41 protein-coding genes (2 of these 41 only partly in view) are annotated in these 57,671 nt (G+C 37.2%); 17 read left to right on the top strand and 24 right to left on the bottom strand.

Going from position 1 to position 57,671, the window contains the following annotated elements; genetic code table 11:
• The 4 genes from cmk to pncB all read left to right on the top strand — a co-directional run.
• Window positions 1-549: the 3' portion of a (d)CMP kinase gene (cmk, locus tag ME3_RS00645; RefSeq protein ID WP_007476160.1), read on the top strand. It extends 99 nt beyond the left edge of the window; only the last 549 of its 648 coding nucleotides appear in the window; its start codon lies off the left edge, out of view; its stop codon occupies window positions 547-549.
• Window positions 550-685: 136 nt separating this feature from the next.
• Window positions 686-2,386, top strand: coding sequence for a 30S ribosomal protein S1 (gene rpsA / locus ME3_RS00650; protein WP_007476162.1), 1,701 nt, complete (start codon window positions 686-688; stop codon window positions 2,384-2,386).
• A 214-nt stretch (window positions 2,387-2,600) separates the two neighbouring features.
• Window positions 2,601-11,177: a GH36-type glycosyl hydrolase domain-containing protein gene (locus ME3_RS00655; RefSeq protein WP_007476163.1), complete on the top strand. Its 8,577-nt coding sequence runs from the start codon at window positions 2,601-2,603 to the stop codon at window positions 11,175-11,177.
• Window positions 11,178-11,291: 114 nt separating this feature from the next.
• Window positions 11,292-12,596: a nicotinate phosphoribosyltransferase gene (pncB, locus tag ME3_RS00660; protein WP_007476165.1), complete on the top strand. Its 1,305-nt coding sequence runs from the start codon at window positions 11,292-11,294 to the stop codon at window positions 12,594-12,596.
• Window positions 12,597-12,877: 281 nt separating this feature from the next.
• On the opposite strand, the gene ME3_RS00665 is transcribed toward pncB, so the two are convergent.
• The 10 genes from ME3_RS00665 to nth all read right to left on the bottom strand — a co-directional run bounded on the left by ME3_RS00665 (window position 12,878) and on the right by nth (window position 22,635).
• Window positions 12,878-13,288: a YbaN family protein gene (locus ME3_RS00665; protein WP_039952421.1), complete on the bottom strand. Its 411-nt coding sequence runs from the start codon at window positions 13,286-13,288 to the stop codon at window positions 12,878-12,880.
• Window positions 13,289-13,675: 387 nt separating this feature from the next.
• Window positions 13,676-14,587: a metal ABC transporter permease gene (locus ME3_RS00670; protein WP_007476169.1), complete on the bottom strand. Its 912-nt coding sequence runs from the start codon at window positions 14,585-14,587 to the stop codon at window positions 13,676-13,678.
• 7 nt (window positions 14,588-14,594) lie between these two features.
• On the bottom strand, window positions 14,595-15,449 hold the full coding sequence (locus ME3_RS00675; protein WP_007476170.1) for a metal ABC transporter permease: 855 nt from the start codon (window positions 15,447-15,449) through the stop codon (window positions 14,595-14,597).
• Window positions 15,446-16,276, bottom strand: a complete 831-nt coding sequence (locus ME3_RS00680; RefSeq protein ID WP_007476172.1) for a manganese/iron ABC transporter ATP-binding protein — start codon at window positions 16,274-16,276, stop codon at window positions 15,446-15,448. Before ME3_RS00680 ends, ME3_RS00675 begins: the two co-directional genes overlap by 4 nt.
• Window positions 16,273-17,181 carry a metal ABC transporter substrate-binding protein gene (locus tag ME3_RS00685; protein ID WP_007476175.1) on the bottom strand — a complete coding sequence of 303 codons (909 nt, stop codon included), beginning with the start codon at window positions 17,179-17,181 and terminating at the stop codon, window positions 16,273-16,275. Before ME3_RS00685 ends, ME3_RS00680 begins: the two co-directional genes overlap by 4 nt.
• 315 nt (window positions 17,182-17,496) lie before the next feature.
• Entirely contained in the window at window positions 17,497-19,911 is a 2,415-nt protein-coding gene (gene pheT, locus ME3_RS00690; RefSeq protein WP_007476177.1) for a phenylalanine--tRNA ligase subunit beta, read from the bottom strand.
• Window positions 19,912-19,942: 31 nt separating this feature from the next.
• The gene (gene pheS, locus ME3_RS00695; RefSeq protein WP_007476179.1) at window positions 19,943-21,028 is read right to left on the bottom strand and encodes a phenylalanine--tRNA ligase subunit alpha; all 1,086 of its coding nucleotides are present in this window, start codon (window positions 21,026-21,028) and stop codon (window positions 19,943-19,945) included.
• A gap of 94 nt (window positions 21,029-21,122) precedes the next feature.
• Window positions 21,123-21,524 carry a 50S ribosomal protein L20 gene (gene rplT, locus ME3_RS00700; protein ID WP_007476181.1) on the bottom strand — a complete coding sequence of 134 codons (402 nt, stop codon included), beginning with the start codon at window positions 21,522-21,524 and terminating at the stop codon, window positions 21,123-21,125.
• 32 nt (window positions 21,525-21,556) lie between these two features.
• Window positions 21,557-21,760, bottom strand: a complete 204-nt coding sequence (gene rpmI / locus ME3_RS00705) for a 50S ribosomal protein L35 (protein WP_007476182.1) — start codon at window positions 21,758-21,760, stop codon at window positions 21,557-21,559.
• Between the two features lie 137 nt (window positions 21,761-21,897).
• Window positions 21,898-22,635 carry an endonuclease III gene (nth, locus tag ME3_RS00710; RefSeq protein WP_007476184.1) on the bottom strand — a complete coding sequence of 246 codons (738 nt, stop codon included), beginning with the start codon at window positions 22,633-22,635 and terminating at the stop codon, window positions 21,898-21,900.
• 542 nt (window positions 22,636-23,177) lie between these two features.
• On the opposite strand from nth, the gene ME3_RS00715 reads away from it, so the two are divergent.
• A complete protein-coding gene (locus ME3_RS00715; RefSeq protein WP_007476185.1) occupies window positions 23,178-23,429 on the top strand; it encodes a BQ00720 family protein in 252 nt (83 codons plus the stop codon).
• 337 nt (window positions 23,430-23,766) lie between these two features.
• Here ME3_RS00715 and ME3_RS00720 read toward each other — a convergent pair whose 3' ends face one another.
• Window positions 23,767-24,354 (bottom strand): transglycosylase SLT domain-containing protein, encoded by a 588-nt coding sequence (locus ME3_RS00720; RefSeq protein WP_007476187.1) that lies wholly within the window; start codon window positions 24,352-24,354, stop codon window positions 23,767-23,769.
• A 111-nt stretch (window positions 24,355-24,465) separates the two neighbouring features.
• Entirely contained in the window at window positions 24,466-25,545 is a 1,080-nt protein-coding gene (locus ME3_RS00725; protein ID WP_425338844.1) for a DNA recombination protein RmuC, read from the bottom strand.
• A gap of 176 nt (window positions 25,546-25,721) precedes the next feature.
• Between ME3_RS00725 and def the strand changes: the two genes are divergently transcribed.
• Genes def through truA form a run of 3 tightly spaced genes read left to right on the top strand, consistent with a single transcriptional unit; the run spans window position 25,722 to window position 27,926 of the window.
• Window positions 25,722-26,252: a peptide deformylase gene (gene def / locus ME3_RS00730; protein WP_039952318.1), complete on the top strand. Its 531-nt coding sequence runs from the start codon at window positions 25,722-25,724 to the stop codon at window positions 26,250-26,252.
• Window positions 26,252-27,181, top strand: coding sequence for a methionyl-tRNA formyltransferase (gene fmt / locus ME3_RS00735; protein WP_007476193.1), 930 nt, complete (start codon window positions 26,252-26,254; stop codon window positions 27,179-27,181). The genes def and fmt overlap by 1 nt, the downstream gene beginning before the upstream one ends.
• A gap of 1 nt (window position 27,182) precedes the next feature.
• Window positions 27,183-27,926, top strand: a complete 744-nt coding sequence (truA, locus tag ME3_RS00740; protein ID WP_007476196.1) for a tRNA pseudouridine(38-40) synthase TruA — start codon at window positions 27,183-27,185, stop codon at window positions 27,924-27,926.
• Window positions 27,927-27,953: 27 nt separating this feature from the next.
• On the opposite strand, the gene ME3_RS00745 is transcribed toward truA, so the two are convergent.
• Window positions 27,954-28,796 (bottom strand): LOG family protein, encoded by an 843-nt coding sequence (locus ME3_RS00745; protein WP_007476198.1) that lies wholly within the window; start codon window positions 28,794-28,796, stop codon window positions 27,954-27,956.
• A gap of 129 nt (window positions 28,797-28,925) precedes the next feature.
• On the opposite strand from ME3_RS00745, the gene dapD reads away from it, so the two are divergent.
• Window positions 28,926-29,774, top strand: coding sequence for a 2,3,4,5-tetrahydropyridine-2,6-dicarboxylate N-succinyltransferase (dapD, locus tag ME3_RS00750; RefSeq protein WP_007476199.1), 849 nt, complete (start codon window positions 28,926-28,928; stop codon window positions 29,772-29,774).
• Between the two features lie 80 nt (window positions 29,775-29,854).
• Here the strand turns inward: dapD and lepA are convergent, their stop codons facing one another.
• From lepA to dnaK, 5 genes are all read right to left on the bottom strand, one after another.
• A complete protein-coding gene (gene lepA / locus ME3_RS00755) occupies window positions 29,855-31,660 on the bottom strand; it encodes a translation elongation factor 4 (RefSeq protein ID WP_007476201.1) in 1,806 nt (601 codons plus the stop codon).
• Between the two features lie 265 nt (window positions 31,661-31,925).
• Window positions 31,926-32,852 (bottom strand): DMT family transporter, encoded by a 927-nt coding sequence (locus ME3_RS00760; protein WP_425338845.1) that lies wholly within the window; start codon window positions 32,850-32,852, stop codon window positions 31,926-31,928.
• A 23-nt stretch (window positions 32,853-32,875) separates the two neighbouring features.
• Entirely contained in the window at window positions 32,876-33,781 is a 906-nt protein-coding gene (gene argB, locus ME3_RS00765; protein WP_007476205.1) for an acetylglutamate kinase, read from the bottom strand.
• Between the two features lie 1,196 nt (window positions 33,782-34,977).
• On the bottom strand, window positions 34,978-36,108 hold the full coding sequence (gene dnaJ / locus ME3_RS00770) for a molecular chaperone DnaJ (protein WP_007476207.1): 1,131 nt from the start codon (window positions 36,106-36,108) through the stop codon (window positions 34,978-34,980).
• 160 nt (window positions 36,109-36,268) lie between these two features.
• The gene (gene dnaK, locus ME3_RS00775) at window positions 36,269-38,164 is read right to left on the bottom strand and encodes a molecular chaperone DnaK (protein WP_007476209.1); all 1,896 of its coding nucleotides are present in this window, start codon (window positions 38,162-38,164) and stop codon (window positions 36,269-36,271) included.
• A gap of 770 nt (window positions 38,165-38,934) precedes the next feature.
• Here dnaK and ME3_RS00780 point away from each other — a divergent pair.
• The 4 genes from ME3_RS00780 (at window position 38,935) to thpR (ending at window position 44,309) form a co-directional block, all read left to right on the top strand.
• Window positions 38,935-39,453: a copper chaperone PCu(A)C gene (locus ME3_RS00780; protein ID WP_007476210.1), complete on the top strand. Its 519-nt coding sequence runs from the start codon at window positions 38,935-38,937 to the stop codon at window positions 39,451-39,453.
• Window positions 39,454-40,312: 859 nt separating this feature from the next.
• Entirely contained in the window at window positions 40,313-41,035 is a 723-nt protein-coding gene (locus ME3_RS00785) for a response regulator transcription factor (protein WP_007476211.1), read from the top strand.
• A 39-nt stretch (window positions 41,036-41,074) separates the two neighbouring features.
• Entirely contained in the window at window positions 41,075-42,859 is a 1,785-nt protein-coding gene (locus ME3_RS00790; protein WP_007476212.1) for a sensor histidine kinase, read from the top strand.
• Window positions 42,860-43,769: 910 nt separating this feature from the next.
• A complete protein-coding gene (thpR, locus tag ME3_RS00795; protein WP_007476213.1) occupies window positions 43,770-44,309 on the top strand; it encodes an RNA 2',3'-cyclic phosphodiesterase in 540 nt (179 codons plus the stop codon).
• A gap of 102 nt (window positions 44,310-44,411) precedes the next feature.
• On the opposite strand, the gene grpE is transcribed toward thpR, so the two are convergent.
• Together grpE and hrcA are read right to left on the bottom strand one after the other, a co-directional pair.
• On the bottom strand, window positions 44,412-45,086 hold the full coding sequence (grpE, locus tag ME3_RS00800) for a nucleotide exchange factor GrpE (protein WP_007476214.1): 675 nt from the start codon (window positions 45,084-45,086) through the stop codon (window positions 44,412-44,414).
• A 121-nt stretch (window positions 45,087-45,207) separates the two neighbouring features.
• The gene (gene hrcA, locus ME3_RS00805; RefSeq protein WP_039952423.1) at window positions 45,208-46,278 is read right to left on the bottom strand and encodes a heat-inducible transcriptional repressor HrcA; all 1,071 of its coding nucleotides are present in this window, start codon (window positions 46,276-46,278) and stop codon (window positions 45,208-45,210) included.
• 606 nt (window positions 46,279-46,884) lie between these two features.
• Here hrcA and rdgB point away from each other — a divergent pair.
• A complete protein-coding gene (gene rdgB, locus ME3_RS00810; protein ID WP_007476216.1) occupies window positions 46,885-47,529 on the top strand; it encodes an RdgB/HAM1 family non-canonical purine NTP pyrophosphatase in 645 nt (214 codons plus the stop codon).
• Window positions 47,529-48,728: a radical SAM family heme chaperone HemW gene (hemW, locus tag ME3_RS00815; protein WP_007476217.1), complete on the top strand. Its 1,200-nt coding sequence runs from the start codon at window positions 47,529-47,531 to the stop codon at window positions 48,726-48,728. The genes rdgB and hemW overlap by 1 nt, the downstream gene beginning before the upstream one ends.
• A 92-nt stretch (window positions 48,729-48,820) precedes the next feature.
• On the opposite strand, the gene dapE is transcribed toward hemW, so the two are convergent.
• The 3 genes from dapE to ME3_RS00830 form a co-directional block, all read right to left on the bottom strand.
• Window positions 48,821-49,993: a succinyl-diaminopimelate desuccinylase gene (gene dapE / locus ME3_RS00820; RefSeq protein ID WP_007476219.1), complete on the bottom strand. Its 1,173-nt coding sequence runs from the start codon at window positions 49,991-49,993 to the stop codon at window positions 48,821-48,823.
• Window positions 49,994-50,574: 581 nt separating this feature from the next.
• Window positions 50,575-51,303 carry a M48 family metallopeptidase gene (locus ME3_RS00825; protein ID WP_007476221.1) on the bottom strand — a complete coding sequence of 243 codons (729 nt, stop codon included), beginning with the start codon at window positions 51,301-51,303 and terminating at the stop codon, window positions 50,575-50,577.
• A 22-nt stretch (window positions 51,304-51,325) separates the two neighbouring features.
• Window positions 51,326-52,117, bottom strand: a complete 792-nt coding sequence (locus ME3_RS00830; protein WP_039952425.1) for an alpha/beta hydrolase — start codon at window positions 52,115-52,117, stop codon at window positions 51,326-51,328.
• 210 nt (window positions 52,118-52,327) lie between these two features.
• Here ME3_RS00830 and infC point away from each other — a divergent pair, with 210 nt between their 5' ends.
• Together infC and ME3_RS00840 are read left to right on the top strand one after the other, a co-directional pair.
• On the top strand, window positions 52,328-52,846 hold the full coding sequence (gene infC, locus ME3_RS00835) for a translation initiation factor IF-3 (protein ID WP_039952327.1): 519 nt from the start codon (window positions 52,328-52,330) through the stop codon (window positions 52,844-52,846).
• Window positions 52,847-53,059: 213 nt separating this feature from the next.
• Window positions 53,060-54,826: an ABC transporter ATP-binding protein gene (locus ME3_RS00840; protein ID WP_007476226.1), complete on the top strand. Its 1,767-nt coding sequence runs from the start codon at window positions 53,060-53,062 to the stop codon at window positions 54,824-54,826.
• 26 nt (window positions 54,827-54,852) lie between these two features.
• Here ME3_RS00840 and ME3_RS00845 read toward each other — a convergent pair whose 3' ends face one another.
• A protein-coding gene (locus tag ME3_RS00845; protein WP_007476228.1) for a translocation/assembly module TamB domain-containing protein crosses the window boundary here: on the bottom strand, window positions 54,853-57,671 show its 3' portion. The gene runs 1,831 nt beyond the window's last position; 2,819 of the gene's 4,650 nt are visible here — the last part of the coding sequence; its start codon lies beyond the right edge, outside the window — the gene reads right to left on this strand; its stop codon occupies window positions 54,853-54,855.

Below are 57,671 nucleotides of genomic sequence, written 5' to 3' on the forward strand. Positions count from 1 at the left end.
ACTGGTCTAACTTATCGTGGTGTTGCGTATGCTCTTTTGCAACAAGGACTGGCTCTTGATGATGAAACTAGTGCTATCACATACGCCACAAAGCTTGATTTTAACACTTTAGATTCAAATCTTCTCACTTCTCAGGAAATTGGCGAAGCGGCTTCAAAAATAGCAACCATACCAATTGTACGCGAAATTCTTGTTACAAAACAACGCAATTTTGCCAAAACTCTGCCAGGCAGCGTGCTTGATGGCCGTGATATTGGCACTATTGTCTGCCCTGACGCAAATATAAAATTCTACGTTTTTGCAAATGCTCAAACACGCGCAAAACGTCGATATCAAGAAATTTTAAAAAAAGGAGCACAAGCAGATTATCATGAGATCCTTGCTAATCTTAAACAACGCGATAGACGTGATTTAACCCGCAAACAGAGCCCTTTAAAACCAGCAAAAAACGCCCACTTGCTTGACACGTCAGAATTGAGTATAGAAGAAGCATTAACAGCTATGTGTACCTTTATTGATCCTGTCATAAAAGCTCATACAGTTAAATAAAATCATCCTGGTGATTCCAGCTTAGCGCTAATTTTTCTTTCCTGTATTAAAGATAAGAAATCATGGAATTACCCCATATTAACACTAACCCAGCGCTTATACCTCTTTAAATAAAGGTATATATTTAGGAGTTCTTATGTCACAATATAATCCCACAACAGCGGATTTTGAAGCTCTTTTAATGGAATCCTTTCAAACTAATGATCTTACTGAAGGATCCGTTGTGAAAGGTCGTGTCATTGCAATCGAAAAAGACATGGTCATTATCGATGCTGGCCTTAAAGTAGAAGGACGTATTCCACTTAAGGAATTTGGCACAAAAGGTAAAGACGATTCCTTGCAAGCTGGTGATGAAGTTGAAGTTTATGTTGAACGCATTGAAAATGCAATGGGTGAAGCTATTTTATCACGCGAAAAAGCACGTCGTGAAGAAAGCTGGACTCGCCTTGAAGAAAAATTCAATGCCGGTGCACGTGTAGATGGAGTTATTTTTAGCCAAGTTAAAGGTGGATTTACAGTCGACCTTGATGGTGCCATTGCTTTCTTGCCCCGCAGCCAAGTTGACATTCGTCCTATCCGTGATGTTGCACCTTTAATGCACAATCCACAATCTTTTGAAATTCTGAAAATGGATCGTCGTCGTGGTAATATTGTTGTCTCACGCCGCACTGTCTTAGAAGAAAGCCGTGCTGAACAGCGTTCAGAAATTGTTCAAAATCTTGAAGAAAATCAAATTGTTGAAGGCGTGGTTAAAAACATTACCGATTATGGTGCCTTTGTTGATCTTGGTGGAATTGATGGTCTTTTGCATGTCACCGATATGGCATGGCGGCGTATTAATCACCCATCTGAAATCCTTACAATGGGTCAAACTATTAAAGTTCAAATTATTCGTATCAATCAGGATACGCACCGTATTTCACTTGGAATGAAGCAACTTGAAAATGACCCCTGGGATAGCATCAGTGACAAATATCCAGTTGGTAAGAAAATTACAGGTGCTGTTACGAACATCACTGATTATGGTGGTTTTGTTGAAATTGAGCCAGGAATTGAAGGATTAATTCATGTCTCTGAAATGAGTTGGACGAAGAAAAATATCCATCCTGGAAAACTCCTTTCCACATCACAGGAAGTAGAAGTTGTTGTTCTTGAAATTGATGCTTCTAAACGGCGTATTTCCCTTGGTTTAAAGCAAACATGTGAAAATCCATGGGTGGCTTTTGCTAATAAATTTCCTGTAAATTCACACATTGAGGGTGAAGTTAAAAATAAGACAGAATTTGGTCTTTTTATCGGCCTTGAAGGTGATGTCGATGGGATGGTACACTTATCTGATCTTGATTGGAACCGTCCTGGTGAACAAGTCATCGAGACTTATAACAAAGGCGATATCGTTAAAGCTGTTGTTCTTGATGTTGATGTTGAAAAAGAACGGATCTCTTTAGGAATTAAGCAACTTTCCTGCGATAAAGTTGGAGAAGCAGTAGCCTCTGGTGAATTACGTAAAGGTACTATTGTGACCTGCGAGGTTTCTGGAATCAATGAAAATGGCATTGATGTGAGATTAATTGATCACAATCTTGAAACAACTATTCGCCGTTCTGATTTAGCCCGTGATCGTGATGAACAAAACCCTGAACGTTTTGCTATTGGACAAAAGGTTGATGCTTGTATCACCGCATTCGATAAAAAAACGCGGAAACTGTCAGTATCCATCAAAGCCTTGGAAATTGCAGAAGAAAAAGAAGCAGTAGCACAATATGGATCAACAGATTCTGGTGCTTCTCTTGGTGACATTCTTGGTGTGGCCTTAAAAAAACAAGAGAAAGATTGATAATTAATAACTAATACTTAAGACCGCTTATTTTCGAGCGGTCTTTTTTATCTTTCGCTGAAAATATTTTCTTGACTTTTCAACGGTCTGACAAAAAAATAAATATTTTCCAATAAAAAACTTATTTTCTTCACTAACCATTCATGACTAGGATAAAATGTTAACAATTCATTAAATAAAAAGAAATTTGCATAATTGAGTGGCAAAGAATATTATGGCACCCACACTATTTTTCATGAAGTGGTTCTCTTCTCAAAAAACAGAAATTTGTTATTTTTCTGAAACCGATTTCCCTATTCGTTCAACTGATAAATCACAAGAAGAGCTTTATAAATTAGGCTATGATATAGCTTTGGGCAAAAACAATTTTCTTCCTGAATACAAGGAAGAGAGTGATTTTCGCAAACGGTTAACTGAAAATGCTAAACTTATCCTCCATGCTTTCCGCATTAGCGATGTTGCCGCACGTAACAATGAAACTATAGCACCATCTGCTCAATGGCTTATTGATAATCATTACACCATTGACAAAACCATACAACAGTTACGCTGCAATTTTCCAAAAACTCTCACTAAGAAACTCTCCCTTGATGAACAAAAAGCAGGAATCCCACGTATTTTTGCTTTAACCTGGCTTTATATTGCCCATACAGATAGCAGTTTCTCACAAGAAACCCTTACAGCCATGGTTAATGGCTTTCAGGAAGTATGTAACCTTAAAATTGGCGAATTGTGGGCCTTGCCTTCTGTTATTCGTATGATTTTAATTGAAAATGTTCGTCGTCTTTCATTGCGTATTGAGCAAGCACAGCATATGCGTTATCTTGCCAATCAAGTAGCTAACAAAATTACCCTTGCAAAAAATGAGACTGAATTACACAATCTTTTCACTCTTTATGAAAAATTCACTGCTAATTTAACCTTTTCAACTCATTTATTTTATCGTCTGCGGGGTGCATCTGTTGATGTTACAGTGGCATTGACTTGGCTTGAAAAGCAATTACATCATCACGGCAATAATCCAGAAATTGCAACAGCTGATGAACATACCCGTCAAGCAAAAGACGGTGTGACCATGAGCAATATTATTCGTGCTCTTAAAACTATTGATGACATTGATTGGACAGCGTGGTTTGAAACCGTTAGCTATGTGGACTCTATCCTGTGTCAAAACAGTGATTTTTCTGAACTTGATTCTCATTCACGTAATACCTATCGACAAGTGATTGAAAAAATCGCACACCGTTCTCCACTCAGTGAGTTGGAAGTTACGCAAAAAGCCGTAGAGATGACGCAAACCTTTTTTGAAGATGACGCTCATCAAAATAGCCCTTCTATTGGCTGGTACCTTGTCGACAACGGGCGTTATGCCTTTGAAAAAGCTTGTGGATACACTCCATCCCTTTTCATAAGATGGATACGCGCTTACCATCGCTTAAAAGTAGGAACAATTGCAATTCCTGTTTCTATTTTAACGCTCATCCTTTTGTTTGCAACTTATACTCTATTACAGATATCTAATCTACCGTCATGGATGAACCTTATTTTTATCGCTCTGGCTCTCTTTCCTGCCATGGAAGCTTCTTTTTCCTTTTTTAATACTGTTGTTTCATGGTTTATCCCACCAAATCAGCTTATTGGTTATGAATATAAAGAGGGGATTCCTAAACACGCACGTACAATGGTTGTCGTGCCCACTTTAATTACTTCATATGACTGTATTAATGAACAAGTGCGTAATCTTGAAGTACATTATCTTTCTAACCCGCAAGGTGCTATTCATTTTGCGTTAATCACGGACTGGGCAGATTCTTTATTAGAAGAAACACAAGGTGATCTTGATTTGCTGCATTATGCGCAAGAGAGCATAGCTAAACTTAACCGCCGTTATCATCGTGATGACATTCCTTTGTTTTTTCTTCTTCATCGCCGACGTCTTTACAATGCTAGCGAAAAATGCTGGATGGGGTGGGAACGTAAACGTGGTAAGCTTCATGAGCTCAACCTTCTACTACGAGGAAATCAAAATACGAGCTTTTACACTCCAGATCCACGCCTTCCTGTAGACTGTCGTTTCGTTATGACCCTGGATTCAGATACACGTTTAACACCTGAAGGGGTTACTAAACTTGTTGGCAAGCTCAACCATCCACTCAATCATCCCGTTTTTGACCCCAAAAATGGAACAATTGTAAAAGGCTACAGTATTTTACAACCGCGTATTACACCTTCTCTTACAACAGGAAAAGAAACATCAATCTTTCAACAAATTTTTTCTACCAATCGTGGAATTGATCCTTATGTCTTTGCTGTCTCTGATACTTATCAAGACCTTTGGGGAGAAGGCACTTTTACTGGCAAAGGTCTCTATAATATCGATGCATTTGAACAAGCACTTAATGGAAAAATCAAAGAAAACACTGTTCTTAGTCATGATCTTTTGGAAGGGTGCTATGCACGTGCAGCACTCGTGAGTGATGTGGAAGTAATTGAGAATTATCCAACAGCCTATAATATTGACGTTGCCCGTCATCATCGTTGGATTCGTGGCGATTGGCAATTATTGCCTTATCTCTTTAAGCGTTGTCAAATTAATCTCATAAATCGCTGGAAGATTCAGGATAACTTACGCCGCTCTCTTACACCACTCATATGGCTAATTGCAGCAATCATAGGATGGTCTATTTTACCATTAAAGATAGCAACTATTTGGCAAATATTTTTGCTGCTCAGTCTATTTATCTCTCCAATTCTAGGTATGCTTCAAGCATTCATGTCATTTAGTCTTGATCATTCTTTGCGTGGACAGTTGCAACTAATTTTGAGCAGTATTACTTCAACGACAGCAGAAATACTTCTTAAAACTACCTTTATCGCTCATTCAGCTTATTTTGCAACCGATGCAATCATCCGCACTTTCTATCGCATGCTGATTTCAAAACAACATCTCCTTGAATGGAAAACCTCGGCTGCAACAAAATTAATCCCCAATAGTTTAAGCTTCTATATCCTCACAATGTGGCCAGCATCACTGATTGGCGCTATTGCCATAGTGCTACCTATATCCTTCTGTAGCCCGACAATCTTCATTGCTTTGCCCTTTGGATTGGTTTGGTTTTTCTCACCACTCATCGCGTGGTTTGTCAGCCAACCAGCAATATTTCAAGATATGCTTAATATATCTTCAGAAGATGAAAAAGAACTTCGGTGTATTGCACGACGTACGTGGCTTTATTACGCAACTTTTGTCAATGCGCAAAACAATTATTTGCCACCTGATAATTTCCAAGAAAATCCCGAACCCCTTGTCGCTCAGCGTACATCCCCCACTAATATTGGAGTTTATCTTCTTTCTACTATTGCCGCACGTGATTTTGGTTGGATTAGTTTTAAAGATGCTATTACACGTATCAAGCGTACATTAAGTACCCTTGAAAAAATGGAAAAATTCCGTGGTCATCTTTATAATTGGTATGAAACAGACACACTTAAACCTTTATTGCCAACTTATGTTTCAACAGTAGATTCAGGTAATCTTGCCGGTCATTTAGTGACACTCTCTTCGGCTTTAAGTGAATGGGCTGAAACACCTGACATGTTTTTACAAAGTGATCCAGCAGGTTTGCTTGATGTTAGTGATATTCTTGAAGAAACTTTAAAAGAGATTCCTGATAATCAGCATTTTTTATGCTCTCTATACCAACAGATCGAAGAACGCATTGCTCATCTTCGTCGTGTCGTCAGTACTTTCAAAGAAAAGACAGAAACTGTAACTTCACGCACTATTAATCTTCCACTTTTAGCTCGTGATATTGCACTCTTAATAGATGAACTTGATAAAAAAATTCAAACTGTAGAATCTGCTCACGCGCTGTCTTGGGCTAAATGTCTTGTGGAAACCTGTGAAGCACATCACCATGATATTACCTATGACTATGACATCGAAAAACTGCGCAAACAATTAAATACTTTAGCGACAAAAGCACGACAAATAGCTTTTGATATGAAATTTGATTTTCTAGAACAACCTGAACGACAACTCTTATCTATCGGCTATCGTGTTCAGGAAAATAAACTTGATGAAAGCTGTTATGATCTTCTAGCTTCAGAAGCACGTCTCTCAAGTCTTTTTGCCATTGCCAAAGGCGATATAAAATTCAAACATTGGTTTCATCTTGGGCGTTTACTCACCCCAATTGGTTGGAAAGGTGCTTTACTATCATGGTCGGGATCTATGTTTGAATATCTTATGCCTTCTCTGGTCATGCGTGAACCCTTAGGATCCATACTGGATCAAACCAATCGATTGATTATTCGTCATCAAATACAATATGCTCGTAAACGGGGATTGCCATGGGGTATTTCAGAAGCTGCATTTAATGCCCGTGATCATTTAATGAATTACCAATATTCCAATTTTGGAGCTCCAAGCCTTGGGCTTCAACGCGGTTTATCACGTAATGCTGTTATTGCTCCTTACGCTAGCATTTTAGCTGCGCAATATACGCCAACTCAAGCCATTATAAATTTAAAACGTTTACGTAATCTTGGTGCTCTAGGAATCTATGGATATTATGATTCTATTGATTTTACTCCTTCGCGTGTGCCAAAGGGAGAACAATATGCTATCGTGCGTAATTATTATGCGCATCATCATGGCATGTCAATTCTTGCAATTAATAATGTCATTTTTGAAGGACGAATGCGTAATCGCTTTCACCGTGATCCCGCCATTAAAGCTACACAATTATTATTACAAGAAAGAGCCCCCCGTCAAATTCCTATCATTCACGCCAAAGTTGCTAACCCAATGCGCAATGACTCTGGAGAATTTGATGACGCTCCTTTGCGCACTATCACAAACCCACTTCTCAAGCCCCGTGAGACTTTGCTCTTATCCAATGGTCGTTATTCCACAATGCTAACAGCTAATGGTTCCGGCTATAGCCGTTGGCATGATTATGCTATCACGCACTTTACCCCTGATGCATCAGAAGATCAACAAGGTACTTTGTTTTTCCTACGTGATACACAAAATGGACGCTGGTGGTCTGCCACCGGTGAGCCAACACGCATTATCGAAGAAGAATCAGCCACCATCTTTACAGATGAAAAAGCTGAATATACAAAAATGGTTGATGGTATAAAATCAACGCTCGAATGTCTTGTGGCATCAGAAGGTGATGGTGAAGGCAGACGCCTTCAACTTATGAATACAACCAACAAAGATCGCTTTATTGAAGTGACATCTTATGGTGAACTAGCACTAGCAAGCATGGATACTGTTTGTGCTCATCCTGTTTTTTCACACATGTTTGTAGAAACAGAAATTGCTGATTCAGGTGGAACGATTTTTGCTAAAAGGCGAAAACGCACCCCTAGTGACGTGGATATTCATATTGCCCATTTTGTCACTGACTCATCTGGAACTATCCCAAAGTCAGAAGCTGAAACTAACCGTTATATTTTTATTGGTCGTGGTCGATCTATTCATCGTCCAGCTGCATTTGATCAAAATGCCCAATTTAATAACAGTCAGGGCTGTGTTCTTGACCCGATTATCTCAATCCGCTGCTACTTAAAAATTCCAGCACATGAAAAAAGAGAACTTATTTTTTGGACATTTGCTGCTCATTCAAAAGAAATACTGCAAAATCATATTGAACGTTATCGCCAACCTAATATGTTTCAACGGGAATTTTCTATAACATGGACACGCTCGCAAGTTTCATTATTTCAAAACAATATCCGTCCCAGAGAAGCTATTGCTTATCAAAAATATGCAACACCACTTATATACCCCGACAAAACATGGCGTCTTCCTTCTAAAACGCTTGCTAATACTCTTGGAAAACAATCTGATCTTTGGCCAATGTCTATCTCAGGAGATTATCCTATCTGTCTTCTCAGAATTGATAGTGAAACGAATATAACTGTACTACATGACCTGCTTAAAGCACATGAATATTGGCGTATGCGAGGGTTAATTGTTGATATGGTTGTTTTGAATGAACAGGCATTTTCTTACATACAAGACACTCAACGCACTATTGAATGGACATGTGAATCCTATCGTCGTCATACCAACGAAATGAATGGAAATAAACACATTTTTACCCTTCAACGTAATCAAATGAATGAGCAAAGTTTCAAGACACTTCTTGCATCAGCTCGCATCATACTTCATGCCCAGAATGGGTCTTTATCTGAACAGCTTAAATGTACAGAAAATATTGATCCCGATCTGATCACTCGCAATAGTAGGCAAAATGTTAATCACAGCAAACATGACAAAAAAAGACAAGTAGAAACGCAAAATGAACAAAATTCATCTACTTCTATTGGTCTAGCTCAACAAAAACAATCATCTCCTCTTATCAATGGAAAAGACCTGCGTTATTGGAATGGTTATGGGGGGTTTAATCAACATAATCATTATGTGGTGCATCTTAATGGGCATACCACTACACCACAGCCATGGATTAATGTAGTTGCTAATCACAATTTTGGCTTTCACGTATCAGCTGAAGGTGCAATCTTCACCTGGGCTAACAATAGTCGTGATTATCACTTAACCCCTTGGACCAACGACCCTGTTTCCAATCGCCCAGGAGAAGCACTGTATCTTGTTGATCGTCTTTCTTTAAAACGTTTTTCTCCAGTTTCTGCTGTCGAATGTGACGACAATGTTGTTTACGAAGCTTGCCATGGTTTTGGATTTTCAACCTTTAAATCCACACATTCCGATATTGCATTAGAACTTACCCATATGCTCGATCGAGAAAGGCCTGTTCGTTTTTCACGCCTTATTATTAAAAATGAAAGCAAAAAACCACGCAGCTTACGTCTTTATAATTACGTTGAGTGGGTTTTGGGTAACGCACGTACAAAATACACTCCCTTTATCATTCCCTCTTACGATTCCAAACGTGGCACACATTTTATTCAAAATCCCTATCATATCGAAAGATCTCAACAGGTCACTTTTTTATCAGCATCCGAAATACCAACCAGTGTTACGACTGATCGCACTGAGTTTATTGGTTCAACAGGAACAGTCAAACACCCTCATGCCATTTACAAAGCTGAAGAACTTTCAAATACAGTAGAAGCAGGCCGTGATCCTTGTTCAGCATCAGCCTATGATATTTATCTATTACCGGGCCAAACAAAAGAGATCATCTTTTATCTTGGTAGTGCTGAAAATAGACAAGAAGCTGAAAAATTGCTGGATCAAGTGTGCATAGATGATTTTCAAGTTATTCTTGCACAACAAAAACAGCAATGGAATGATTTTGTTTCTCCTTTGCAAGTTAAAACGCCTGATCCTTCTTTTGACATTATGGTCAATCATTGGCTTCCTTACCAAATCTATGCATGCCGTATGATAGCACGTGCAGCTTTTTACCAAGCCAGTGGTGCATTTGGCTTTCGCGATCAGTTACAAGATAGTTTATCTTTGTTACTGCTTAAACCACAATTAGCACGCGAACAATTATTAAACGCTGCAGCCCGTCAATTTGTTGAAGGTGATGTACAACATTGGTGGTTTCCTGATACTAACGCTGGTGTTCGCACACTCATTTCTGATGACATAGTTTGGCTTGCTTATGGAACAGCCCTTTATGTCAATACTACTGGTGAATACACATTTCTTGATACTCCTATTCCTTTTATTGAAGGAGCTCCTCTCAAAACAGGACAACATAATGCTTATTTTCATCCCACACAATCACCAAAAATTGCAACACTTTATGAACATTGTACCCTAGCTTTAGATCTTACTATCAAACGTTGCGGTCCGCACGGTCTCCCACTTATTTTAGGTGGTGATTGGAATGATGGCATGAATTTGGTGGGTGTGGAAGGAAAAGGCGAAAGCATTTGGTTGGGCTGGTTTCTTGGTACCACATTACAAGCATTCATTCCCATTGCTAAAAACCGCAGTGACGATAACCACGTTAAAGCATGGAGCACACACCTTAAACGTTTAACAAAAGCTCTGGAAAAAAATGGTTGGGATGGTGCTTGGTATCGACGTGGTTATTTTGACAATGCAACCCCTCTTGGTGCTCAAACAAATGTTGAATGTCAAATTGACTCTATTGCTCAATCCTGGGCTGTAATTTCTAAAATGGCATCTTCCAACCGTCAAAAACAAGCAATGATGTCAATGCTTCATCACTTATGTGATGAAAAAGGTGGACTTATTCGTCTTTTTTGGCCGCCTTTCAACAAAAGCACTCTCGAACCTGGCTATATTAAAGGGTATCCACCGGGAATTCGAGAAAATGGTGGCCAATATACCCATGGTGCTATTTGGAGTATTATAGCGCTTGCACAAATAGGTGAAATAGACAAAGCATATAACTTATTTTCCATGATAAACCCTATCACTCATGGTCAAAATCCTGAAATTTACCGTGTTGAACCTTATGTCATGGCCGCAGATATCTATGCTGTTGAACCACACCGAGGACAAGGTGGTTGGACATGGTACACAGGTTCAGCAGGTTGGTTTTATCGTGCAGCGACAGAAACTATTCTTGGAATTCACATCCAAGCCAATCAGTTATTTTTACGCCCACATTTACCCTCCTGTTGGCCTGAATACGAAGTAAAAATGAAATTTTATGAAGCCGTTTATATTATTAAAGTTAAATGGGCTTCAAAAGATACTCTCAGTATTAACAGCACGGAATATACCAACATTGATGCAGGTATAGAATTACAAAAAACAGGTGTTCATGAGATCATACGTACTCTTAAATCCCCAACTCCAAAAAAATGAAAAGCTTTTTTATACTGTTCACAGTTATAAAGTTGTTATAGTTTTTATATTTTTTATGATGATTATATTGATACGCAACAATTTTAGATTTCACTCAGCTGAAAGAACAGGGGCATGAATCATACAGATATTGCTAGACGCGTTTATAACCACACATGGAAACTCGATCCCATTATTCGCTCGCTTCTCGATACGGATTTTTATAAGCTTCTTATGGTGCAAATGATTTGGGGACTTTATCCAAATGTTCATGTCACCTTCTCACTTATAAACCGCAGTAAAACAATTTGTCTTGCCAATGATATTGATGAAGGTGAGCTACGTGCTCAGCTTGATCATGCCCTCAGTTTACGCTTTACCAAAAAAGAAATAATCTGGCTCGCTGGTAATACATTTTATGGACGCAAACAAATTTTCAAACCGGATTTTCTTCATTGGCTTGAAAAATTTCAACTACCCGAATACGAATTAACCCACAAAGACGGTCAATATATTCTACGTTTCCATGGTCCATGGGCTTATAGCTCTATGTGGGAAATCCCTGCCCTTTCTATTATTAGTGAATTACGTTCACGCGCTGCGATGAAAAACCTCGGTCGTTTTGCACTCGATGTCCTTTATGCCCGTGCTAAAGCAAAAATGTGGAGTAAAATTGAACGCCTGAAACAATTGCCTGATCTTAACATCGCTGACTTTGGCACTAGACGTCGCCATTCTTTTTTATGGCAACGTTGGTGTGTTGAAGCTTTAAAAGAAGGAATTGGCAATTCTTTGGTGGGATCTTCCAATATCTTTCTAGCAATGGATACAGACTTAGAAGCTCTCGGAACAAACGCGCATGAACTACCTATGGTTATCGCAGCCCTTGCTAATAATGACAACGACTTGCACCAAGCGTCTTATCAAGTTCTGCAAAATTGGAACCGCTATTATGGTGGAAATCTTTTGATTGTTTTGCCTGATGCTTTTGGAACAGAAGCATTTTTACGCAATGCACCAGACTGGGTAGCAGACTGGACAGGATTTAGAATTGACAGTGCTCTACCCATTGAAGGAGGTGAACGCATTATAAAATGGTGGCAAGAAAAAGGAAAAAATCCACGAGAAAAATTATTGATTTTTTCCGATGCGCTAGATGTAGATACAATTGAAAAAACCTATCATCACTTTCATGGTAAAGTACGCATGAGTTTTGGGTGGGGAACCAATCTCACCAATGATTTTGAAAATTGTGCGCCCCAAAACATCGCAAATCTTGAAGCTGCTTCCCTTGTTTGCAAAGCTACTCATGCTAATGGCCGACCAACTGTAAAACTTTCAGATAATCTTGAAAAAGCCATTGGAGATCCACAAGAAATACAACGTTATTTGAATTTTTTTAATCCTGAACTATCCACTACCAAACCCATCAAGATTTAATCATTAACTGATTAGACAAAAAAGAAACCAACTATGAAATAAATCATCGCCCAATAAAGCATTCCACGCACAATTTTATTGATGATAAATTGTTCACGAAGCGTATACTTCATCTAGGGAACATGCCCTGTACTTACTTTAGAAAATCTGACAGCTGATGTACATATTGATATATCGATAGATGAAAACTTTATCTTAAATGTTTTTTAGTCAGAAAACTTTCTGCAAATAGTCTCAATAAAACAAGAAAAATGTAAGACAGGCTTAATTAACAAAATTTTTTATTTTGATAATGATGATGAGGTAGATGAGGATGGGCGTGTCACAATATAAATAGCAATCATCAACAAAAGAATTGCAGCGGAGAAAGCAAACCATAAAGCAGGGTGTACAATTATTAAAAATGATAAAAAACCACCGATCATACTTACCACAGCAAAAATTTTAACAAAAGGTGAGATGATTCTCTTTTCTTGCCATTGCCTAATGGGAAGACCAAAAATTCGATGATTATGCAACCAATAATGAAACCGTGGTGATGAACGGGCAAAACACCATGAAGCAACTAATAAAAAAGGTACGGTTGGCATAATAGGTAAAACCACACCGATCAGACCTAATACAATCATCACCCAACCCAATATAGAATAGAAAACTCGTAACGGGCGAGATATCTTAAAATCTTTTTCTATCATTTACTGCTGTTTCTTCTCTCATTCAGATATCATGATGTAAAATTTTGCCTTCTATATATTTAGCACATAATCTTGCTGAACACTCTCCATCAACAAGCACATTTTCAACAATGACCATTGCCTAAAATGTAGGACAGTTTATGCAATATGATGATCATTTAAAAGTTCTCAAGAAATGAAAATAAGTTTTTAGGACATTTAAAAATAAAAAGGCTGCACGACAAATCAATGCAGCCTCTTAATTACGAATGCAGTGTTGGGAGGAGAAAATACTGCATCCATCGGCTAGACATTAGGAGGAAAATAACCTAGCACCCTCCCATTTAATAAAAAGAAAAATTTAAAACAACATACAAAAACGCATGGCTGCTATGCAAAGATCTATTATATTTGTGTTTCCCGAGTTGTAGCCTGTTGAACAAAAATCCATATAAAAACAACAGTAAAAATTAGTGTCAAAATCAATACAATCGTAGAAGCAGAATCAGAACCAATAAATAAGCTTAGATAAATTCCTAAAAAACTAGAAAAAACAGCAACTAATACAGCAATCAAAAGCATAGAAAAAAACCGCTTAGTAATAAGATAAGCAATTGCTCCTGGTGCAATCAACAAAGAAATAACTAAAATAATCCCAACTGCTTTCAAAGCCGCAACAATCGTGAGAGAAATCATTGTTAACAGAGCATAATGGAGCACTGATATCTGTAATCCTATTGCACGCCCTTGAATCGAATCAAAAATATACAGCATAAAATCACGCCATTTTGTTCCTAAAATTAAAGTGACGATAATGGAAATTATTGCTGTCTGCGTAATATCAAGCCAATTAACGCCCAAAAGATTACCGAATAAGATGTGATTTAAATCCAAATTACTATAAATTGCCGTTGCCAGAACAAGCCCCAAACCAAACATAGACGAAAAAACAACACCCATAACCGTATCTTGTTTTATACGGCTATTGCTCCCTAAAAAACCTGTTATGATGGCACAAGTCATACCAGCAATGAAAGCACCAAAAACAATTAAAATCATTGTAACATTGGCTGGATGTAAATGATGAAACCAAGAAAATGGCAAAGAAGCTAAAAATGTTATCACCCACGATGTTGTCATATAACCAATAACCACACCAGGAAAAACTGCGTGAGAAATCGCATCTCCTAAAAGCGCCCACCCTTTTAAAATAAGGAAACAAGAAAGCATAGCCATCGGAATGGAAAGAATAACGGTAATAGTCATACCCTTAACCATAAAAGAAAGCTGAAAAGGGAGCAGTAATTGATCTATCATGTTGTTATCACATTTTTTTTGCCACTCTCACGCGCAAACGGGCAGCGAGAAAACCATATTTTGGAGAAAAAATAAAAGCTATAATAAACAGAAACGCCTGGAAAAGCACAACAACACCACCGGTATGCGCATTTAAAAAATAACTTACATAAACACCCAGTGCACTTGTAAATGTTCCAATCACTACTGCAATTATCAAAAGATTCACAAAGCGATCACTTAAAAGATAAGCTGTAGCCCCTGGTGTTACCACAAGACAAATAACCAAAAAAGCTCCCACTGTTTGCATAGCAGCAACAGTACAAGCGGCAAGAAGCGTAAAAAAGAGAATTTTCAATAGCTTTACATTCAATCCAAGAGCACGTGCATGACTTTCATCAAATAGAGAAACTAATAAATCTTTCCACTTCGCACATAATATCAACAGAGAGAAAACACTAATACAAACTAACTGCATAATATCTGATGAACTAATTGCCAAAACATTTCCAAGAACAATCGTATCAATGTTAACAGCCATTGGTTTTAATGACTTGAGAAACAATCCAAGAGCAAAAAAGGAAGAAAAAGTTAAACCAATAATTGCATCTTCTTTCAGTTTTGTTCGATGGTTAAGGAATAACATCGCAGCAGCAGCAGCCCCACCAGAAAAAAAAGCCCCAAGCGAAAAAGGCAACCCTAAAAGATAAGCCCCAGCAACCCCAGGTACAATCGAATGAGAAAGTGCATCACCAATTAACGACCAGCCTTTTAACATTAGAAAAGCTGAAAGAAATGCACAAACACACCCAACTAACCCCGAGACCCACATTGCATTGACCATATATTGATAGTTGAATGGCTCAAGTAACCAAGATATCATGAAACGTGCTTCCTCTCTTGATCGTAGTCAAAAAATAAAGGCTCTTCACTATCTGCACAAATATTATCTTTTTTTCCACCTTGGAAATCAATATTATAGCGGTGTAACGCACCACCAAAAGTTCGTTCAAGATTTTTCTGCGTGAAAACCATTTGTGTCAATCCAGAAGCTAAAACAGTTCCTTTTATTAAAACTGTACGATCACAAAATTCAAAAACAGAACTTAAATTGTGGGTAGAAACTAATATTATCGCACCTTCTTTACGAAGGTCTTGCAACAAAGCAATAATTTTATCTTCCGTTTTAATATCGACCCCCGTAAATGGCTCATCTAATAAAATAGCTTTTGCCTCCTGTGCTAAAGCACGTGCTAGAAAGACACGCTTTTTTTGTCCACCAGAAAGCTCCCCAATTTGGCGCTTAGCAAACGCCAACATATCAACACGCTCTAAAGCAGAATGAACAGCCTCGCGATCTTGCGCACGCGCATAGCGAAAAAAATTCATATGGCCGTACCGTCCCATTAATACAACGTCTTCAACAAGAACAGGAAAATCCCAATCAACATCTTCACTCTGAGGCACATAAGCAATGAGATTTTGTTTCAAAGCCTTCTTAACCGGCAAGCCTAAAATGCGAATTCTCCCCTTTGAAGGCTGCACAAATCCCATAATGGCTTTAAATAACGTTGATTTTCCTGATCCGTTAACCCCAATCAATGCGGCAATCGAACCAATTGGATTCTCAAAACTTACCTCGCGCAAAGCCATATGCCCATTGCGATAAATCACCGTTACATCTTGAACAGATATTCCAGATTCAATCATTGACCTTTCACCCCATCAGATAACCCCCGGGCAATACGCGCACTCGTAACACGTAACAAATCAATATAGGTTGGAACCTCCCCGCTTTTTTCACTGAGTGAGTCAACATAAAGAACACCACCATATCGAGCACCTGTTTCTCTTGCAACTTGTTTGGCAGGTGCATCAGAAATGGTGCTTTCAGAAAAAATGACTTGAATATGATATTTGCGAACCATATCAATAACATGCTTAACTTGTTGCGGTGTTCCTTGTTGGTCAGCATTTATTGGCCATAAATAAAGCTCTTTTAGACCAAAATCACGAGCCAAATAGCTAAACGCCCCTTCACTGGTTACAAGCCAACGCTTATCTTCTGGCAACGTTTCTAATTCAGCTTTGATTGGATCAAGACTTAAACGAATCTTCTGCTTATAGATTTCAGCATTTTCTTTATAAATGTTAGCATGCTCAGGATCATACTTTACAAAGGCATCACGAATATTATCAATGTAAATCAAAGCCAAAGTCGGTGACATCCACGCATGAGGATTCGGTTTACCGCTAAAAGGCCCCTCGCCAATTGCGATGGGTACAACACCTTCTGAAACAACAACACTTGGAACATCTTTAATATTTTGAAAAAATTTTTCAAACCACAGCTCTAATTCTAACCCATTCCACAATATAAGATTGGCACCTTGCGCACGCATAAGATCGCGCGGTGTAGGCTGATATTCGTGAATTTCAGCACCTGGTTTAGTAATGGATTCAACATCAGCAACATCACCTGCTACATTACGTGCCATATCAGCAATAATAGTGAACGTTGTAACAGCTTTAAACTTGTTAGCACTCAAAGCTAAGTTAGGAGTTAAAAAGATTAAACCTAAAAAAAATGCAGTAAAAAACGTTTTTACTTTCATCGATCTACTTTCTATTGCAAATGATTTGCATTATCAATTAACAGTTAATTTTTACCTTTGCAACGAGAAATTATCCAAAATAACAATTTTTTTCTGTTATTTTCAGTTATTTAAAAAATTTTTTTACACCGAAAACTGTTTATAATTTCAATTAATAGTCTACCGATATAAAAATCAATTTCGAAAAATTCCCTGGCCTTTTAATTTAAGGCCCATATTTACCACTCTAGTACTCAACAAAAAATACCCAAAAGGCACTTATGTATAAAATAATTCATACAAAAGAATAGTAACCAACTGTGCAAAACATAAAGCTCAGCAACGCAAACATGCACCTGTCGCTTTAGTAACATTTTCCACCACTTTCAAAGCAAGTTCTCCAAGATCTTCGTCTGTTAAGGTTCGCTCAACAGGTTGAATAGCAACTTCAATCGCTACAGACTTTTTATCCTCACCAAGACTTGGATCTTCAAAAAGATCAAAAATCTGTACTGAATGAATAAGTTTTTTATCCGCCCCACGTGCAGCATTAACAATCAGAGAAGATGCTATTGCTTTATCAACCACAAATGCAAAATCGCGTCGTACCATTTGAAAAGGTAACAACTTTAAAGGAGAACGGATTTTTGTTGCCTTTTTCTTTGGTTCCGGAATTTGGTCAAGAAAAACTTCAAAACCGCATAAAGGACCACTAACATCTAATTTTTCTAATGTATCAGGATGAAAAACACCAAAGAAACCAAGAATAACCTTTGGTCCAAGCTTAATAACACCTGAACGACCAGGATGATACCAATCAGGTGTTTCAATTCCAATTTGTACTTTACTAATATCTACACCACACGCCTCCAAAACAGCCAATGCATCCGCTTTGGCATCAAAAACATCAACTGCTTTTGCATTTCCGCTCCAAAAACGTCCAGACCCTTCAAATTTTTCTGTACCACGACGAATACCACCAGCAACACACTGTTGTTCATCAGGTGCATCGCCTTTATAAATACTTGAAACTTCAAACAAAGCAAAATCCGGGAAACCACGATCAACATTTCGCTGTGCAGCAATAAGCAAACCAGGCAAAAGAGAAGGGCGCATTACCGACATATCAATTGCAATAGGGTTTACCAACTTAAGCTGCGCTTGACCTCCTCCAAAAGTCAGCGCCTGATTTTCAGAAATAAATGACCAAGACACAGCTTCCACCATACCTCTACACGCTAAAGCCCGACGAGCAACACGTGAAACAATTTGTGGAAACGTTAGAATTTTATTATTCCCCTTAGCAAAATTTTCTAACGGTATAGGTTCAATTTTATCCAACCCATAAATTCGTATCACTTCTTCTACTAAATCAGCTTTACCCATAACATCAAAGCGCCATGTTGGTACTTCAACTGTAACCACATCTCCTTCTCCTTTAATGCCAAATCCAAGCTGTTTTAAAATAGCAATGGCTTTTCCACGTTCTATTTCTAAATTAGTCAAACGTTTAATTTCAGAAAATGGAAAACTGATCTGTTTAACTTCTGGCTTCTGATAGCCAACAACTTGCGCTTTTGATACCTCACCATCACAAAGATTCAACACCAATTGTGTTGCAATCTCAAGCCCCGACTCCATAAAAGCAGGATCAACACCCCGTTCAAACCGATAACGCGCATCACTAATAAGGCCTAATGTGCGACCGGTCTGTGCAATACTGCGTGAATCCCAAAGAGCTGATTCAATAATGACACGGCGTGTCATTTCATCACAGCTTGTTCTGACACCACCCATAATGCCAGCAATAGCAACAACCCCTTCTTCATCTGCAATGACACAATCCTTGGTACTCAAGTTATAAATTTTACCATTCAGAGCTTGCAGCTGTTCACCTTCACAACCACAACGCACTCTTAAAACCCCTTTAACTTTATCGGCATCAAAAACATGAAGTGGACGACCAAGATCAAAACTTATATAGTTTGTTATATCAACCAACGCATTAATTGGTCTTAAACCGATTGCATTTAAACGTCGTTGCATCCATTGTGGTGACGTATTATTTTGCACATTACGCACTTCGCGCCAAGAAAAACCTAAACATAATGATGTACTTTGCAAAAAATCTAAAGTAACTTGAACTGACGTTTCAAAAGAGGAACCAAATTGTGGTATTGATAATTCTTTTAATCGCCCAATGCCGGTTGCAGCTAAATCACGAGCAATTCCACGAACACCTGTACAATCAGAACGATTAGGCGTCAGCCCAACATCAATCACAGGATCATTCAGACCTGCATAATCTGCATATGATACTCCAAGAGGAACATCTTCTGGCAATTCAATAATCCCATCATGCTCACCAAACAACTTAAGCTCTGCTGAGGAACACATCATACCAAAACTATCAACACCACGGATTTTTTCCACAGATAACGTTATATCAAGCCCTGGCACATAGGTGCCTGGCAATGCAAGAACACTAACAAGCCCAACACGTGCATTTGGTGCCCCACACACAACTTGCACAGGCGCACTGGATCCTGTATCTACTGATAAAATTTGTAATTTATCCGCATCAGGATGTTTTACAGCTGTTAAAACCTTTGCATTCACAAAGCCTGCTAAAGAAGCATAATCTTCAACATGATCAACCTCAAGGCCAATAGCTGTTAATTTATTACAAATTTCATCTAAAGATGCATCTGTTTCTAAGTGATCCTTCAACCAAGACAATGTAAATTTCATCTTAAAACCTCACATGAAAACCGCGACAAAATTATACATTGCTCAAGCCAGTAAAAAGGGCAGCCACATCAAAGCAACGAAAACCATAATGATTCAACCAACGTAGATCAGTTTCAAAAAAAGCCCGCAAATCAGGCATGCCATATTTTAACATAGCCATACGATCAATCCCCATACCCCACGCAAATCCTTGATATTCATCCGGATCAAAACCAGCATTCTTTAACACATGAGGATGCACCATACCACATCCTAAAATTTCCAACCAATCATGACCTTCTCCAAACCTCACTTCTGAACCGGAACGATTACATTGAATGTCTACTTCCATAGACGGCTCAGTAAAGGGAAAAAAAGACGGGCGAAAACGCATCTTTACCAAAGATACTTCGAAAAAAGCCTTACAAAAAGTTTCATGAAGCCACATCATATGTGCAATAGTGGAAGTTTTATCAACCACCAATCCTTCTACCTGGTGAAACATCGGTGAATGCGTTGCATCAGAATCCATACGATAAGTTTTTCCAGGAATAATGATGCGTATTGGTGTCTGTTGCTTTTCCATTACACGAATTTGTACTGGTGATGTGTGCGTGCGCAACAATTTCTGATTCCCCGCTTCATCCACATCAAAAAAGAAGGTATCGTGCATTTCACGCGCTGGATGATCTTCAGGAAAATTCAGTGCAGTAAAATTATAATAATCCGTTTCAATATCTGGCCCCTGCGCAATAGAAAAACCCATATTTGCGTAAATAGCTATGATTTCATCAATCACTTGCGAAATAGGATGGATACGACCACGCTCTATAGGCGAAGAACGAACAGGCAAAGTGACATCAATTGTTTCCTTAGACAGGCGTACAGCTGTTGCATGACGTTTGAGAACATCGCGCTTTTGCGCCCACAATTCTAAAATACGATTTTTTAATCCATTAAGTATCGGTCCGACTTTATGGCGTTCATCGGGATTCATCTTTCCTAATGCTTTTAATCTTTCAGAAATGCTACCTTTTTTGCCCAATGCCGCAATACGTACCGCTTCAAGTGCCTGTTCATCATTGGCTGCTTCTAAAGCTGAACAAATTTCTTGTTCTAGACGTTCAATATCGTTCATATTTCTGCCTATTCTACATTAAAAAAAAACCGCACCAGTAATAACCAGAGCGGAATCTCGAATAAATAAATGCTTTAAGAAAACGCAAACTGGCTTACTTGACAGCGCCTTCAAAAGCATTAGGCGTTGTGTCTTTTAAATATTCTAAAGCCTTTTTTGCAGAGACCACTAAAGCAGCAAATGCTGTGGGCTCATAAATAGCTATATCAGACAGAACCTTACGGTCAATCTCAATACCGGCCTTTGACAGTCCGTCAATAAAACGCCCATAAGTTAAACCTTCTACACGAACAGCTGCATTGATCCGCTGAATCCATAAAGAACGGAAAGTACGCTTGCGGTTTTTACGATCACGATAAGCATATTGCTTTGAACGATCAACTGCTGCTTTAGCTGCACGAATGGTATTTTTACGCCGACCACGAAAACCTTCAGCTTCTTTAAGAACTTTTTTGTGTTTAGCGTGAGCTGTAACACCTCTTTTTACACGTGCCATATGACAATCTCCTATGAATCAAAATGCAAGGCTTAAAGGCCATTGGGTAAATAATACTGAGTGATTTTTTTAGCATCTGATTCAGCTAGAATCATTGTTCCACGTGCATCACGAATGAACTTATTAGAACGTTTAATCATACCGTGACGTTTGCCTGCTGCTGCTGCTTTCACTTGACCTAGTGCAGTAATCTTGAACCGTTTCTTAGCAGATGATTTGGTTTTCATTTTGGGCATTTTGCTACTCCATATGTTTAAATTTGATCAAATTGATCAAAACTTGAATAAGCCATTTGAACAGCCACGGCATGCCCTGCCGGGCGGTTCTAACCATGTTTTCATAAGCCAGTATACATAAAATAGCAAGGCCCGTATTAAAAAACAGGAGCTCCATTCCCTTTAACTTCAACCAAGGGTGCTGGAATGGCATTTGTTTTAATTGCTGCTTTGCAAAGATCAGCAATGATGCATTGTGTACAAAGTGCTTTACGCGCCTTGCAAATGTAACGCCCATGTAAAATAAGCCAATGATGAGCATAATGCATATAACAAGCTGGTATAATTTTTACTAACTTCTCTTCAACCACCTCTGGTGTTTTACCTGGTGCTAAACCAAGGCGGTTTCCAAGGCGCAAAATATGCGTATCTACAGCTAGAGTAGGTTGACCAAAAGCAACATTCAAAACAACATTAGCCGTTTTGCGCCCTACACCAGGTAGTGCCATAAGTGCTTTGCGACTATTAGGAACTTGGCCATCATATTGATCAATTAAAAGACAACAAAGTGCATAAATATTTCGGGCCTTTGCACGCCAAAGACCAATGGTTCGGATATAAGATGCGATCCCCTTTTCTCCTAACGCAACCATTTTTTCCGGTCTATCCGCAAGGGGAAATAACTCTTGTGTAACCTTATTAACACCAACATCTGTAGCCTGAGCTGAAAGAATAACCGCAATCAAAAGAGTAAAAGCATTCGTATACACAAGATCGCTTTTGGGAGTAGGGCGCTGAATAGAAAAACGGCGAAAGATTTCTGCAATTTCATCTTTTCTATATAATGTTCCGACGACTTTTTGCGCTTTTCTCAATTGCTTTGTCTTTTCAGTCATCAACCTTCTTTCTCATTTTCTTTGAAGTTATTGCTCACACTTAACCCCATAAAAGAAATATGAAAAATGCTTTTTTAAAATTTGTCAATTAATCACTTTAAAAAGTAACTATTACAATGACACATATTTTATTCTTTTTTTCTAAATTTGAAAAAAGAATAAAACGTCACGATATATTGATATAACTAATAAAGCTTACGCTAATTATAAATAGTGCGTATTTTCATAAAAATAATGAGGAGAGCTATACATGTAAACTCTAGCTGTTATCGCACTCAAACTTAGGTATGCTTAAGCTTCCTTTAGAAGAGGATTAACTGTCTATTCATAATGAACAAACAGTTAAAACTATCAATATTTCTATCATGGTATAACTTTGCATAAGTTCCAACACGATTTTCTTCTCACTAAAAATATGTATAGCATGAGTACTAAGTTGAAAAATAATCTTTTATCAATTATTCTTTATTTATTAAATGCAATAGATCTAATTCAAGTCAGCAGCGAAAATAACAAAAGTCAATGCATAAAGGTCCAATGAAATGAGTGAGCATAAACAAATCTTGTCATTACAAGACACAGCATCTTCTAATGAAGGACAAATTGCTTATTTAAAAAAAGTTTGTACAGATGATCTAGCTAAAAATTTTCCAGATCTTCCGCCAATGACTCCAGGAATTACAGTATGGGCTCTCTTTGGTGAAACGGGCCACCCAATTATTTTATCCGATGAGCGCTCTATTGCTCTTGCAGGTGCCAATGAACATGAGTTACAAATTGTCACATTACACTAAATTATTTAAAGACAAATTATGAAATCGCCCAATCTATGAACTTAAGTGTTGTAGCTATTGTACAGTCATAATTCTTACCATAAAGGCTATTGCAGAAAATTAGCTTTTTTAAAAATGAGAAAAATAAATTTATTTTGTGATAATTATTGTTAAAGATAATAACTATGCCTTCCCGACTAATATAAGCTTTAAAACTTAAAAAGCTTCAACTAAACAGGATAAATTTGACCTACAAAAACAGAAGCAATCAATCATTTGCTTGTATATCATTCACAATAAACATGAATTTTCACAAAATATTTAATGACATTTTGATCCGGCTATTTGCGCAATCTTTCTAGCGCCAACCACACGTTCTTAATTGCTGATCATAACGCCTTGCCATTTTATCCATACGTTGTGCAGCTTCTGTAATCGCTGGGGTAGAACGACCTCTATTGCGAGCATAAGCACCATGCCCCATATAATAATTTAAATAAAGACTATACGCATCATTGGGGTTAACACCATTGCGTCTAACACTTTGGCGATGATACCAAGCAACAAAATCGGCAGAATCAGCAAAATTAGTCCGTCGTGCAGAAGATCTTCCTGTAGAGCGGATATAGACTGCCCACGTATTATCAAGCGCTTGAGCATAACCGTAAGCTGTTGAACGACGCTTCCACGGAACAAAACCAAGAAGTTTTTTACGCTTAGGACGCGCATTATAACGAAAACCCGATTCTGTATTAATCGTCGCAAGAATAATAGATGCAGGAATTCCATGACGCATTTCTGCATTTCTAGAAGCTTTTTTCCAATTATCAAAAAAACCATTTTTTTGAGCTAAAATAACACAAGCATTATTTGTATATGTGGGAGGCTTTGTTGCGCAACTGCCTAAAAAAAATACAAATGTCCCCAATAATAAAAGGCGCCGCATCACCCTGTATTCCCTTATAAAAAGCTAAAACGTAGTATAAATACTACCAAATTCTTACAAAATTCATAAAAGATAAAATTATCCTCTATTTATTTAAGTAATTCTATTTTACTACTCATCACTCAAACGCAATGTTTGTGACTGAATGTGCGTTGTTATTGGCTTTGACACAAAATCATTTTCTTTTAATTCAAAAGCCTCAATGCGGCTAGCACGTCTCATGATTTTAGAAGACGATGTTAAAATTGCCTCAATATCCTCGCCTGTTTTATAAAAATGTTTTTGTAAAGCACGAACACGCATATCCATCCGTCCAAAGTCTTCTATTAATTTTGCTACCTCTGATTGAACCAAATGCGATTGTTCACGTATCTTTGCATCTTTCATAATGGTTTGTACAACTTGAACAGATAACATTAACAAAGATGGCGAGACAATAATCACATGCGCACGATTGGCTTTTTGTACTAATGATTCAAAATCTTCATAGATTGTTGCAAAAATTGATTCTGATGGCACAAAGAGAAAAGCTATATCATGTGTTTCTCCAGGAATTAAATATTTTTGTGCAATATCACGAATATGAACATCCATATCAGTGCGAAATTGGCGTTCAGCTCTTTTGCGTTCTTCAGAAGATGATGCCTTGCGCATAGCATTCCAAGCCTCTAGAGGAAATTTAGCATCCACAACAAGGGCTGGTGCTTTATTAGGCATATGAATGAGACAATCTGGTTGTTTTCCATTTGAAAGAACCGCTTGAAAAACATAAGTATTAGCTGGTAAAGCGTCAGAAATAATAGCTTCCATCCGTCCTTGACCAAAGATGCCGCGTGTTTGCTTGTTGTTTAAAATAGCCTGCAGTTGAATAATCTGCCCAGTAAGCGATTGAATATTATTTTGTGCTGCATCAATGACTGCTAAACGTTCTTGCAAACGAGTTAAATTTTCATAAGTAGATTTGGTCTGCACTTGGAGAGTTTGACCTAAATTAGTTGTCATCCCATTGAGTTGTTCGCGAATAGATTGATTTAATTCAGCCTGTCTTTGACCAAAAATTTCTGCCATTGTCTGCATGCGCCCTTGCATTTCGGCTTGGTTTTTTAACAATGCAGCCATCTGCATTTGCATTTCATGCGCGTGTGTAGTCGCTTCAATAGCCTTTTTCCGGTTACTGCGTATAATTATCATAATCACAAAACCGGCTAGTAAAAATAAAACTATAAATCCATAAAAACGCTCATTTAAGAGTATCAAAGAAAAAAACGAATCAAACATAACAGTAATATAGCGATTTTATTACGAAAAAGTGCACGAATCTCTTATTCAATATTGACCAGTAATAAACCATTGATTAATTTATTTCTATGCTAATGAAATCTTTAGTTACTCTACCTGACCCGATTCTACGTAAAGTTTCAAAACCTATCGAACATATCGATCTAGCCATTCAAAAGCTAGCGGACGATATGTTGGAAACCATGTATCACGCTCAAGGCATCGGTCTTGCTGCTATTCAAGTTGGTGTGCCATTACGTATGCTGGTTATAGATATTGCTGAAAACAATACCCCTAAAAATCCGCTTGTTGTGATCAATCCGGAAATTTTATGGCTATCAGATGAACGCAATATTTACAAAGAGGGTTGTCTTTCTATTCCTGAATATTATGCACAAGTTGAACGTCCTAAACGTCTTCGTGTTCGTTATAGCGATCGTGAAGGAAAGCAAACAGAAATTGAAGCAGATGATCTTTTGGCTACTTGTCTGCAACATGAAATCGACCATTTGAATGGCTGTCTTTTTATTGATCACATTTCAAAAATCAAGCGCGATATGGTAATTCGAAAATTAAAAAAACGCGCAAAAGAAAAAGACACACAGAAAGCAATTGTGTGATGGTATTACGATTAGGTTTTATGGGAACACCTGATTTTTCTGTGCCTATTTTACATGCTTTATTAGATGCTGGTCATGATATTGTAGCAGTCTACAGCCAACCTCCTCGTCCGGCGGGACGGCGTGGTCTTAAATTGGTTCCTTCCCCTGTCCAGAATGCAGCACAAGCAAAATTCATTCCCGTTTTCACACCTCAAAGTCTCAAAACATCTGAAGAACAAGATCGGTTTGCAGCATTATCTATTGATGTTGCTGTTGTCGCAGCTTATGGATTACTTTTACCAAAAGCTATTCTCGAAACACCACGCTTTGGTTGTTTAAATGTTCATGCCTCATTATTACCGCGCTGGCGTGGTGCAGCCCCTATTCAACGCGCGATTATGGCTGGTGACCAAGAAACTGGAATCATGATTATGAAAATGGATGAAGGACTAGATACAGGGCCTATTGCTTTATCCCGTTCAATCACTATCACCGATAATATGACAGCTCATGAACTTTCAAACAAGCTTTCACATATAGGAGCAAAGCTCATAGTAAAAGCTCTATCAACTCTTGAAAGAGACCAACTCAAACTTACCCCTCAACCATTGGAAGGGATAACCTATGCTGTCAAAATTAAAAAAGAAGAAACCCGAATTGATTGGACGCAATCTGCACAATCCATTCACAAATGTATCTGCGCTCTCTCCCCCTTTCCTGGTTGCTGGTGCATTATGGATATTGGTGGAAAACAAGAACGGGTAAAAATTCTTGGAAGCCGCGTAGTGGAAGGTGTCTCACTTGAAATTGGTCGGATAGAAGCAAAAAATCTGATTATCCATTGCGGAAAAGGACAAATAGAAATAACTCACCTCCAACGATCTGGCGGCAAAATTCTTGATAGTCCAACATTTTTGCGGGGAACCAACATTTCTGCAGTTTTTTGATATGGTACGTTTTAAACTTACTCTTGAATATGATGGTTCAAATTATGCTGGTTGGCAACGTCAAGCAGGGCTGCACACTATACAAGGTGCTATTGAACAAGCTATTTTTAACTTTAGCGGCGAAAAATTGACCATCATTACAGCTGGTAGAACCGATGCTGGTGTTCATGCTATAGGGCAAGTTGCGCATGTTGATTTTACAAAAAACTGGCATGCTAATACTGTACATAATGCACTTAATGCCCATTTGCAGCAACAAGGTGAAAATATTGCTGTTTTAAATGTACAAAATGTCCCAGATAATTTTCATGCACGATTTTGTGCAACCAAACGCTATTATCTCTTTAAAATTCTCAATCGTCGTTCACCACCAGCTTTAAACATTAAACGTGTATGGTGGCTGCCAAAACATCTTAATGCTGATGCTATGCATGAAGCAGCTCAAAAACTTGTGGGACAGCATGATTTTACTACTTTCCGCTCAGCCCACTGCCAGGCTAAAAGCCCTATTCGCACCCTTGAACGTTTAGATGTGTACAGAAAAGGAGAAGAAATTTTCCTTTATGCACAGGCTCGCTCTTTTCTTCACCATCAAATTCGTTCATTTGCAGGAAGTCTTGTGAAAGTTGGTACTGGACAATGGACAGCTCAAGATCTTGAAGCAGCTCTTAATGCCAAGAATCGTGCACGTTGTGGCATGGTTGCACCCCCTTCAGGTCTTTATTTGATGAAAATTGACTATTAACTATTTTAAAAATGTCTTCTTAAACTATCAACCCAACTTATAAAAAGAACGAATTACTTCAAAAGCTTGTTCTGCTGTATTGACGAACGTGAAAAGATCAATATCAGAAGGAGAAATCATACCTTGAGTGGACAAATAATCAAAATTGATAACATTGTTCCAAAATTCCTTCCCAAATATTAAAATAGGAACCTTTTTCATACGACCTGTTTGCATTAAAGTTAATGCCTCAAACAGCTCATCCAAAGTGCCAAATCCCCCAGGAAAAATAGCCAATGCTTTCGCCCGTATTAAAAAATGCATTTTTCGTATTGTTAAATAATGAAAATTAAAACACAAATGTGGTGTCACATAAGTATTGGGCCATTGTTCATGAGGCAAAAAAACATTCAAACCAATCGTTGGTGCACCAACATCATCAGCACCACGATTGCCTGCTTCCATTACCCCAGGTCCTCCCCCCGTTGCAATTACGAATTCGCGATATTTTGTGGTAGCAGAATAGCGCGAGCACAAACGCGCAAACTCTCTTGCCTCATCATAATAATGAGACATACTTTGCAAATTATTTTTTTGTTGTTGATTTTTCGCTGCCCATGCTTCTTGCCCAGGCTCAGGAATACGTGCCCCACCAAATAAAACAACAGTTGATTGAATGCCACATTCTTGAAAAACCATTTCCGGTTTTAAAAACTCAAGACCAAGACGTTGTGAACGTAATTCAGGACGCATCATAAATTCCTGATCCATATAAGCTATACGGTAAGTAAGTGAACGCATCTGTGGTGTGTCAGATATTGTATCCATTTGTCGCCCAATCTCCTTTACAGAGGAAGATAGCGTATTATTTTTTTCTTCTTTTTTTACCATTCTTTTATAGCCTTTTTTATATACCTGTTACACTCTTTTAAAACCCTTTTATTGACTACATACATTTCTTCACGTAGGCCATAAATAATAAATCTTTATGCTTTCAACTTGCTTAATGGAACTTTGGCAATGACCAATCTTACACAACTTGAAACAATTATTGAAAAAGCATTTAACAATATCGATTCTATTAATACCTCTACAAAAGGTGAAATTCGTGACAGCGTTGAACATGCATTAAATCTTCTAGACAAAGGTGAAGTCCGCGTAGCAAAACGCCAAGAAGATGGTCAATGGTATATTCATCAATGGTTAAAAAAAGCTATTCTTCTATCGTTTAAACTCAATCCTATGCGCATCATTTCTGGTGAAACAAATGGATCGTGTTGGTGGGATAAAATACCTTCAAAATTTTCAGGATGGCAAGAAGCTGATTTTAAACAAGCCAATTTCCGCTCAGTTCCTGGAGCGATTGTACGCCATTCTGCTTATATTGCACCCAATGTCATCTTAATGCCATCTTTTGTTAACCTTGGCGCCTATATAGATGAAGGAACAATGATTGATACGTGGACTACTGTTGGTTCTTGTGCCCAAATTGGCAAGCATGTTCATCTTTCTGGTGGTGTCGGCATTGGAGGTGTTTTAGAGCCACTGCAAGCAGGTCCAACAATTATTGAAGATCATTGTTTTATCGGTGCACGTTCTGAAATAGTTGAAGGTTGCATTATTCGTGAAGGCGCTGTTTTAGGTATGGGAGTTTTTATTGGAAAATCTACAAAAATTATTGACCGTACAACAGGCGAAATTTTTATAGGTGAAGTACCAGCCTATTCAGTTGTTGTTCCAGGCTCCCTTCCTGGAAAACCACTACCCAACGGTGAAACAGGCCCCAACCTTTATTGTGCTGTCATTGCCAAACGAGTAGATCAAAAAACACGGGAAAAAACATCCATTAATGATCTTCTACGCGACTAAAAGTACTGTTTAAAGATCTTTCTCGACAAACATTATATCAAACAAAATAATCAAAAAAGGCAAACATTTTTCTTTTTAAATTATTTACTCATTTTAAGTGCTTGAATAAAGGCTGACTGTGGAATTTCTACCTTCCCAAATTGACGCATGCGTTTTTTGCCTTCTTTTTGTTTTTCTAACAATTTGCGTTTACGGGTAATGTCACCACCATAACATTTAGCTGTCACATCTTTGCGTAAAGCACGAATTGTTTCACGTGCAATAATTTTACCACCAATTGCTGCTTGAATTGGAATCTGAAACATATGTTGAGGAATAAGATCTTTAAGCTTTTCGCACATAGAACGCCCACGCTTTTCCGCTATAGTGCGGTGTACAAGCATCGACAATGCGTCAATAGGTTCTCCATTGACTAAAATAGACATTTTAACCAAATCACCTTCAGAATAATCAATCATCTGATAATCAAAAGAAGCATATCCTTTTGAAATTGACTTTAACCGATCATAAAAATCGAAAACTACCTCATTTAGAGGTAAATCATACGTTACTATGGCACGCGTCCCAACATATGACAAACCAACTTGTACCCCGCGCCGTTCTTGGCAAAGCTCCAAAATCGCCCCAAGATAATTATCAGGTGTCATAATTGTTGCGCGAATCCATGGCTCTTCAATGGAAACAATTTTAACACTATCAGGCATATCAGCTGGATTGTGCAATTCCTCAATAGAACCATTAGTCATATGCATGCGATAAACAACAGAAGGTGCTGTTGCAATTAAATCTAAATTAAATTCGCGCTCTAATCGTTCTTGAATAATTTCAAGATGAAGCAACCCTAAAAAGCCACAACGAAAACCAAAACCCAAAGCAGCCGATGTTTCCATTTCAAAAGAAAAACTCGCATCATTTAAACGCAATTTCCCCATAGCTGTACGTAAATCTTCAAAATGAGCTGCATCAATTGGAAAAAGGCCACAAAAGACAACCGGCTGAGCTGGTTTAAAACCAAGCAACATATCTTCACAAGGGTGACGTTCCTCAGTAATAGTATCCCCAACGCGCGTATCAGCAACTTCTTTAATAGAAGCAGTTATAAAACCGATCTCTCCTGGCCCTAATTCATCAACCTGTATCATTTTCGGAGTGAACACTCCAACTTGTTCAACGGGATATTTTGCTCCCGTGCCCATCATACGAATAGTTTGACCTTTTTTTAACACACCATCAATTACCCGCACCAAAACAACAACACCAAGATAAACATCATACCAACTATCAACTAGCATTGCCTTTAGTGGTTTTGTAACATCGCCAACGTGGGGAGGAGGTAGTTGCATAACAATTGCTTCTAAAACATCCACAACACCTAAACCTGTTTTTGCCGATATTTCTAACGCTCCAGATGAATCTATACCGATCACATCTTCAATTTGCTCTTTAATTCGTTCAGGCTCTGCAGCTGGAAGATCCACCTTATTAAGCACAACAACTAATTCGTGATTATTATCAATGGCCTGATAAACATTTGCTAATGTCTGTGCTTCTACCCCCTGACTTGCATCCACTACCAATAATGAACCCTCACAAGCCGCCAATGAACGCGATACTTCATAAGCAAAATCAACATGCCCAGGTGTATCGATAAGATTTAAGATATATGTGTCACCATTCTTTGCTTTATAGTGCAAACGCACTGTTTGCGCTTTAATAGTAATCCCACGTTCGCGCTCAATATCCATAGAATCGAGCACTTGATCTTTCATCTCTCGTGTCTCAAGACCACCTGTCATTTGAATCAAGCGATCAGCCAAAGTTGACTTTCCATGATCAATGTGTGCCACAATGGAAAAATTACGGATATAATTGCGATCTATTGTCATACAAGGCGATTTAGCAAAGAATAGCACAAAACGCAAAGACCAATTATATACTCTTAAAAACCTTTAAAAGAATAGAGGTGAAGATCGTTCGTAAAACCCCATTAACTTGAATAAAGATTAAATTTTTATTTGCTTCAATCATAATGACAATCACTCAATATGAAATTCTTTATTTTGGTTTTTATCAACTATAGACTCTAAGCATTTTCAATAACCTAGCTTTCTCAAGCAAAATCGTCACAAAAAAATTGTTAAGAAGAAAAAGTTAATTGATTTTTTTATTCACTACGCCTTTTTTACGCCATTGCGCAGGCTGTAACTCAGCTATCACAATCCCAATTAAAATAAGTAAACCACCCAATAAAGCTGAAGCAGATAAACGCTCACCAGCCAAACGTCCAACAATACCAGCCCAAACAGGCTCACCTGCATAAATGAGTGTTGCGCGGGTAGGTGAAACAGATTTTTGTGCCCAATTCATAGTTAATTGGATCACTGCACTCATCAAAGCCAAGCTTAAACCTACATTTAGCCAAACCCATGAAAATTTAGGAATATTTTCTCCCATTAAAGGCATACAGAAAAATGAAAAAACGCCACCAAAAAATAACTGTATAACCGTTATACGTCGACTATCAACCTTATTTGCAAAAAGCCCAATAAGAATAATTTCCCCAGCAATCGCCAAAGCTCCTAGCAAAGTAAGAATTTCACCCTTTGAAAAATTAATACCTTTAAATCCTTGTCCCGAAACCAACACAAGCCCAACAAAAGCAAAAATAATACCAACCCAACTGGCAAAATGGGGTGGCTTTTTAAAAAAAATCCATTGCAATATTGGAACCATCGGCACATAAAGTGCAGTGATAAATGCTGACTGACTACTGATAATAGTTTGAAGTCCTGCTGTTTGCAAAGTATAACCAAAAAACATTCCCAAACCGATGCTCATACCAGCAAAAATTTCATAAAAGGTTACGCCTTTCATAGAGCGCCAAAAAATCATTCCAGATATGAGCGCCGCAACAATGAAACGAAACCCCACAAAAAAAAGTGGTCCACTATATTGTACTGCAATATGAATAATTAAAAATGTAATACCCCAAAGTATTGTCGCAGCGAATAATGCTAATTCTTGCTTACTGAATAAAAAACGCCTCAATTGTTGCATCTCAGCCATGAAAGGTTCCATCCCTAAATTGATTCCGACACATTTTATGAAACGATAAGCGTCCCAACTCCATGTTCGGTAAATAATTCAAGCAAAACAGAATGAGGTGTTTTACCATTTAAAATAACTACACCTTCCACGCCATTTTGAATAGCTTCAATACAAGTTTCCACTTTTGGAATCATACCATCTGAAATTGTTCCATCTTTGATAAGGTGCTCAGCCTCAGAAATTGTCAATTCTTTTAAAATTTTACCCTCTTTATCCAACACACCAGGAACATCAGTTAAAAATAAAAGGCGTTTAGCTTTTAAAGAGCCAGCAATTGCTCCAGCAAAAATATCAGCATTAATATTATAGGTTTTACCGTCGCGGCCCGGAGCAACCGGAGCAAGTACCGGAATCATTTCAGAACGTGCTAACAAATCTAGCAATGTCCGGTCAATTTCAACAGGTTCACCAACAAATCCTAAATCTAAAACACGTTCAATGTGTGACTCAGGGTCAATTATAGTCTTATAAGCTTTTTCAGCAAAAACCATATTGCCATCTTTACCACAAAGACCAATTGCCCATTCTCCTTCAGCATTGATGAGAGCTACAATTGCCTTATTGATGGAGCCTGCTAACACCATCTCAACTACTTCAACGATTTTTTCATCAGTTACGCGTAAACCATTTTCAAATCGCGATTCGATACCCATTTTCCTTAAAATTTCAGCGATCTGAGGGCCACCCCCGTGAACTACAACAGGATTAATACCCGATTGTTTCAAAAGAGCAATATCACGTGCAAATGCCTGCCCCAAAGCAGGATCACCCATAGCATGTCCGCCATATTTTACAACAACCGTTTTATTTTCATATTTTTGCATGTAAGGCAAAGCAGATGACAAAAACGCTGCCTGTTTTTCGAAAATATCTGCGGCAGTATTTGTAATATCACTCATCAAAAGAGTCTCCTCATCATTTTTTGCCCCCTTTTATAAAATTTAGAGAAAGTAAAAACAGATTTGAAATACATTTTTTATTCAACTCCTTAAAAATCATCTGATTTTTTCCAAAATTGCGTTTAAAACAAACGAAACTAGATAAATGCACCTTAAGCAATTATTGACACTGGAGTGTTTAAAAAAGAGGAACAAAAAATATCATCATTTTATAATCTTACTTTATCAAAAGTGCTAGGATAATATAGAAAATCTTTTGGGAAATGCTATATAATTACTGATTAAACTACATAACAACGCTTTAATAAAACAGGTTGTAAAAAATCAATGGTTTTATGGAAAAAACATATTTTTCTATAATGCAATTAATTGCCATACCTTTAGTAAATAGAACAACTTGGTAAGTGTAATAATCTCTAATACATAAATGTATTATCATAACTACTTAAACATTGTTTAATGAAATCAAAGACTTAGCAATTTCTGCATAAAAGTTAAACATTCATAAAAGCGATTGTATTTTGACTTTATGCCCATCTTTTAAGGGTTTTACTTTTATCATGATCTGTACCATATTGGACCAATCCGCTTTATCCTTTTTGAAGAATTAACTGTCAAATTATGATGCACTTTAATAAGTTTCCAATAAAATTAATTATTATCATTGCGCAATATTGAAACTTATTCGTTATTTTTCTCTCACAATCCATAGCTTTACAAGCTACTGAAATTTAAACACTAATTCATTACTCAACTATCATTACTGTAAAACAAAAATTTGCTTTCAAACACAAAAATCAAATGTGATTTAAGTTTTTCCATTATATTTTACAAAATATATAACAAAAAACGTTGAATATATTGAAATTTGTGCAATCAATTCACAATCTCTTCATAGTGTAGAAACTACAAAAAACTGAAGAACAGATGCATGAAATCTATAGTTAATGATTACTCTAATTGCGTCCAATGAAAAGTATTTTATACATAAATCTTAATGAAACTATGCTTATCGTCCTTAATCTCAGGCAGAGAATTGACTATTCTTATATTTTCTAAAACCATCCTCTATAGGTATTTTAGAGATTATACTTAAAGAAAAACCTGTTAGGCTACCTGATTTAAGAATATGTATGACAGATTTATTGCAAAAACATTCGTGTGTATTTTTTTGTCGTTCTTTGCCTGTGTCTATTTTATGAATTTTGACCAGCAATGTTCTCAAAAAACTCTTTCATACGCGAAAAAAAACCATGTGATTGCGGTGAATTTTCATGGTTGGAAAGCTTATCAAATTCTTGCAATAATTCACGTTGTTTTTGCGTCAATTTTTGCGGTGTTTCAATAGTAATATGTATATAAAGATCACCCCTTGTTTGTTGGCGTAATATAGGCATTCCTTTACCTTTAAGGCGGAATTGATGCCCATTTTGCGTACCTTCTGGAACCTTCACTCGGGCTTTGACACCATCAAGATCAGAAACCTCAAACTCTCCTCCTAACACAGCCGTAATCATCGAAATAGGCACACGGCAATGAAGATCTGCCCCATCTCGCTGAAAAAATTCATGCGGTTTAATGGAAAGAAAAATATAAAGATCACCCGCAGGACCTCCACGAGTTCCAGCATCACCTTCACCAGAAAGACGAATACGAGTACCATCTTCAATACCCGCTGGAATATTGACCCGCAACGAACGGTTTGCTTCCACCCGTCTTGTACCATGGCATTTTGAACATGGATCTGTAATAATTTCACCACGGCCATAACAAAGTGGACATGTTCGTTCAATAGAAAAAAAGCCTTGCGCAGTACGCACACGCCCAGCCCCATAACAAGTGCCACAAGTTTGTGGCTTAGAGCCTTTTTTTGCACCCGATCCCTCGCAAACATCACACACAATGGAACTGGGAATATTAATTTGCGCCGTTTTACCTGCAAATGCTTCTTCTAATGTCACTTCCATATTATAACTTAGGTCTGCACCACGTTCACGGCCATCACTACGTTTACGATGTCCACCGCCCATGATTTCACCAAAGAAATCTTCAAAAATATCAGCAAATCCACCACCAAACGGGCTAGCCCCTTCACGACCACCATTTTCAAAAGCGGCATGACCAAATCGATCATAAGCAGCCCGCTTTTGAGGATCTTTTAGAACTTCATAGGCTTCACCAATTTCTTTGAATTTTTGTTCTGCTTCTTTATCCCCTGGATTACGATCAGGATGATATTGCATTGCCAGCTTACGAAAAGCAGATTTCAGCTTTTTATCATCACATCCACGCGTTACGCCGAGAATTTCATAATAATCAACTTTCATCATGTATTCCTGATAAATTTTCCGTCATCCATTTCAAGATAATATTTGTTTTAATCTACATTCTTTAAGCAACAAAGTTATAAACTTGCTCCTAAATAACAAAACCCAGCCTTATATTTCACAGGCCGGGTTTATTAACTTATAAATACATTTGCTTCAACTATTTCTTTTGATCATTAACTTCTTCAAAATCAGCATCCACAACATCATCATTTTTTGTATCTGTTTCAGTATCAGCCTTTGCTTCTGTTTCTGAAGCTTCATACATAGCTTGTCCAAGCTTCATACTAACTTCTGCTAATTTTTGCATCTTCACTGTTATTTCTCCGGTATCAGTACCTTCAAGTGCAGTCTTTAAATCAGCCATTGCTGTCTTAATCTGACCTTTATCTTCAGGCGACACCTTATCACCATATTGGGCCAAAGATTTTTCAGTTGAATGGACAAGCGCTTCTGCCTGATTTCTCGTTTCAACACTTTCACGACGCTTTTTATCCTCAGCAGCATGTGCTTCCGCATCTTTAACCATATTTTCAATGTCAGCATCACTCAGACCACCCGATGCTTGAATACGAATCTGATGTTCCTTGCCAGTACCTTTATCCTTGGCCGAAACATTCACAATACCATTTGCATCAATATCAAAAGTGACCTCAATCTGAGGAACACCACGTGGTGCTGGTGGAATACCAACAAGGTCAAATTGAGCTAATAACTTGTTATCATTAGCCATCTCGCGTTCACCTTGGAAAACACGAATAGTGACAGCATTTTGATTGTCATCAGCTGTGGAAAAAGTTTGCGATTTTTTAGTTGGAATGGTGGTATTGCGTTCAATTAGACGTGTAAATACTCCACCTAATGTTTCAATACCCAAAGATAAAGGTGTAACATCTAAAAGCAATACATCTTTTACATCACCCTGCAATACACCCCCTTGAATAGCAGCACCCATAGCTACAACTTCATCGGGATTAACGCCTTTATGTGGATCTTTACCGAAAAAGCTTTGTACTACTTCCTGAATTTTAGGCATACGGGTCATACCACCCACTAAAACAACTTCATCAATTTCACCAGCGCTTAAGCCCGCATCTTTTAATGCAGCTTTACAAGGCTCAATAGTACGCTGAATCAAATCTTCCACTAACGATTCAAACTTCGCCCTGGTTAATTTCATCGTTAAATGTTTAGGACCAGATTGATCAGCTGTGATAAATGGCAAATTAACCTCAGTCTGCTGTGACGAAGATAATTCAATTTTTGCTTTCTCGGCTGCTTCTTTCAAGCGCTGCAAAGCCAGTTTATCATTTTTCAGATCAATCCCATGTTCTTTCTTGAATTCATCCGAAAAATAGCTAACTAAACGCATATCGAAGTCTTCACCACCTAAGAATGTATCTCCATTGGTTGACTTAACTTCAAAAACACCGTCTCCAATTTCAAGAACAGAAATATCAAATGTACCACCTCCAAGGTCATAAACTGCAATAGTTTTACCGTCCTTCTTATCTAAACCATAAGCTAAAGCAGCAGCTGTAGGTTCATTAATGATTCGCAACACTTCAAGCCCAGCAATTTTACCAGCATCTTTAGTCGCTTGACGCTGTGCATCATTAAAATAGGCAGGAACAGTAATAACCGCTTGTTCAACCTTTTCACCCAAATAAGACTCCGCAGTTTCTTTCATTTTTTGCAAAATCATTGCTGAAATCTGCGATGGAGAATATTTCTTCCCTGCTTCTTCAACCCATGCATCACCATTGTCACCCTTAACAATTTTATAAGGTACAAGCGCTTTGTCTTTTTCAACCATAGGGTCATCAAAGCGGCGCCCAATCAGACGTTTAACCGCAAAAACCGTTCCTTCAGGGTTGGTAACCGCTTGCCGTTTTGCAGGTTGCCCAACAAGCCGCTCACCACTATCGGTAAAGGCAACAACAGAAGGTGTAGTGCGCGCTCCTTCTGAATTTTCAATAACCTTTGCATTTTTGCCATCCATGACAGCAACGCAGGAGTTGGTCGTCCCCAAATCAATACCAATTACTTTTGCCATATTTTAATCTCCATTCAGCAAGCTGTCTAAACCTTTATCAAGCATCTTTCCAAGACAGCTCCTTATCACATTAAAGCCTGCTTTTGATTTCAATACTATAAACAATAACTTGAGAATCATAACAAGTCTGTTAGTTCGTATATAAGAACAGCTTTTTACCCCTACAAGAGAATAACGAGAGAAACTCCAAAATAAAAATTTTATTAAAATAAGCATTCGTACTTTTAATATCTTTGTTAAAATATATTTCTACAACTAAGACAAGTACAATAGCATATCTCTCACAAAGCTGTAAATTACGCCTATAAAACTTGAAGGAATAAGAATAATTGCTCCATTTCCCTTAGCCTTTATTTTTCACAGTAATTTAAAATATTCAAGGAAAAGTTATAAAAGCATTCTGCACACACAATAAGTTTACACAAATTTCTAATCATGCTTAAATAGACTTTACATTGGCTGCAGTAAATCAGCCTTAATTAATACACATAAGTATTTTTGCATTGCTTATAGAATTAAGCCCATCTTTGAAAAAAGCAAAACTCTTAACTTTTTATATTCTCGAACTTATTTTTTCTCTGATCATCTTGAACTTTTCTCACCTTCTTAATAAATATGTGCACAACACTCCCCTTTTCTTAATCATTCACACAACATAATTTGCGCAACATTACCTTTTATTGGTATGTGTAAAAATTGTACTTAAATTAAAATGAACTTATTAAGAAAACCAGCCAACAATGATAACACGCCCCAAAATGGAGAATTTTATGGACACACGTTATACACAATATGCATTTAAAAGTATCATTATCTGCATTTTGTATGTTTTTATTTTTGCCTTTATAACTCTACCCGCAATTGCAAATGTTGACCAGTACAAACTTGGCGATTTAGAAATTATTTACCCTTGGACACGGGCAACGCTTAAAAGTGCAAAAGTTGGTAGCGGTTATCTTCATATCATTAATCACGGTAATACCCCCGATCGCTTAATTGCTATTTCAATGGATGGAGTACAAGAAACAGAAATTCATTCTATGACAGCAGTTAACAATATCATGCAAATGAAAAAACTGTCCAATGGTATTGAAATTCCAGGCAATGGTGAAATCATACTGAAACCTGGTGGTGACCATATCATGTTTTTAGGACTTTCACAGCCATTTCAACAAGGCAATAAAATCAATGCAAAGTTAACATTTGAGAAAGCTGGAGCAATTAATGTTGACTTTTTTGTAGATGCTATAGGAGTCACATCATCTTCGAAGCCAGGTGCTGTTCAATAAATTTTTGCAGAGTTATACGATACGATAAGAATATGACTTTTACGCTTTTTAATTTTTTTAAGAATACTATCTAATTATCTATAACTTATCATAAAAAATAGGGAGTCTATTTTATTAGTCTATCATGTCTGATTAATGTCAGAAACGTACAATATTTGTTCGAAGTAATTGATCAAACAATTTTAACATTGACCCTTTGGTCTCAAAATGAGCGTATTTAGCCCTTTGCATAAAACCTTCTTTAGATTTTAACCTTATACGGTCGCAGATTTGTAATCTTATAATCGGCCCAATCTTAACAGAAGAAATACCACACGAATTAGTCACAATTAAACTACTTCTTCAAACGTTTGCTTAATCTTTAACTTCTCTGCTCAAAAAATCTTGTAGTCTTCAATCTAAGATATTGATTTGTATCAAGAAAAAATTATGAAGTATAATTTTAAGATTGTTTTCTTTATGTTCATAATTACCTATATTAATTAACTAATTTTAGAAAAATTCAAAATCCCTTTATAATTTTCTTTCGTACAATAATAGCATACCTTTAATAGTACGCCTTTTTTCCCTATATCACCATACTGTTAGAATAGATTAGGTGCATTCATAAATTCCAACCATTAAAAATGGTAGATTTTGTAAAAAACACCTCAATGAAAACTTACACTAAGCGAGGGAATCCTAACTAAGCAAAAACGCATTACAAAACTGCAAAGAAAAAATAGTCTTTACCATTAAGACGAAATGTATTTTACTTTGCCACAATTTGTACCATATTTGTTTTGCAAAAAAAATATGAACTCTCATATAAAAGCTATGGGCGATTTTCTGCCACAGCGATAGAAAGGTCTAAGAAGCTATGAAGGATACTCCAGCAATCACCCAAACGATTGTACTTGTTGATGATGATCGCAATATTTTGACATCCTTATCTTTTGCTCTTGAAACAGAAGGCTATCGGGTTGAAAGCTATACAGATGGAGCATCTGCGCTTAAAGGCTTAACGCTACATCCCCCTCATTTAGCTATTTTTGATATAAAAATGCCACGAATGGATGGGATGGAACTTTTGCGTCGACTGCGTCAGAAATCTGATATCCCAGTTATTTTTCTTACATCTAAAGATGATGAAATTGATGAACTTTTTGGGCTTAAAATGGGTGCTGACGATTTTATTACCAAACCCTTCTCTCAACGTCTTCTTATTGAGAGAGTAAAAGCGATTTTACGCCGTTCAAACGCTCGCAATCAATCGCTTCTAACAGGGACATCACCCGCCTCTTCTCTTAAACGTGGAGATCTCGTTATGGATCAAGAACGTCACACCTGTACATGGAAAAATAGACCTGTTATATTAACAGTTACAGAATTTTTGATTCTGCAAACTTTAGCACAACGACCAGGAGTTGTTAAAAGTCGTGATGCTTTAATGGATGCCGCCTATAATGATCAAGTTTACGTAGATGATCGCACCATTGATAGTCATATTAAACGTTTGCGTAAAAAATTTAAACAAGTGGATGATGATTTTGCAATGATTGAAACGCTTTATGGCGTAGGTTATCGTTTCCATGAAGTTTAAAGTTATTGTGTCACGACAGTTTGAACAACAATCAAATCAATGACAACAAATACCCAATCAAGCACTGTATCAAATAAAACACCCAATAATGTTTCCTCTGCACGATTTCCTATGCTTGCTCATTTGCATTTTCGGGGACAGCGTTTATTTAGACAATTGTTCTTTTCTAGTCTTACACGCCGCATTGTCATTTTAAATCTCGCTGCCCTTGGCATTTTGGTTACAAGTATTTTATATCCTAAACAATTTCGTGATGGTTTGATTGAAGCAAAAATTGAAAGTTTGCGCACCCAAGGAAAAATCATTGCTGGAGCCATTGCTGCCTCCGCAACAGTAGATACTAATTCTATTTTAATTGATCCCCAAAAACTTTTGGAATTACAAGCTGGAGAAAGTGTTACACCAACACCTCAATCAACCGACACTTGGGATTTTCCTATTAATCCGGAGCAAATAGCTCCACTTTTACGCCGCCTTATCACACCCAAAACAACAAGAGCACGTATTTATGATCGAGATGCCACTTTGCTTCTTGATTCACGTGTTCTTTATTCCAGTGGAATAGTTTCTAGCTATGATCTTCCCGCTATTGAAACAAAACAAAGTCCCTGGAAACGTTTATATTCATGGTTTTCACATGCACTCTACGGTGGTGGCCTTGCTCTTGATAGAGAGCAAGCAAAAAATAATGGTGATATCTATCCAGAAGTTTATCAAGCATTAAATGGTTCTTCCGCTACTGCTCAACGACGTAACAAATATGGTCAATTGATTGTTTCGGTTGCTGTTCCTGTGCAGCGCTATCGTGCAGTAGTTGGTGCTCTTTTGCTTTCAACCCTTAGTTCAGACATTGATAATATTGTGAAAGCTGAAAGGCTTGTTATTTTTAAAGTTTTTGCAGTTGTTGGTAGTGTACTTTTGGTACTTTCTTTGTTTTTAGCCTATACAATTGCCAATCCATTGAGCAAATTATCTGCCTCTGCCAATCGTGTGCGTCATGGTAACAATAAGCGGGTAGAAATTCCTGACTTTTCAGAACGTGAAGATGAAATTGGCCATCTTTCAACTTCTATACGCGATATGACTAACGCCCTTTATTCACGTATTGAAGCTATTGAACGCTTCGCTGCCGATGTGAGCCATGAATTAAAAAATCCTCTTACTTCGCTGCGCAGCGCTGTTGAAACGCTACCATTGGCTAAAAATGAAGCAGCACAAAGACAACTGTTTGAAATTATCCAACATGATGTCCGTCGTCTTGACCGTTTAATTACCGATATTTCTGATGCTTCACGACTAGACGCAGAACTTGCCCGTGAAACTGCGCAAATTGTTGATATGAGTCAACTTTTGGAAAGTCTTATTCACGCCGTTCGTGAAGTATATCGTAATAAGCAAACTATTAATATCAGCCTTAATATTATACCGCGCCCTTACGGTAAACCTTATCTTGTTTTAGGACATGAATTACGTTTAGGCCAAGTTATTTCCAATCTCATTGAAAATGCGCGTTCCTTCATTCCCCGTAACAATGGTGAAATCCGTATTACAATGAAAAATAATGCTTCAACTCTTACCTTAACTGTTGAAGATAATGGCCCTGGCATTCGTTCAGAGAGTATTGATCATATTTTTGAACGTTTTTATACTGACAGACCAAATGAAGATACATTTGGACAAAATTCAGGACTTGGTTTATCTATTAGCCGACAAATTATTGAAGCTCATAATGGAACACTCACTGCTGAAAATATTATGGACCCCTTACTTGAAAATAGCAAAACTGGTGCACGGTTTATTATTGTTCTTCCCCTTGCCAAATAGAACCTTCTACTCACAATACACCAAGGTGTAAGAAAAAATAAAATATTGCTATACTAATTATCTCCAACTAAAGAATAAAAGCTGAATTATCAATCCTTCTGAACAAAGAAAATTATTCCTTTCTCTTGCCTTACTTGACTGCATGGGCTAACCACAACATAAAGTAAAACTGATTAGTGATTAGAATGCGATATTGTGCGCAAAAAATAAAAAATGCCGCAAATAACATTCCAGAAAATTTAAAGAATAGCATTTAAATTTGTAAAGTTGCCTTTTACAATAGAATTTAGAAAACGAATTTATCAGTTGCATTATTCTCTTTAATTTTGAATATGAGTATTTTTCCATTAATCAAATTATTGAATTTGTGAATTAATACACCCTTTTTTTAAAATTTTTTAGCTTTCATAAAATACAACTTATAGCCATTTGTTAAACTATCAAAATATTCTTTTTAAAAACATTACTCTTAACTCTTAGTACACTGTAGTGTTTTGTATAGTAATAAAAATTCTCGAAAACAGAAAAACTTACTTTTTAGTTAGACATGTTAGAGCGTAATCTTTTTGCCATTTTTTGAGTCAATAAAGGTTATTAAATAATCAGACTTTTTAAGTCCCCCTTATTTTAAGCTGTATTCAGTTGCCACTAAAATGGATAAACACTTTATTGTTTCACAAATTGTATATCAAATTTGCTGTTCTAATATTCACACAAAAGTTTCTTTATTGTGACAATACCACCCTTTTCAGCACAAATAATCTTATGAATTCAATTAATAATATAGGGCTAGTTATTTCTGTCTACATCATTATCCATCTTATAATAATTGGCTCTATCTTAGTTTATCCATCATCACATTCAAAACATTTAAGCGTCAAAATTGTCTTCCAACCAATAAGGAGGCTCTATGCCACGTCTATTTGCTGCTATTAAAATCCCTCAAGAAACAACAAAAGTACTTATATCATTGCAAAATGGCTTGCCAAAAGCCCAGTGGATTAACCCACAAAATTTCCATGTCACCTTGTCTTTTTTTGGAGAGATCGCAAACTCTGTTGCTGATGAACTTATTGAGGCTTTTGATACAATAAAATGCCCTCCTTTTATGCTCCAACCTAATGGTTTTGAAATTTTTGGTTCAGAAATTTCTCCTCATTCTCTGGTTGTTCGCATAAAACCCTGTGAACCCCTCACCCTTTTACATGAGAAAATACTATGCATTCAGAAATATTTAGGATTAGCTTCTGATGAGACGCAATATACTCCCCATATTACCCTTGCACGACTGCTCGATGTTCAACCTAAGGACCTTTCTTCGTATTTATCTGCTCGGAGTGATTTTTCTTGCCCTCCCTTTGCAGTTGATCACTTCGTTTTACTCCTGTCGAAAGACCCCTCAAGTGATGCCCTTTATATTGTAAAAGGAAGTTGGCCGCTTCAAGCATAAGAGCACTTTAACCAAGTACTCTTTAAAGTTGTTCTAATAATTGCCTTAACAATGTAAGGTCGCATATAAAATAATATGCCTTTATAGTTTAAAATATCTTTTTTACTGATGTGTTGAGGCTGGGTCAACTTTAATAGAATCTTCTTTAAGTCCCCCCTTAGCTACACCAACCATGGCCGGACGCAAAACACGCTCACCAATAATATAACCTGCCTGAACGACTTGCTGTACAGTATTATCAGGAACATCAGCGTTAGGAATTTCAAACATTGCCTGATGAAAATAAGGATCAAATTTTTGCCCTTCTGGGTGAATCTTTTTCACTCCATGACGCTCTAAAGCTGTCATCATGGCCCGCTCTGTCATTTCAACGCCTTCTGCTAACATTTTTAAACCAGTATCATTTTCGCGTGCACCTTCTGGAATAGCTTCTAAAGCACGATTAAGATTATCAGAAACAGATAACATATCGCGGGCAAAATTAGCGATTGCATAAGCCCTTGCATCAGCTACATCACGTGTTGTACGACGTCGAAGATTTTCCATATCAGCAGCAAAACGTAAAAGTTGATTTTTTAGTTCCTTATTTTCATTCTGTAAATCAACTAAGGGATCCGTAGACTCACTTTCTTTTTCTTCAACGTTTTCGCAAACCTCTTCTTTATTCATTTTCAAAAGCTCATCAGCAACTTTTTCAAGTGCTTCGCGATCGTTTGGATTTTTTAGATTACAATTTTCAAATGAAGCATCAGCAAATTTGTTTTTTTCGTCAGACATAAAAGTTCCATTCCTTCATAAGATTTGTTATTTCCGATATTGAAATTTTGCAGATAAAAATCAAGAGGTATTTATTCACCTTAACATAATGAGTGTCTACAATAAAAATGCCCGATACAAGCTAACGCAATAACTGTGACATAAGTTGAGCTGTATAATCAACCATAGGTACAATTCTTGCATAATTAAGCCGTGTTGGTCCAATAACACCCAAAGCGCCAATTACTCTTTGCTGTGCATCGCAATAAGGTGCTACTACTAAAGAAGAACCTGAAAGCGAAAACAGCTTATTTTCTGAACCGATAAAGATACGAACCCCCAAACCTGCATCTGCTAAATCAAGCAATTGTGCCATACTTTCACGCGTTTCAAGATCATCAAATAAATGCCGTAACCGCTCTAAATCTTCTTCTGCTTTTACATCTTCAAGTAAATTGCTTCGCCCACGAACAATAAGATGCATCTTATGATCTGAATCTTCTCCCCCCCAAAGAGCCAATCCAGTTTCAACAAGATGATGGGATAATTGATCAAGTGCAGCCCGCGTTTCCACACATAAACGTGCAATTTCTGTTTTAGCTTCATTGAGTGTACGTCCTTGAATATGAGCATTGAGAAAATTTGTTGCTTCCGTCAATTGCGAATGCGTAACGCCTTCTGGCAAATGAATGATGCGGTTTTCAACCTCACCTTGTTGTGTCACTAAAACTGCAAGAGCATGTTCGCAATCAAGACGTACAAATTCAATGTGTTTTAATGTACCTTCATGTTTCATCGCTAAAACCAACCCCGCTCCACGTGAAAGGTCTGAAAGAATTTGGCTAGCTTGGATCAAAAAATGTTCAACTGATTGTGTATGACCTGCTTCTTTGACTTGAAATTCAATATTCTCACGTTCCTCAGATGGTAAGTCGCTTACTTCCATAAATGCATCAACAAAAAATCGTAAACCTGATTGCGTTGGCATTCGCCCTGCAGATACATGAGGTGCATAAATCAAACCAAGGTGTTCAAGATCACTCATTACATTGCGAATTGTCGCAGGTGATAATGTTTGTTGTAAAAGCCGCGACAGATTACGTGATCCTACCGGCTCACCATCATTAAGATAAGCTTCAACAATATGGCGAAAAATATCACGCGACCGTTCATCAAGCCCTTTAAGCTCACCGGTAATAGATGCTTGTTTTATCACAATTATTTCACCATTTCAAAAACACTTTTTCTTATATAAGTTTTATTAAGGTTTGGTCAAATAGTCTAAAGCAACGTAAAAAGCATATTACATATTTATTGCCAAAAGTACTATCGTTTTATCATCAAAGGTACCATCATAAAAAGAGAGGCTATTTTATGTAGCATTCTAATCTTCATCCTTCTCAAATACAAATAATCCTCTTTGAATAAGATCTCTAAAAAATTATAGAAGGATCAAATTCCGCAAAATTTGGTAATACTTACATTTTATAATTATTTAAGTTAGACACCAATATAAAAAATTTTCTCACGATAAAATCCTTAAAAACCATAAGGGTATTATTTCCTGTCATATCTATAAAATATATTCATGATTGACTTTAACTATGATGTAAATTTACAAACTAAACCTGATACTTATTTTCGTTATAATAAGTCGCAAAACTTTTGTGGACGTGAAAAACCACCGCAAATAAATCTCTCAAGTTGTATTGATCACTTTATTTATTGGAATTAAAACCGGTATTGTTAAATTTATTCTCCTATAAAACAAGTTCTCACCCCAACAAATAATTCATCCCTCATATCAGGAGAGATACGTATGAAACGTATAGGAAATCAAAAACTTGTTATTGCTACACATAACGCCGGAAAATTACATGAAATCACCGCATTAATTGCTCCTTTCGGCTTAACAACACTCTCAGCAAAAAAGCTCGGTTTGCCCGAACCAAAAGAAACAGGAACAACATTTGAAAAAAATGCCTATATCAAAGCCTTTGCAGCAGCAAAAACTACACAGCTTCCTGCTTTATCTGATGATTCTGGTTTGGAAATAGACGCATTAGGTGGTGCACCAGGCGTCTATACAGCCGACTGGGCCATTCAGCCTGATGGTACACGTAATTTTTCAAAAGCTATGCAAAAAATAGAAGATGAATTACAAAAAATTGGAGCCCTTGGAAAAAGCCAGCGTAAATGCCGGTTCATATCAATCATCTGTGTTGCATGGCCCAATGGCTATGCAGATTATTTTCGTGGCAGCGTTGAAGGCACATTCATTTGGCCACCACGTGGAAATAAAGGTTTTGGTTTTGATCCCATTTTTCTACCAGATGGATATGAAAATACCTTCGGTGAAATGTCAACAGAGCAAAAACATGGCTGGACACTTAATGATAAAACACCCCTTTCCCATCGCTCACGCGCTTTTAAGCTCTTCGTGGAAAATTTTTTGGTATCCTAATGATTGAACCCTTCGGTATTTACATTCATTGGCCTTTTTGTGTTGCTAAATGTCCTTATTGTGATTTTAATTCGCATGTGCGCAAAAATGGGGTAGATCAACAGCGTTTTGTAGCCGCCTTTAAACGCGAAATGGCAACACAATATCGTATGATAGGTCCCCGTCATATTACAAGTATTTTTATAGGCGGTGGTACACCTTCCCTTATGACACCTCAAACTGTTGATGCTTTACTACAAACCGTCGCCCAAAATTGGACAATCGACGATAAAGCTGAGATCACACTAGAAGCCAACCCTTCCAGTGTAGAAGTAGAGCGCTTTCGCGGCTACCATGCGGTAGGTATTAATCGCTTATCTTTAGGTGTACAAGCACTCAATGATAAAGCTCTGCGACAACTTGGCCGTCTTCATGATGTTAAACAAGCTCTTTATGCTATCACTTTAGCACGTGAAATCTTTACACGTTTATCTTTTGATTTAATCTATGCCCGCCCTGAGCAAACGCTTAAACAGTGGAAATATGAACTTTCCCAAGCTATTGATTTAGCAGCAGACCACCTTTCCCTTTATCAACTAACCATTGAAGAAGGGACTGTCTTTAAAAAGCTTCATGCCGCAGGAAAACTTATTCTTCCAGTATCGCAACTGGCAGCAGACCTTTATAATCTTACCCAAGAAATAACGACTATGCACGGCCTTCCCGCTTACGAAATCTCAAACCATGCAATGCCTGGTGCTGAATCTCGTCATAATCTTCTTTATTGGCGCTATAATGAATATGCAGGTTTTGGCCCAGGAGCACATGGACGTTTTATACAACGCCCGATGGAAAATTTCCCCACTTTTTCAAAAATACCACTATCCAAAACTGAAAAACTTGAACGTTATGTCACAATGAATGAAAAACATCCCGAACGTTGGCTTGAATTGGTAGAAACTACAGGCCATGGCTGTATCGAAACAGAACAATTAACAAGAAGACAACAGGCCAACGAAATGTTGCTCATGGGGTTGCGTCTTTCAGAAGGTCTTGATCTTACACGCTATGAAACTTTAAGCTTAAAAAGTTTATCACCAGTCAAACTTGCCAATTTACAACAACAAGGCTTGGTAGAAATGGTAGACAACCAGCGTTTAAAAGCTACAACTAAAGGATATATTGTTCTCGATCACATCATTAATCAATTGGCAAATTAACACTTCTGTTTCAGATAAAAATTACGAATAGTGACCCTAATTATAAAACGCTTCTTATAATTTAACCTATTTTACGTTTATAGCAATCATTTTTATGCAAAAAAATCAACAATAAAGCGTTCATAAATCGAAGTAAGACTTTCCAATGCATCAAGAGTAACGCATTCGTCTACCATATGCATGGTTTGCCCTGGTAAACCAAATTCAACAACGGGGCAATAATCCTTAATAAACCGTGCATCTGAAGTGCCTCCAGAAGTTGAAAGTTCTGGTCTATTTCCTGTCATACTTTCAATAGCGTTCGATAAAGTTTCAATCAGCTTACCATTTTGAGTTAAGAAAACGTTACCTAAATTCGGTACCCACTCAAGTTGATAACATGGAAGCTTATTATGATTATCTTCTGATTGTACCAATGCAAGACGATTTTCAACTTCAGCAATGAGTGTTTCTCTTGTCCAAAGATCATTGTAGCGTATATTGAAACGAATTACTGTGTGCAGAGGAATAATATTGACAGCACAATTACCCGTATCAATACTTGTTAATTCCAAATTACTTGCTTGAAAATTTTTTGTTCCCTGATCCAGAGGAGTTTGTATCAGTGCTTGAATAAGCTTATTTGCTAAAGGTAATGGATTAGCTGCTCGTTCAGGAAAAGCAACATGACCTTGCCGACCCCGCACTCTAATAACACCGGAAATTGACCCCCGACGACCAATTTTGATCATATCACCAACAACTTTTACACTTGTCGGTTCACCAACAATGGCCGCAGTCCATTTTTCGCCCTTTTCTACTGCCCATTTTAAAAGTTTTACCGTACCGTTAAGGGCGGGACCTTCTTCATCACCAGTTATCAAAAAACTTATTGTCCCTTTAATTGGCTGTTTCTTAAAAATCCGCGCTAGCGCCGCTATAAAGCACGCTATGCCTCCTTTCATATCAACAGCGCCTCTTCCGTAGAGTTTCCCTTGATCTATAACGCCTTTAAAAGGAGGATAAGTCCAATTGCCTAGCTCACCAGGTGGGACTACATCACTATGACCTGCAAACATAAGATGTGGACCTTTATTTCCAATCTTTGCATAAAGATTTTCAACATCTTCTGTATTTTTATCTATAAAAACAGGGCGTTCAACAGTAAATCCCAGTTTTGTCAAAAAGTGTTCCAAAGTCGACAAAGCACCTGCTTCATGAGGTGTAACAGAAGGGCAACGGATAAGCGCCTGTAATAACTGAATAGGATCTGTAAGAACAGGCATAAATATATTCCAATCTATACAAAAAGTGATTTAAAAATGTTAAGTTAAATCACAAGAAAGATAAAGCAAAAATGTTAAAAGTCCTTACTAAACAAAGCAAAAAAAACAATTTCAATAAAGTGACTTAGTAGTCACTTTATTGAAATATCATCACTAACATGGCTGGATATTAAGCCCACCTAAGCACAATTTTCTGTATAAAAGGCAGTGGTTAAAACGCACTGTAAATATCAATTAAATAATAATTTCAACGTACAGCTATTTTTTGATTTATAACTAGTACTCCAAAAATCACAAACCAAACCCACAGAAAAAACAAGAATAATTAAAAATAGTAAAAGAATCTGACCTTTTCATTTAGTATATCCAATAATGATAATATATTTTGGTCAATGCTTACAAAATAATATCTGTTACAATAAGCCCATTAATCGATAAGTACACATAAACTATAAAGGGCAATAAAACTTTGTATAAAAAATACAACGTGGGAGATAATATCGCACACAATGACAAAAAATAGCAGATAATTATCAATAAAAATGTATGAAATTCAAAAAAATAACCATAATAATACTGTGTTAGTGAAAATTGATCGCGTGCAACGTATGACTATTTTTCTTTAACCAAGCATGATAAGTTTTACTACCTGGGCAAAGTTTCTCACAAAGATCCCAAAATTGTGACCTATGATTCATTTCGATAAGGTGAGCGACCTCATGTGCAACAACATATTCAACAATTTCTCTTGGTGCCATAACAAGACGCCATGAAAAAGATAAACGCCCATCTGTCGAACATGATCCCCAGCGGCTTTTGATATCTTTATAACGGATTGATTTAACTTTACGTTCCACTTTATGTGCATACTGTTCTACTAGCGGTGTTATAATGATTTTAGCTTGTTTTTTTAAAACATCAGCAATTCGTCTTGGCAAATATTCTAACCGACTATAGATAATAATTTGCGGTTTTTGCTCCATATCACCTGTAACGATTTCATCCACCCCACGCCCTTCTTTACGCTTTATAATGTGTGCAACACCTAATAAAGGAATTGTTGCACCCTCCTTGAGATAAGAACTTTCACGGGAAGTGAGAACATGAGTAAGATGTGTTTCAATCCAACAACTATGTTTTTCAATGAAAGACTGAACCGCATTAAAATTTATCGCTGGTGGTATTGTTAAACAAATCCCCTGTCCATCCGCATCAATGCGTAACGTGAAACGGCGTGCATATTTATGCTTTCGTACCCGCAAAGGCACAACGCGATCAGAGAGAATAAAATCTTGCTCATAAATAACCATGCATCATGTCTCTATAATCTAATCAACTAGATCTTGATGGTTCATTGATTCGATCAATTAATGACATCAACACTTTTTCAAAACAATCCAAATCCTGTGGACGTGAAAACCGGTGGTTTGCATCACGAACAAGTGTTAATGTTACATTATGCAAAGGCAAATGATCAAGTAAAGCTAATGCATGTTGATAGGAAACTATTTCATCTTCCATTCCTTGCAGAATATGAACTGAGCACCCAATATCAATGCATCCTTTCATAACACAGTTATTTCGCCCATCTTCAAGTAATACCTTTGTAAAAGGTGTTGGCTCTAAATCATAACTTGAAGAACGCTCAAAATAACCTTTTTCTTCCAAAGCTTTCCATTCTACCGTGGTCAAAGTTGGTTCAATCAAGGCTTGTGTAAAATCCGGAGCAGGTGCAATCAATACCATCCCGGCAAGTGGTTTATTTTGCTGCGCGAGCATCATAGCAAGCCTTAAAGCAATCCACCCCCCCATAGAGGAACCAATTAAAATTTGTGGTCCTTCACAATAAGCTTCAAAAATCGCTAAACTTTCTTTCACCCAACGTGAAATCGTACCTTCAAAAAAATCTCCTTCTGATTCCCCATGACCAGAATAATCAAAACGCAAACAAGACAAATTATTTTTTTGAGCAAAAGCATCAACCACCATTGCCTTGCTTCCCAGCATATCAGATCGATAACCAGATAACCAAACCAATCCCGGAGAACGACTACCTTTACGATGACGTACAGCAAGAGCTGTATCTTCAAACGAAAAAAACTGACAAGGAATATTTTGATCTATCATCATTCTTCCTTAATAAAATACTTTTTACTATAAAAGAAAAACTTCTTTTTTCGAAACTAAACTTAAAACAACGAATAAATAAGCCTGTATTAACGATAGTGAAAAAAACATGAATTCTTATTGTTTTTCTGTATAGATATTGTATATTAAGGCATTCTATAAATAAATCAAAATTAAGGAGCATAGACCATTCGCCGATCATTTAAAATAACGCCTAGCCAAAAAGATGGGCCACGTTCAAATCAAGATATTCGTGTTCCTTGCGTTCAACTCATTAATGATGAAGGACAAAATCAGGGAATTATTGCAACGCAAGAAGCGCTTGCTATGGCTGCAGACGTTGGGCTTGATCTGGTTGAGATTGTGCCAAATGCAGAACCGCCTGTTTGTAAAATTATTGATCTAGGCAAACTGAAATATCAAAATCAAAAAAAAGCAGCTGAGACGCGTAAAAAACAAAAGACTATCGAAGTCAAAGAAATTAAGATGCGACCAAATGTTGACGTTCATGATTATGAGGTAAAACTTAAGGCCGTTCATCGCTTTATTGATCATGGTAATAAAGTAAAAATTACTTTGCGTTTCCGTGGCCGTGAAATGGCACACCAAGATCTTGGAATGAAGCTTCTTCAGCGAGTTAAAGAAGATACACGTGAAATTGCTAAAATTGAATCTGAGCCTAAACTTGAAGGTCGCCAGATGATGATGGTCATAGCACCTAAATAATTTTAATTAAGAGAGCGTGTTTTAAAGTGACTTTTTTGGTCGAGTCGTAAATATGATCTTAAAATATTGTAGAGTGCTGATGTAATGTTTTTGAAAACAAAAAATTAGTACACTAAATCTCTCTAGAGAGTATTCCTTATAGAAGAGGGTTTGCTTTTCTATAAGGAGTACTTTAATCTTGCATGAAATAATGAGAGAAAATAAAAGTATTTCATGGCAAAAATACAAACATCCCTTTCTGGTAAATACCTTATCATCCGTCTTTTACGAGAAAATTTTCGTAAACATGTGTACTGGTATAGTGCAGCCATTGTTGCAATGATCATCATTGCATTGACCACTGCAATTAGTGCGTGGATGATGCGTGATATTGTCAATCATATTATTGATGGACACAGTTTTAATATGATTGTTTTCATCTCTAGTATTTTTGCATTTATTTTTATTCTCAAAGGGGTTGCAACTTTCGCTCAAACCTATTGTCTAAGTAAAGCAGGCAATAGTATCATTGCCGAACAACAACGTAAAATTTACGCACGTCTTATGAAGCAAGGCGTTTCTTTTTATCAAAATAATGCTTCATCTGATCTTCTTGTTCGTGTAACCCATAATGCAACAGCAGCTCGTAATATCATCGATATAATTATTACAACCTTTGTGCGTGATTTACTCTCTGTCATTGGCCTTTTGGTTGTTATGTTTATTCAAAATTTTACGTTAATCACCATTACCTTAACAGTAGGACCTCTTGCATTTTTAGGAGTTCGAATGGCTTTAAAACGTATTCGTGGCCTTATGGAAAAAGAACTTCTCTCACTAGGCGAAATTATCAAAGTTATGCAAGAAACTGCTGTTGGTATTCACGTAATTAAAGCTTTTTCGCTAGAAGAATTGATGAAAAAACGCATGAATAAAGCTATTTGTGACGTTGAAAAACAGGCAAACAGTATTGCAATGCTTGAAGCTGCTACACATCCAATTATGGAAACGCTTGCCGGCATCGCAATTGCAGTTATTATTTGTTTTTCCGGCTATCTTGCAACCCAACGTACCGGTGTTCAAGGTGAATTAATGTCTTTTCTTGTAGCTTTGCTCCTCATTTATGAACCTGCTAAAAGATTGGTAAATGTGCGTGTCAAAATTGAGTCTGGCTTGGTCAGCATTCGTACAATGTTCGAAATACTCGATTATCCACTGACTGTTATAGAACATAAAGAAGCTAAAGACTTTAATAAAACACATTGCTCTATTCGTTTTGAAAATGTTTCTTTTGCTTATATGGATAATCAAACAGTCTTAAACGACATCAATCTGGAAATAGAAGCAGGAAAAATGACAGCATTGGTTGGGCCATCCGGTTCAGGTAAATCAACGCTTATCAATCTTATTATGCGCCTTTATGACCCTACACAAGGATCTATATTCATTAATGATCAAGACATTCGCTTCATCACATTTCATTCCCTTCGAAACCTTATAGCTTATGTAGGGCAGGATACATTTTTGTTTCAAGGAACTATTAAATATAATATCGGGCTTGGAAAAAAAGGCGCCAGCAACAATGATATTATAAAAGCAGCAAAAGCAGCCAATGCTCATGACTTTATCATGGATTTGCCCCAAGGTTATGATACACAAGTGGGCGAGAATGGGAATAATCTTTCAGGAGGTCAAAAACAGCGTATCGCTATTGCTCGTGCAATACTTCATGACAGTAAAATCTTGATTTTTGATGAAGCTACAAGTGCATTAGATTCACATACTGAAACCCAAATTAATGAGACACTTCAAAACCTCACCAAAAAGTGTACAATTCTCGTGATTGCTCACCGTCTTTCAACAATTGCGCATGCTGATAAAATTATTGTAATACAAAATGGGCAATTAGTTGAACAAGGTACTCAGGTAGAATTGTTAGCAAAGAAAAAAGGCCTTTATAAAAAGCTTCATAATACTCACTTTAAAAAGCAAGAATTTTAGGCATTAGCTTTTTAAAATTTTTGTATTTAATACTCTCTTTCATAAAACAAGCCAAAACTGGAATTGTTCTCATTCCCTATAGCGCCTTTTGCCTTGAAATGGCGTGAAATATCTAAATCAATTGTTCCTTTCGTTGTGCCATCTAACCCTGCCTCAAAACCCAAATAAATATTATCGCGAACATAACGCCCAACACGTAAACCCGTATTGCCATTTTCATCAACAATAACGTCAAGATCATCAAGACCAATCTTAGCGCGTAAAGTATTCAACAAAGATGTATTAGAAGCACCAGCAAGCTCAGCTACAGCTGCTGCAAGCTGAGCAATTTGAAATGGCGATAATTCATTAAGAGAGCGCTTAAAAATCAAGCGTGCTAATACCTCATCTTGTGGTAAAATAGGTTGTGACGCAAATTGAATATCAAGGTTATCAATAGTTCCGCTCACTGTTACAGTAACATGAACATCGCCATTATTACTGTTAGTAACAAAATAAACAGTTGGACTGAGATTACCACTAAAACTTACCTGTCCTTTATCAAAATTGAGACGTTGTGATAAAATATCAAACCGTCCACGAATCATCTGAAGCTCTCCAACTGGATGTACATCATGTAACGGACCTGTTAAACTAATACGTCCCCCCAACTCAGCATCTAAACCTCGACCACGAACAAAAATTTGATTGTGTGCATTAATTTGCATATTCAACTGTACAGCAGAAGAAGGTTCTTTAGAAATATTATGATTGGTTCTATAAGCTTTAGCATCAGCACGTTCAAGCGTTTTTAGAATTAATTTAGTTAAATTATTATGTCTAACATCAAGAAATGTTGCATTTCGAAAATGATCAGGAATAAGAATTTCAGCTTTTTCAACTGTAACCTCACCACCAATAACAAGACTGCTCAACAAATGACCAGTCATTGTTGTTTTGCCTGTTAGTGTCGCAAAAATCATAGATCCATCATTATAATTGATACGGTCGAGGTGAATAGATAAATCTGTTTGCAGATCTGTAGAAATACGACCCGAAATAGAAACAGATCCCTCACCAAATGAACGAGCAGAAGCATGTTCTAAAATTATGTGATCGCCATTCAATTTGCCTTCAAGCATTATATTGCTGAGTTCCAAATTTGTTTGCGAATCAAAAAAACCACCATTTATTATCGAAAAAGATCCTATCAACTGTGGCTGAGACAATGTCCCATTTAAAACAGCATCAATTTTTGCTATTCCTGTTATATGCGCACCACGTTTTGCTAAAAATTGATCAACAAAAGCAAGAGGCATTATACCCTTAACACTCAGTTCAGTTGGTGAATTATTCAAAGAAAGACGCCCATTTACAAAAAGATCTAAATCTTTAGATCCAGTTGCTGTTATATGCTGAATATGAAGTGTTGATTTTTCATAAAAACCACGAACATTTATATTGATTGATGATGCATTTTTATGAAAAATAGAATTGATTGTTAAATTTTGACTAGAAAATTCAAAATGCGCAGATGGATCCTTCAATGTCCCCCCAATATCGACCTTACCAGTTACCACTCCTCTCAAAACTTGCCCTTCAATAAAACTGTTAAACAAAAGCGCAGATAAATTTTTCAAATCAATATGAAGATCAAGTTCGCCTTTATCTAAAGATACAGTTCCTTGTGTTTGCGCTTGTAACTCTTCCCCAACTAAACTTGCACCCAAAGTAAAAGTTTTATCTATCACCTTACCACTAGCAGAAAACATAAAAGGTTTTATCTTTCTCTCTTGGAAAGCCGCAATTGTCAGCTCATAACCTTTTATATCATAGGTCACATCAGGATTTTCAAAACGACCATGAATCATAACTTGCCCCGACAAAGTACCAACCGCACCAAGATCCGATTTCCACAGATTAGCTAAAGCTACAGGAATAGCATTCATAGTGAGATGCAAATTTAAAACATCTTGAAGAGTACCATTAAGTACAATCTTACCTTGATCGACAATAAATCCTAATTCACTTATTGTTACCCCGTTCTCACCAAAAATGATTGTTGCTGGAGTGAATAATTTTGCATGAAAATTAGAGTATTTTATATCCATAGCTTCGAACTGGATTTTTTGCTCATCGGTCGATAGTCCTGCCGTAATTATACGACCAGAAAACTGCGTATTTGTATTGTTAGGTAATACCGCCTGAACATTAAAAACCGTTCGCTCATTGTTACCATTAGCGTGAAATTTTAAATGATCGGCCACCATAAATGATGTTTGAATACGCTCTGCATTGACAAAACCTTTAAATTGTATCGCATTGAAAAGGTTGAATATATCAGCCTGTATTGCTAATTTCTTGATTTCATTTTTTGCAAATATTAAATGATCACTCTTGATTTTGAGATTAGTTTTTTGCTTACCATTGTGTTCATCAAAAACAAATTCTCCTCTTACTTTTCCGCTACCTTTCTGCGAAAACAACGTAGCAAACGTTGAGATATCGTCAACGTCAATATGTAAAGTTCCCTTTATAAAACCTTCAAACGTTTGAAAAAGATCACCTGTTATTTTTGTAGACGCTCCTTCAATATTGATATCCTGAAGCTTCCAAATACGGTTGAAATCTTCAAAAGAAGCAGACAATTGTAACGGTTGTTGAGCAAAAATCCCTTTACCTTCTACAAAGCCAGTTACATTAGAAGAAACCGATGTATTATCCACCAATGCATTGACATTTAATATTGTATTTTGAAGCTTTTTACCCATAAAAAGTGCCTCAGTAATATCAGCGTGCGTACTGACCATTATAAGACTATTATGTCCTCTAACAGCACCCTGTATAGTAATCGCACCCTCCATCC

It is taken from the genome of Bartonella melophagi K-2C, assembly GCF_000278255.1.
Classification (GTDB): Bacteria; Pseudomonadota; Alphaproteobacteria; order Rhizobiales; family Rhizobiaceae; genus Bartonella; species Bartonella melophagi.

Bases quoted from the DNA above. Each gene is read 5' to 3' on its own strand.
- rpsA (WP_007476162.1), top strand. From the start codon at position 686: ATGTCACAATATAATCCCACAACAGCGGATTTTGAAGCTCTTTTAATG.
- ME3_RS00655 (WP_007476163.1), top strand. From the start codon at position 2,601: ATGGCACCCACACTATTTTTCATGAAGTGGTTCTCTTCTCAAAAAACA.
- pncB (WP_007476165.1), top strand. From the start codon at position 11,292: ATGAATCATACAGATATTGCTAGACGCGTTTATAACCACACATGGAAA.
- ME3_RS00670 (WP_007476169.1), bottom strand. From the start codon at position 14,587: ATGATAGATCAATTACTGCTCCCTTTTCAGCTTTCTTTTATGGTTAAG.
- ME3_RS00675 (WP_007476170.1), bottom strand. From the start codon at position 15,449: ATGATATCTTGGTTACTTGAGCCATTCAACTATCAATATATGGTCAAT.
- ME3_RS00680 (WP_007476172.1), bottom strand. From the start codon at position 16,276: ATGATTGAATCTGGAATATCTGTTCAAGATGTAACGGTGATTTATCGC.
- ME3_RS00685 (WP_007476175.1), bottom strand. From the start codon at position 17,181: ATGAAAGTAAAAACGTTTTTTACTGCATTTTTTTTAGGTTTAATCTTT.
- pheT (WP_007476177.1), bottom strand. From the start codon at position 19,911: ATGAAATTTACATTGTCTTGGTTGAAGGATCACTTAGAAACAGATGCA.
- pheS (WP_007476179.1), bottom strand. From the start codon at position 21,028: ATGAACGATATTGAACGTCTAGAACAAGAAATTTGTTCAGCTTTAGAA.
- rplT (WP_007476181.1), bottom strand. From the start codon at position 21,524: ATGGCACGTGTAAAAAGAGGTGTTACAGCTCACGCTAAACACAAAAAA.
- rpmI (WP_007476182.1), bottom strand. From the start codon at position 21,760: ATGCCCAAAATGAAAACCAAATCATCTGCTAAGAAACGGTTCAAGATT.
- nth (WP_007476184.1), bottom strand. From the start codon at position 22,635: ATGACTGAAAAGACAAAGCAATTGAGAAAAGCGCAAAAAGTCGTCGGA.
- ME3_RS00715 (WP_007476185.1), top strand. From the start codon at position 23,178: ATGAGTGAGCATAAACAAATCTTGTCATTACAAGACACAGCATCTTCT.
- ME3_RS00720 (WP_007476187.1), bottom strand. From the start codon at position 24,354: ATGCGGCGCCTTTTATTATTGGGGACATTTGTATTTTTTTTAGGCAGT.
- ME3_RS00725 (WP_425338844.1), bottom strand. From the start codon at position 25,545: ATGATAATTATACGCAGTAACCGGAAAAAGGCTATTGAAGCGACTACA.
- def (WP_039952318.1), top strand. From the start codon at position 25,722: ATGCTAATGAAATCTTTAGTTACTCTACCTGACCCGATTCTACGTAAA.
- fmt (WP_007476193.1), top strand. From the start codon at position 26,252: ATGGTATTACGATTAGGTTTTATGGGAACACCTGATTTTTCTGTGCCT.
- truA (WP_007476196.1), top strand. From the start codon at position 27,183: ATGGTACGTTTTAAACTTACTCTTGAATATGATGGTTCAAATTATGCT.
- ME3_RS00745 (WP_007476198.1), bottom strand. From the start codon at position 28,796: ATGGTAAAAAAAGAAGAAAAAAATAATACGCTATCTTCCTCTGTAAAG.
- dapD (WP_007476199.1), top strand. From the start codon at position 28,926: ATGACCAATCTTACACAACTTGAAACAATTATTGAAAAAGCATTTAAC.
- lepA (WP_007476201.1), bottom strand. From the start codon at position 31,660: ATGACAATAGATCGCAATTATATCCGTAATTTTTCCATTGTGGCACAC.
- ME3_RS00760 (WP_425338845.1), bottom strand. From the start codon at position 32,852: ATGGAACCTTTCATGGCTGAGATGCAACAATTGAGGCGTTTTTTATTC.
- argB (WP_007476205.1), bottom strand. From the start codon at position 33,781: ATGAGTGATATTACAAATACTGCCGCAGATATTTTCGAAAAACAGGCA.
- dnaJ (WP_007476207.1), bottom strand. From the start codon at position 36,108: ATGAAAGTTGATTATTATGAAATTCTCGGCGTAACGCGTGGATGTGAT.
- dnaK (WP_007476209.1), bottom strand. From the start codon at position 38,164: ATGGCAAAAGTAATTGGTATTGATTTGGGGACGACCAACTCCTGCGTT.
- ME3_RS00780 (WP_007476210.1), top strand. From the start codon at position 38,935: ATGGACACACGTTATACACAATATGCATTTAAAAGTATCATTATCTGC.
- ME3_RS00785 (WP_007476211.1), top strand. From the start codon at position 40,313: ATGAAGGATACTCCAGCAATCACCCAAACGATTGTACTTGTTGATGAT.
- ME3_RS00790 (WP_007476212.1), top strand. From the start codon at position 41,075: ATGACAACAAATACCCAATCAAGCACTGTATCAAATAAAACACCCAAT.
- thpR (WP_007476213.1), top strand. From the start codon at position 43,770: ATGCCACGTCTATTTGCTGCTATTAAAATCCCTCAAGAAACAACAAAA.
- grpE (WP_007476214.1), bottom strand. From the start codon at position 45,086: ATGTCTGACGAAAAAAACAAATTTGCTGATGCTTCATTTGAAAATTGT.
- rdgB (WP_007476216.1), top strand. From the start codon at position 46,885: ATGAAACGTATAGGAAATCAAAAACTTGTTATTGCTACACATAACGCC.
- hemW (WP_007476217.1), top strand. From the start codon at position 47,529: ATGATTGAACCCTTCGGTATTTACATTCATTGGCCTTTTTGTGTTGCT.
- dapE (WP_007476219.1), bottom strand. From the start codon at position 49,993: ATGCCTGTTCTTACAGATCCTATTCAGTTATTACAGGCGCTTATCCGT.
- ME3_RS00825 (WP_007476221.1), bottom strand. From the start codon at position 51,303: ATGGTTATTTATGAGCAAGATTTTATTCTCTCTGATCGCGTTGTGCCT.
- ME3_RS00840 (WP_007476226.1), top strand. From the start codon at position 53,060: ATGGCAAAAATACAAACATCCCTTTCTGGTAAATACCTTATCATCCGT.